Here is a 42,375-nt window from a genome sequence, read left to right as displayed (position 1 = left end):
CGACCCGGACCAGGTGACCCTCACCGGCTCGGCCACGCTGAGCCCCAGCTTCACCCTGGCGCTCTACAAGGACCCGATGACGAACAAGGCGCTGACCTTCCGACTTACGGTCACATCGGGGACCACCGTCAAGACCGACGACGTCCTGGTCACCCCGAAGCCGGACCAGGTGTCCATCGGGACCGGCAGATGGAAGGTCGGTGACTTCCGGGTCACCGGCGTCGGATCTGTGGTCGGCGGCGTCATCACCGTGCACAAGGGCAGCCCCAGCGGACCCGTGCTGGGGCGGGCGACCATGACGGCGGCGGCCGCTCCCGCAACCGGCGGCGTGTTTGACCTACGCCTGAGGAACGCGGCGGCGGGACCGACCAACCTTGGGACCGTCTGGATCGAGTCGTCAGTCGGTGGCACCGCTGGCCCATTCACCGTTATCGGGTAGCCCTCGAACCGACCGCTGGTAGGGCCCGTCGTTGCACAACTGGCGACGGGCCCTACCACGCGCCCCGCGGTCTACCTCCGTGCCGGAGGAAGCTCAGGCAGCCTCCGCCAGAACCCGCGTGCAGAAGGGAGATCGGGTCACCGATCGGGTCGAGTCCACGGTCCGTGCGGTTCCGACGTTCGAAGTGGTCTGTTCTGGTTCTGCCGGGGGGCGACCCAACTCTAGGCCCGCGTCGTCCTCCTCGCCTCCGCTATCTCGCAGGAGAATAAGTCGAAGGACAGACGCTGCGGCGGCATCGCCGTCCGCAGCAGGCTCCCCTCTGGGCACTGGGGGGCGTCGAGACGCTGCCCCTCGAGCCTGCGTCGGTCACGTGCCGAGCGCGTCGTCCAGGTCTTGGTCCCGCAGGGGCCCCTCGTGCTCGGTCGTGGCCGTCATGACGTCACCGAGGAGCTCGATCTCGTCGGCCAGGACCTCATCCGTCAGCGGTTCATGCTCGTGCGGGTCGCCATTCGACATGACACCACGGTAGGCGGTCGTGTCGTCCGTGCACATGACCCGTCTGGGGGGTCATGTACAACGTCCGGTATCTTGCAGGCCGACTGCTCTCAGGGGCCCCGGCGAACGGGTCGACGACGAAGGTGCAGCGATGGCCAGCAATCATTGACTGGGAGATCCCTCGGCGCCGGTCGGCTGGACACCCCACGCACTCAACTCTGACATCTGGACCGGGAGTGCTGTGCTACCTGCGGATCACCAGTTTTCGACGGGGACTGTCAGTCCAGGTAGTCGCGCAGGACCTGCGAGCGTGACGGGTGGCGCAGCTTGCTCATCGTCTTGGACTCGATCTGGCGGATCCGCTCGCGCGTCACGCCGTAGACCTTGCCGATCTCGTCGAGGGTCTTGGGCTGCCCGTCGGTGAGGCCGAAGCGCATCGAGACCACGCCGGCCTCGCGCTCCGAGAGGGTGTCGAGCACCGAGTGGAGCTGCTCCTGCAGCAGCGTGAAGCTCACGGCGTCGGCCGGCACGACCGCCTCGGAGTCCTCGATGAGGTCCCCGAACTCGCTGTCACCGTCCTCGCCCAGGGGGGTGTGCAGGGAGATCGGCTCACGACCGTACTTCTGGACCTCGACGACCTTCTCGGGGGTCATGTCGAGCTCCTTGGCGAGCTCCTCCGGGGTGGGCTCGCGGCCGAGGTCCTGGAGCATCTGGCGCTGGACGCGGGCGAGCTTGTTGATGACCTCGACCATGTGGACCGGGATGCGGATCGTGCGTGCCTGGTCGGCCATCGCCCGGGTGATCGCCTGGCGGATCCACCACGTCGCGTAGGTCGAGAACTTGTAGCCCTTGGTGTAGTCGAACTTCTCGACCGCCCGGATGAGACCGAGGTTGCCCTCCTGGATGAGGTCGAGGAAGAGCATGCCGCGGCCGGTGTAGCGCTTGGCCAGGGAGACCACGAGGCGCAGGTTGGCCTCCAGCAGGTGGTTCTTGGCCTTCTTGCCGTCCTGGGCGATCCACCACAGCTCGCGCTTGAGCTTCATCTCGATCTTGTCGCCCGAGTTGAGCCGCTCCTCACCGAACAGGCCAGCCTCGATCCGCTTGGCGAGGTCGACCTCCTGCTCGGCGTTGAGCAGGGCCACCTTGCCGATCTGCTTGAGGTAGTCCTTGACCGGGTCGGCGGTCGCACCCGCGGTGACGACCGTCTGCGCGGGGGCGTCGTCCTCGTCGTCGTCACGGATGACGAAGCCGGCCTCCTCGGAGCCCTCGGCGGGCTTTTTCACCTCGCGCGCGCCCGTCTGGGGGGTGGCGTCCTCGCCGTCCTCGTCGTCGTCCTCGCCCGCGGCGATCTTGGCGAGCTCGGCCTCGTCGACCTCCTCGTCGTCGCTGCCCTTCGCCGCGGCCGCAGCCTTCTTCGCGGCGGCCTTGGTCGGGGCAGCGGCCTTCTTGGCGGCCCCGGCCCTCGTTGGCGTGGCGGCGGCGTCCGCGACGGCGCCAGTCGTGCTTTTGGACGCCGCGGCCTTCTTCGCGGGGGAGGCCTTCTTCGAGGAGGCAGCCTTCGGCGCCGAGCCCCCGGGGGCGGTCTCGGGGGCAGCCTTCGCGGTCGTCTTCTTGGTCGCCGACTTGGCAGCAGCCTTGTTCGCCACTGCGGTCGTCGTGCGCTTGGCCGTCGTCGTGGCGACCGCACGGCGGGCCGTCTCCTCGTCGAGGGTCACCGTGATCCCCTGCTCATCGAGGGCGCGGAGCACCACCTTCATCCGGGTGGGGGTGATCTGGGCGCCCTCGATCGCGGCGCGCAGCTGGTGTCCGTCCACGCTGCCATGCGTCGTCCCGCTCGCCAGCAGCTGCTGGAGCGCAGGATGGGAGAACTCCTTGGGAAGAGCCTTGGGGGGGTTCTGCTCGGTCTGAGGGACCTTTGACACTGACACCGACTACCTTTCGTCGCGACGCATGCGACAGCACCACTGGATGCGCCCGCGAGGGTGATCATGTTGAGAGGAGGGAGTTCCTTGCGGACTGCTCGGGGCGGGGAGACCGATCGTGAGTGAGGTCCTGCTCCGGCCCTTGCTCGTCCGTGCTCGTTACCATTATAAAACGCCGAGGCCGCTATAGTCGAAACGCCCCTTCCGCCGGGCCAGCCCTGACGACGGAAGGGCGGCATGTTCACGACGAACGCCGCATTCACAGGCCTCTCGGTCCCGTCACTCCTCGACCGGGCCGGCCTTCACCGCGAGGACGGGGCAGGGGGCGTCGAGCAGGATCCGTTGGGCGTTGGAGCCGAGGATGAGCTTGCCCACCGGGGTGCGTCGGCGCAGGCCGATGACGATGAACTCGGCCCTGACCTCCTCGGCGACCAGGATGAGGTCCTCGGCCGGGTCGTTGCCGCGGACCAGCTGGCGGACCTCGAGCACCAGGCCGGCGGCGTCCAGCTGGGCCTTGACCTGCTCGAGTTCGCCTTCGAACCGGGACGCCTCGTCGGGGTCGTAGTGGCCGCCCCCCCGGTTGGAGTTGATGACGATCAGCGCCGACCGACGCACCTGACACTCCTGCGCAGCGCGCCGCAGTGCGGCCCGACCTTCCTTCGTCGGGACGTAGCCAACCACGATCGTCACGGGCGGAGCCTCCTCGTCAGGCAGTGCGCCGGGGCTGCGAGCATCCCCCACGTCGACGCCGACGCTACCGGATGGCGCCCGCTCCCGTGGGACTCCCGGAGCAGGCGCCGTCACGCCGCGCCACGTCGGTCACCCCAGCGCGTCCCGGACGATCGCCCCCACGGCCTCGATCTCGATGAGGAACCCGTCGTGCCCGTAGCGAGAGCTGATCGTGTGCTGCGCCGAGTCGCGGATCCCCGCGGCCATCTCGGTGCTCAGCCGCACGGGGTAGAGGCGGTCGGAGTCGACCCCGACGATGGTCGTCGCGGCGGTGACCTGGGCCAGAGCCGCCGCCAACCCGCCGCGTCCCCGGCCCACGTCGTGCGAGTTCATCGCCTCCGACAGGACGACGTAGCTGTTGGCATCGAAGCGTCGAGCCAGCTTGCCGGCGTGGTGGTCGAGGTAGCTCTCCACGGCATACCGTCCCCCCGCGCCGAGGGGCTGCTCGCGTGCCTGCGCCTCCCGCCCGAACCGGTCGTCGAGCTCGAGGCCGCTGCGGTAGGTGACGTGGGCGATGCGCCGCGCGATGCCCATGCCGGCGTCCGGTCCGGCGCCGCGGTCGTAGTAGTCACCGCCGTGGAAGTTCGCGTCCTGACGAATGGCGAGCAGCTGCGGCTGGCACCAGGCGATCTCGTCGGCCGTCGCGTATGCCGTGCTGGCCAGGACGATCGCCCGGCTCACCCGCCCGGGGTGGGTGACGGCCCACTCGAGTGCGCGCATCCCGCCCATCGAGCCACCGATCACGCCGGCCCAGGTCTCGATGCCGAGGGCCTGGGCGAGACGCAGCTCGGCCTCGACCTGGTCGCGGATCGTGACGAACGGGAAGCGGCTGCCCCACGGGCGGCCGTCGCTCGTCGGGGTCGACGGACCCGTGGTGCCCTGGCATCCCCCCAGGACGTTGCTCGCGACCACGAACCAGCGGTCGGTGTCCAGCGGCCGGCCTGACCCGATGAGCCCGTCCCACCAGCCCGGCGACGCATGACCGGGAGCGGTGGGGCCGACGACGTGGCTGTCCCCGGTCAGCGCGTGCTCGATCAGCACCGCGTTGTCGGCTGCCGCGTTGAGGGTCCCCCACGTCTCGTAGGCGACGCAGACCCCGGGGAGCACGCCGCCCCGCTCCAGGTCGAGGTCACCGACGGCCAGGAAGGCCCGGTCCCCGACCGGGTCGCCCTGGCGCCACGCGCCCGTCACCACTGCGGGGTCCTCGGTCACAGTCATCGGATCGCTCCTGGGTGCTCGCGCTTGCCCGGACCGTGTGGCCGGACCCGGTCATCACCCGGGGCACCCCGCCGCAAGTGGAGGGTTGCCGTCCAGCAAGCCGGGGCTGTGCGCTGGAGCTCATGACCTGTCACCACTATAGCGATCAGTGCCCACGCCTTGGCAGGCCCCTGTCCAGCTGGTGGAACCCGGTCCGGACCCGGTGATGCCACCCCGTGCGGAGCCGGTGGGCGCAACCCTGCCGGGCGCCCCGGCGCGCACGTCAGGCGGCGCACCCGGGTCTGATGGCGAGGGTGACCATCCGCTCGAGGAGCTGGGCGAGCCGGTAGTCCGGGTCCACCTCAAGGGCCCGCTCGAGGGCGGTGCGCGTCAGGGCGCCGTCGCCGAGCCACCAGGTGAAGCTGGCCAGCACGGTCAGTGGGCCGGGCGACAGCTCGGCCGGGCCGTGACGGCACAGGTCGGCGAGCCGTTCGGTCACCCGGTCGTGCTCGCGCGCCCACTCCTGCGGTAGACGTGCGCCGTCACGTCCGCGAGGCGGAAGGTGGCTCTCGGCGAGCTCGAGCAGGGCTGGCTCGAAGACCTCCAGCGAGAGGGTGCCGGGGCAGATCCACGCGATGACGAGGTCGCGCAGGTTTCGATCCCGCAAGGAGACGACCAGGCGTGCCCACGTCTCGAGCGTCAGCTCCGCGCCGGGCCGGCCGGGTTCGTCGTCGACGTCGAGCAGGTCCCCCCACGCGCTGAGGGCCGAGCGGCACCACGACCGCTGGGGAGACCCACCACGGCGGGCGGCCGCCGCCAGGTCGGCGCTCAGCCTGGTGCACCGGTCGGTCATCGCCCCGTCGACCGGACCCGGCGCGAGGCGCGCGTCGAGATCGGCCCGGCTCAGGGCCGGCCGTCGCCCGAGGAGCACGTAGTCGGCGATGGCCGGCACGTCCTCGTCCCCCGGCAGCGGTTGGCCCTCGGCCGGACAGCAGCCGTCGGTGCAGCCGAGGGACCACCAGCGGCCGTCTCGCACCAGCAGCCGGTCGGCCACCTCGATGTCCTCGTCGAGGAGGGCGTCGTGCATCGCGGCGACGATGGGCTGGGCCCGGCCCGCCACGGTCTCGAAACCCACGAGGACGACGCGGTCCGGAGCCTCCCGCAGGACGTACGGCAGCAGCTCGTCGACAACCGCCCACTCGTCGACGTCAGGCGGCGGCAGGTCGAGGCGGGCGACGAAGGCGAGGCGGTTGCCCTCGAGACAGACGAGGACGAGGGAGTCGGACGGTCGGTAGCCCAAGTGGTAGGGCAGGACGGCGATGATGTCGGCGGGGCCGCGCAGGCGGATGGTTGGTGTCATGCGGCGATCGTGCGTTCGCCGTGCGGACCCCCGCCACTGCCCGCTCCTTCGGCTGTGGACCGTGGGACGGCGTGCAGAACCCCTGTGGACACCCATGGCCGAGGTCCATGCTCGTCAGAGCCTCAGGACGACGCGACGTCGGCATGTCGCGACGTCAGGACGTCGGGAGCGCGCGGGGCGGGAACTCCCTGCGGGCGTTGTCGGAGATCTTCTTCAGCATGTAGACGTCAAGGCCGGCGCCCACCGCGCCACCGACCACCGGGACGGCCTTGCCGAGCCTGGCAAAGGTCGACCGGCCGACCTGCGAGACGAGGCGGAAGCCGATGGCCTTGTTGACCACCATGAGGGCCGGGCCGGGCAGCCGGCCGGCCGCGAGGTTGGTGAGCCGGTGGGAGGTCGCGGCGACGCCGGCCTTCTTGAGCAGGTCGTCGGCGTCCGCGCCGACCAGCGTCAGGAGGACGGCGGTGCGGATCTGGCCCTGGCGGATGTCGTAGCCACGCAACGAGGCGACCGCCGCCGTCATCCGGGTCGCGACGAGGTAGAACTCGAGGACGTTTGCCGGCAGCGCGACGGGCATCGTGACAAAGCCTCCGAGCCCGGTCAGGAATCCGCCGGCGCCGGCGTAGGCGAGGTGCGCTCGCACGACCCGGTCGATGGCCGCCTCGGCGTCGGGGGCACCGCTGAGGGCGGAGTCCGCGACCTTCTGGGCGGACGGGAGGGGACCCGCGCCGTCGATGCCCGTGTCCAGCAGGCGCTCCACGAGACCGGTCGCCATGCCCGCGAGGCCCCGCGGCTCCTGCTGGCGCTCGGCCATCGACAGGGCGCCACCGGCAGCCTTTGCCGAGGTGCCCTTGTCGTCGTCACCGAAACCGAAGATCCCCACAGTGATTCCCTTTCGTCGCCGGCCACCGTCGGTGGCCGGGTTAGCCGGCCGGCCCCATCCTTTCGAGGTGGCCCAGACGGCGCAACTGACGCAACGTGCGCCACCCGGGGTCGGTTCCCGCTCACCGCCCGCTGCGCGCACCCACGGCCGGGTATGCCGGGTGCTCGCCCCTCGCGGCCGCGCCGGGGGACGAGGGGCGTGGGGCGTCTTGGGCGTCGGTGGCGTCGGTGGCGTCGGGTTCTCGGGTTGGATGGGACCATGCTCCCCCTGGTCATCGGCGATGCCCACGCCGTCATCGGCGCCGGTGCCGACGCCGTCATGGTGGCCCGGGGCCGCCTCGTCGAGGCGGTCCGACGCCTCGAGCAGCGCGACCACCCGAGGTGGCTCGTCACCAGCGCCGGGGCCGTGCTACGAACGGTCGCGGGGGCGGGCGTCACCGTCGCCCGCTGTTGGGACGTCGCCGAGGCCCACCGGATCCTGCACGGCGGCTGGGCCGCCGACCCGCCCCGCGTCTGGGCGAGCCTCAACGCACTCGACCCGTCGAGCCTGCCAACCCGACCCGGCGGCGACCTCTTCGACTTCTTCGACGACGGGTCGTCGGTGCCGGACGACCCGGCCTCCCCGCTCCGGGCGGACGGGCACCTGCGCGTCGACGCGTTCGAGCCGTCGTGGGCGCTGGGCGAGGCGCGGCTGCGAGGGCTGGCCGACCTGCTGCTTGAGGTCGGCCGCCGCCAGGAGGCCGCGCTGGCGCACGTCGGGCCCCGCGCGGTGCGCACGGCGCACTCGGAGTCGGCCGCCGCCCTTTTGTGCGTAGAGCTCGAGCGCGACGGCCTGCCGGTCGACCGGGCGGTGGCCGAGGAGCTCATCGCCGGCTCGGCGGGACGCCGTCCCGGCTCCGACGCGGAGGCAGCCGCGATCCGGGCCGAACGGGACCGCGCCGTCCTCGTGCACGCACCGGGGCGGGAGAGCACCGACCTGCGCAACCCCCTCCAGGTCCGCGAGTTGCTTGCCGCCGTCGGGGTCCGGGTGCCCAACACCCGCGCCTGGGTCCTCGAGCCCTTCAGGGGGACGCATCCGCTCGTCGAGGCGCTCCTGCAGTGGCGCAAGGACGAGCGGATCGCCACGACCTACGGCTACCGGTGGCTCGACGAGCACGTCGGACCGGACGACCGGCTCCGTGGTGGCTGGACGGCGTGCGACGGCGCAGCGGGCAGGATGACCGCGCAGAACGGTCTGCACAACCTGCCCGCTCCGCTGAGACCGGCCATCGCGGCCCGCCCGGGACACGTCTTCGTGCGGGCGGACCTCGGCCAGATCGAGCCCCGGGTCCTCGCCGTGGTCTCCGGGGACCGCGCGTTCGCGGAGGCCACCCGGGCCGACGACCTCTACGCGCCGGTGGCGGCCAAGCTCAGCATCGACCGGCCGGTCGCCAAGATCGCCGTCCTCGCGGCGATGTACGGCCAGCGATCAGGCTCTGCGGGCGAAGCGCTCAAGGACCTCGAGCGTGCCTATCCGGTGGCAATGCGCCTGCTCGACGACGCATATGCCGCGGGCGTCGGGCGCGGGGCCCTGCGCACCTTCGGGGGCCGCCGGATTGCTCTCGGGGCCACCCTCGCGGCGGGCGAGCCGAGCGGTCCCCCGGTCGACGGGGCCGAGGCACAGGCCGTCGACTCCGCGCGGGGACGCTTCGCGCGCAACGCCGTCATCCAGGGCTCGGCAGCCGAGCTCTTCAAGGCATGGGCCGCGACGGTCCGCCACGCGGTGGCCCCCTCGGGCGCCGAGATCGTCCTCTGCCTGCACGACGAGCTGCTGGTCCACGCCCCGGAGTCGTCCGCCGCGGAGGTCCGGCGTCTCGTCGTCTCGTCCCTAACCGCCAGTGCCCGCCGGTGGACGGGCAGCGACCGGGTGCGGTTCGTGGTGGACACGAGCGTCATCCACCGCTGGTCCGAGGCCAAGGGGTGACGCCGCCAGCAACCCGGGGCTGACGTGTCCAGCAACCCGGGGCTGACCCGGGCCCCGAGGTCAGGTCGAGGGCTGGTCATCCGGGCCGGTGGGGCCGCTCGTCCCCGTGCCGTCCTCGGTGGCGTCCCTGGAGACATCCGTGGTGACGTCCTTGAGGAAGGCCTCCAGCTCAGCGCCGATCTCGTCCGCCGACGGCAGTTCGGAGATCTCGGTGGCGAGCAGGCTGGGCCGCTCCCGGCCCTGCATGAAGGTGTCGTACTGGCGCTCGAGGGCCTCCACGACGGTGGCGACCTCGTCCGAGCCCGCGATCTCGCGGTTGATCTCGGCGCGGTTGAGCCCGGCCGCGGCCGCGAGGTCGTCCGAGCCGAGGTTGAGCCCGGTGGCCCCGGCGACAGCGGCGAGGCCGGCGAGCGCCGCGTCGGCGAACTCCGCCTGGGCGAGGTAGTGGGGGACGTGGACAGCGAACCCCAGGGCGTCGCGGCCGCTCTCACCGAGACGCAGCTCGAGCAGGGAGCTGAGGCTGCCGGGCACCTGCACGGCACCGAAGACGGCCTCGTGGTCGGTGATGAGCCGGGGGTTGGTCGCGTGCGCGGTCAAACCGATCGGGCGGGTGTGCGGGACCGCCATGGGGATGCCGTGGACGCTGACAGTCAGCTCGACACCGAGGATGCTGATCAGGCCCGTGATGGCCTCGATGACGCGTTCCCACTGGTAGTCGGGCTCGGCGCCCGAGAGCAGCAGGAAGGGGTGGCCGTCCTTGTCGAGCATGCGGTAGAGCAGCAGCGACGGGTCGGCATAGCTCGTGTAGCGGTCCCGGTCGAAGGTCATCATCGGGCGCCGCCCCCGGTAGTCCAGGAGCTGGTCGATGTCGAAGGAGGCGAGCACGGTGTGGTCGTGGCTGCCGAGGAGGTGGTCGGTCAGCACCTGCTGGGTGCGACCTGCGTCGATGAACCCGCCGAGCGCGACGAGCAGGACGGAGGCCCGGGCCGACGCCGGGTCGATCGTGGTGTCGGTCTCGAAACGGTAGAGCGCCGATGGGTCCTGCACGGTGGGCCTTCCTCGTCCTCGGAACATCTCGTCGGAGGGAACCATCGTCCCTCATGGGGCTCAACGCCGTCGGGGGGCCAGTGATTCCGGTCCGCCGGGATCAGGTTGCACCCGCAGGAGCACTCAGTCCCGCTCGATTGCGTCGATGGCGCGCTGGACCCGCTTCCCCGAGACCGGGTATGCCGTGCCGAGGGTCTGCGCGAAGAGGGAGATGCGCAGCTCCTCGAGCATCCAGCCGATCGCCACGACGTCGTCGCTCGCCCGCTGGGCGGGGCGCAGCGTCGCCAGCAGAGTGGCATACGCGTGCTCCGCCGTGAGCACCTCCTCGGCTGCGCGGGAGTCACGGGCGAGGTCCGCGGGGGCGCGGTCGAGCCGGTGCAGGACCGCGCGCAGATAGCGGTCGAGGTCGCCGAGGCGCGAGAAGCCCGTGTCCGCGACGAACCCGGGCCGGATCAGCTCGGCGAGCTGGGCCCGGACGTCGGTGACCAGAGGGGTGAGGGCCGGGGCGGCCATGGCGTCGAGCCGGCGGACCACCTGGAGGTGCCTGGCCAGGACCGGCTCCACCAGGGCGACGACCTGCACGACCTTGGCCGCGACGTGGGTCCGGACGGCCGCCAGCGCTGCGGCGAAGTCCTCCGGGGTGCGCACCTCGTGGTCGATGCGCTCCGCGGCGATGGCGTCGACGGCTGCCGCCAGACAGTCGTCGAGCAGCTTCGGCACCGACCCGTGGGGGTTGTGCCCGAGCGCGAGCTTCTGGGTGTTCGAGAGGCGGCCCAGCACCTGCTTCCAGGGCGGCGACGTCCCGAGGATGAGCAGCCTGCGGACGCCGACCCGGTGCTCCGCTGTCGCCTCCGAGCGCGTGGGGAGGATCCGCAGCGACACCGAGTCGCGGTCGTCGACGAGGGCCGGGAAGCCCAGGACCGTGCGACCGCCCTGTGATGTCGAGGTGAAGTCGTGGGGGACTTCCCCGATCGTCCACTCCCGCAGGCCCTTTCGCTCGACGGCCGCGCCGGCGAAGGCCACCTGTTGGCGGACCTGGGGCGCGGCGGCGTCCCGCACCGACTCGAGGTCCTGTCCCTTCACGAGGGCGCGGCCACGCGGGTCCTCGACCGTGAAGGTCAGCCGCAGGTGGGGCGGCACCCGGTTCACGTCCCAGTCCCCCGGCGCGATGACGACACCGTGCGTCTCGCGCAGCACCCGGCCGAGCACCGCGGTCAACGGCCCGTCGTCGGGACCGAGACCACGCGAGGCGAGCTCGCGGGTCGCGGCCGCCGCGTGCTCGGGCGCGGGGACGAGCAGGCGGCGGGTGACCTTGGGCAGCGACCGGATCAGTGCGGTGACGAGGTCCTCGCGCAACCCGGGCACCTGCCAGTCGAAGCCGTCCGCGCCCACCCGGTTGAGGACCTCGACGGGGACGTGGACCGTCACGCCGTCGTCCGCGGTGCCCGGTTCGAACTGGTAGGTGACCGACAGCTCGAGGTCGCCCTGACGCCAGGTCGACGGATAGTCGTCCCGGTTGACCCGCCCGGCGGTGTCACTGACGAGGAGGTCCTCGGTGAAGGTCAGCAGCTGCGGATCGCGGCGGGACGCCTTCTTCCACCACGAGTCGAAGTGCCGTCCGGAGACGACGTCGGCCGGGATCCGGGTCTCGTAGAACTGCACCAGCGTCTCGTCGTCGACGAGGATGTCGCGTCGTCGGGTGCGCGCCTCGAGCTCCGACAGGCGCGTCACGAGCGCGGCGTTGTCGTGGAAGAAGCGGTGGCGGGTCGTCCAGTCGCCCTCGACGAGAGCCCGCCGGATGAAGAGGTCGCGGGCCTCCTCGGGGTTCACCGCGGCATACCCGACCGTCCTCGCGACGACGAGCGGCACGCCGTAGAGCGTGACCCGCTCGGTCGCGACGGCGCTGCCCTGCTTCGCCGACCAGCGCGGCTCGGAGTAGGACCGCTTCACGAGGTGCTCGCCGAGCTCCTCCGCCCAGAGCGGGTCGATCCGCGCCGTGGTGCGCGCCCAGAGGCGGCTGGTCTCGACGAGCTCCCCGGCCATGACGACCTGGGGCTGCTTGCGAAAGAGGCTGGAGCCCGGTGAGATGCCGAAGCGCGCGCCGCGAGCGCCGAGGTAGTCGCGCTTCACCTCATCGCGCACCCCGACGTGCGACAGCAGCCCCGAGAGCAGGGCGCGGTGGATCGCGTCGAGGTCGGGCGCGTCGGCGCCGGTGCCGGTGCTGGGGTCCAACCCGGCCTGCCTGCACGCCTGCCGCAGCTGCTGGTGCAGGTCCTGCCACTCCCGGATCCGCAGGTAGTGGAGGAACTCACCCTTGCACATCCGGCGAAAAGCACTGCCGGACAACAGGTCCTGGGATTCCTTGAGATGGCGCCAGAGGTTGAGGTAGGCGACGAAGTCGGAGTGCTCGTCGGCGAAGCGCTTGTGGGCGGCGTTGGCGAGCTCCTGCTTCTCGAGCGGTCTCTCGCGTGGGTCCTGGATGCTCATGGCGGCGACGATGACCAGCACCTCGCGCAGGCAGCCGAGCCGGTCCGCCTCGATGACCATCCGCGCGAGGCGCGGGTCGAGCGGCAGCAGGGCGATCTGTCGCCCGTATGCCGTGAGCCTGCGCCGGCTCCTCGGGTCACCCTCCACCTCCTGCTCGAAGGCCCGCAGCTCCTCCAAGAGCCGGACGCCGTCGGAGATCTGCCGCGAGTCCGGCGGGTCGACGAACGGGAAGCGTGCGACGTCGCCGAGCCCGAGGGTCGTCATCTGGAGGATCACCGAGGCGAGGTTGGTGCGCAGGATCTCGGGGTCGGTGAACTCCGGTCGGGCGGCGTAGTCCTCCTCGGAGTAGAGCCGGATGCAGATCCCCTCGGCGACCCGGCCGCACCGGCCGGCCCGCTGGTTGGCGCTGGCCCGGCTGATCGCCTCGATCGGGAGGCGCTGCACCTTGGTCCGCTGGCTGTAGCGCGAGATGCGGGCGGTGCCGGTGTCGATGACGTAGCGGATGCCCGGGACGGTCAGCGACGTCTCGGCGACGTTGGTGGACAGGACGACCCGCCGCCCGGCGTGGCGGGAGAAGACGCGGTGCTGCTCGGCGGCGGAGAGTCGACCGAAGAGTGGCAGGATCTCGGTCTGCGGCAGGCCCAGGGCCGCCAGCGCGTCGGCGGCGTCGCGGATCTCCCGCTCGCCCGAGAGGAAGACGAGGATGTCGCCCTCGCGGTTCTCGGTCCACAGCTCCTCGACGGCCTCGGTGATCCCGGTGACCTGGTCGCGCTCGTCGTCCGGGGTGTCACCGGACAGCGGCCGGTAGCGGACCTCGACGGGGTAGGTGCGACCCGACACCTCGACGACTGGGGCGGGCTTGCCTTGGCTGGAGAAGTGCTCCGCGAAGCGCTGGGGGTCGATCGTCGCCGACGTGATGATGACCTTGAGGTCCGGCCGTCGCGGCAGCAGCTGGCGCAGGTAGCCGATGATGAAGTCGATGTTGAGGCTGCGTTCGTGGGCCTCGTCGATGATGATCGTGTCGTAGCGGCGCAGCTCGCGGTCGCGCTGCATCTCGGCCAGCAGGATGCCGTCGGTCATCACCTTGACGAGGGTGTCCCGGCTCGACTGGTCGGTGAAGCGCACCTGGTAGCCGATGGCCTGGCCGAGCTCGACGCCTAGCTCCTCAGAGATCCGCTCGGCGACGGCCCGCGACGCGATCCGTCGGGGCTGGGTGTGCCCAATCATGCCGGCGAGACCGCGGCCGAGCTCGAGGCAGATCTTGGGGATCTGGGTCGTCTTGCCGGATCCGGTCTCCCCGGCGATGACCACGACCTGGTGGTCGCGGATGGCGGCGGCGATGTCGTCGCGCCGCTCGACGACGGGCAGGTTGTCCGGGTAGACGATGGCCGGGACGAGGCTGCGGCGGTGCTCGATGCGGGCGGCGTCGGCGGCCGGGTCGCGCGGCGCCCTGGGCCGGCCCGGCTGTGGACGGCGCGGGGAGCGCCGACGCGGGTTCCGGGCACGCTCGGGGCGTTCGACGTGCTCCGGGGACATGGGTCTCAGGATAGGTGGCCGCGGCCGGGCCGACGGACGGGACCGACCGCCCGGGATCCGGCGGAAGGTCCCATTTGGGCGGTGGCTCCCGTCGTTCGTTCCCGTCGTTCGTCCCCCTGGGTGGCTCAGTCGCGCCACGCCCCGCGCGTGTACTGCGCCGGCCAGCCTGCCTCGTCCGGCGCCACACCGAGCTCGTGGGCCGCGCGCAGGGGCCACGACGGCTCCCGCAGGGCCGCCCGGGCGAGGAGGACGACGTCGGCCTCACCGTTGGCGACGACCTTCTCGGCCTGCTCCGGCTCGGTGATGAGGCCGACCGCCCCGGTGGGCACGCCCGCACCGTCACGCACCCCGGCGGCGAGGTGCACCTGATAGCCGGGACCGACCGGGATCGACGCGGGCGCGTTCCCCCCGGAGGAGACGTCGACGAGGTCGACGCCGTGCTCGCGCAGCAGCCCCGAGAGCCGGGTGCTCTGCTCGAGGTCCCAGCCGCCGTCGACCCAGTCCGTGCCCGAGATGCGCACCAGCACCGGCATCGAGTCGGGCACCGTGGCCCGGACGGCGTCGACGGTCTCGAGCAGCATCCGGATGCGGCCCTCGAACGAGCCGCCGTAGTCGTCCTCGCGCCGGTTGGACAGTGGCGAGAGGAACTGGTGCAACAGGTATCCGTGGGCCGCGTGCAGCTCGACGGTGTCGAAGCCCGCCTCGACGGCGCGGCCGGCCGCAGCGGCGAAGGCCTGCACGACGTCGTGGATCTCCCCGGTGGTCATCGCCTGCGGCGCCACGTATCCGTCGAACGCGACGTCGGACGGGCCGAGCGTGGGCCAGCCGCCGTCGGCCGCCGGGACGGTGCCGGCGGCGTCGGCCCAGGGCCGGTAGGTCGAGCCCTTGCGGCCGGCGTGCGCGAGCTGGACGCCGATCGGGGCGCCCTGCGCGTGCACGAAGTCCACGATCCGTCCCCACGCCTGCGCCTGTGTGTCGTTCCAGAGGCCGGCGTCCTGCGGCGAGATCCGTCCGTCGGCCGTGACCGCGGACGCCTCGGTGAGGATCAGGCCGAAGCCGCCGGTCGCCCGGGCGCCGAGGTGCACGAGGTGCCAGGTGTCGGGGACGCCGTCCGTCGCGGAGTACTGGCACATCGGCGCGAGCCAGACCCGGTTCCGCACCGTCAGGGACCGCAGGGTCAGGGGCTCGAACAGCTTCGACATGGATGGTTCTCCTCGCACTCGGATGGACGAGGGGTCCAACCTCACCGACCGCCGCGGTGTTCCCGCCCCGCTGCGGTGTTCCCGGCCCGCAGCGGTGGTCGCCCGGCATACCGAGGAGGAGGTATGCCGGGTGCCCACCGCGGCTGGTCAGTCCACCTTGGCGGCGGTGAAGCCCTGCTCGAGGTCGGCGAGGATGTCGTCGATGTGCTCGATCCCGACGGCGAGGCGCACGAGGCCCGGCGTGACCCCGGCCGAGAGCCGGTCCGCGTCGCTGCCCTGGGAGTGCGTCGTCGACGCAGGGTGGATCGCCAGCGAGCGCACGTCACCGATGTTGGCGACGTGGCTGTGCAGGGTGAGTCCCTCGACGAACCGCTGGCCCGCCTCGATGCCTCCGACGATCTCGAAGGCGAGGACGGCGCCGGCGCCCCGGGGGACGTACTTCTGCGCCAGTGCGTGGTTCGGGTCGCCCTCGAGGGAGGCCCAGACGACCTTCTCGACCTGGGCGTGGCCCTGGAGGTGGGCAGCGACCTTGTGAGTGTTCTCGAGGTGGCGGTCCATCCGCAGGCTCAGCGTCTCGATGCCCTGGGCGATGAGGAAGGCGTTGAACGGCGAGACCGCCGAGCCGAGGTCGCGCAGGAGCTGGACGCGGGCCTTGAGGATGAAGGCGAGGTTCGCACCGAGCGCACTGCCGACGCCGAGGTCCCGGCCGAAGACGAGCCCGTGGTAGCTCTCGTCCGGGGTGTTGTAGTTGGGGAACTTCTCCGGGTCCTTGGCGAAGTCGAAGGTGCCGCCGTCGACGATGACTCCGGCGATCGACGTGCCGTGGCCGCCGAGGTACTTCGTCGCCGAGTGGAGGACGACGTCGGCGCCCCACTCGAGAGGGCGCAGGAGATAGGGCGTCGCGATGGTGTTGTCGACGACGAGTGGCACCCCGACCTCGTGGGCCGCGGCGGCAACGGCCTCGATGTCGAGGATCTCGGACTTGGGGTTGGCGATGGTCTCGCCGTAGAAGAGCTTGGTGTTGGGGCGGACCGCAGCCTTCCACGACGCGATGTCGGCCGCGTCCTCGACGAAGGTCACCTCGATGCCGAACTTAGGCAGCGTGTGCTTGAGCAGGTTGAAGGTCCCGCCGTAGAGCGCGGGGCTGGCGACGACGTGGTCCCCGGCCTCGGCGATGTTGAGGATCGCGATCGTCTCCGCGGCCTGTCCGGACGCGACCAGGAGCGCGCCGACGCCGCCCTCGAGGGACGCGACCCGCTGCTCGACCGCGTCCTGCGTCGGGTTCATGATGCGGGTGTAGATGTTGCCGAACTCCCTGAGGGCAAACAGGTTCGCCGCGTGCTCGGTGCTCTTGAAGACGTAGGACGTCGTCTGGTAGATCGGCAGCGCGCGCGCCCCGGTCGTCGGGTCGGGCTCCTGTCCGACGTGGATCTGGCGCGTTTCGAAGGACCAGCTGGGGGTGTCGCTCATGGTGGGCTTCCTCGCTCGCACTTGCCGCGAGCCGGGTGGCTCGGGGCCAGGTCCTCACCCGGGGCACCCCACCGCGGTTGGAGGGTTGCCGGTCAGCAAGCCGGGGCTGTGCGCTGACACTCATGACCTGGGACGAGATTAGCGACCACCGACCGGATCGCGGAACGCGTGTCTCTGGATGCGGACACCGTGGCGCTGGTGCGCCCCAGCGCCCGCCGGACGACGTGGGACACTCAGGTCACCGCGCTGTGCAGACAAGGGGACGTACCGTGACCGATCTTCCCAACGACCCGACCGCTCCCCCGGACCAGCCGCAGTGGTCCGAGACGGTGTCCGAGCGTCAGACCCACGACGACGTGCTCCAATCGGACCCGACAGCGAACAACGACGTGCTCGGGTCTGATCCCACGGCCAACGACGGCGGGCACCAGGCTTCGGGGTCGCCGTCCGCCGCGCCTGCACCCCGGGTGGCCCGGCCCGGCGTCACCGTCCGGCCCCCGACCCGCCCGCCTACCGGCCTGCCGAGCGGTCCGCCGAGCGCCTGGCAGGGCCAGTCCGGACAGCAGGGACAGTTCGGCCAGCAGGGCCAGTCAGGCCAGCAGGGCCAGTCAGGTCAGTACGGCCCGCCTGCCGGTCCACCGGGCCAGCCCAACCCCGACGGCCTCCCCGGGCCGTTCGGTCAGCAGGACCAGCCCAGGCACTTCGGTCAGCAGGGCCAGCCCGGGCAGTTCGGTCAGCAGGGCTTCGGCGCCGGCGAGCAGCCCTGGCAGGGACAGTCCGGTCCTGGCCGGGCCGGTCAGGCAGCGTCGACTCCCGCAGGTCCGGTGGGTCCCGGCAGTGGCAGCTTCCGGTGGTGGTGGGCGGTGGTGCTGGTGGTCCTCGTCGTGGCCGTCGTCGCGTTCCTCGGTGCCAGGGTGCTCGCGCCGAGGGCCGCCCCGACTCCCACCATCACGCGGACGACATCGGCACCGTTCTCCCCCTCCTGAGAAAACACGTCAGGATGGGGGCATGACCCTCCACGCCGATGACTACCAGGCCGCCCGCAACCGCTACACGCAGCTGCCCTACCGACGGACCGGGGCCAGCGGCCTCGACCTGCCCGCCGTCTCCCTCGGGCTCTGGCACAACTTCGGGGACGACGCCGTGCTCGAGAACCAGCGCGCCATCCTGCGGCGGGCCTTCGACCTCGGGGTCACCCACTTCGACCTCGCCAACAACTATGGACCGCCCTACGGCTCGGCCGAGCGCAACTTCGGCACGATCTTCGCCGAGGACTTCCGCCGATACCGTGACGAGCTGATCATCAGCAGCAAGGCCGGCTACGACATGTGGCCCGGCCCCTACGGTCAGGGCGGCGGCTCTCGCAAGTACCTCCTGTCCTCACTCGACCAGTCGCTGAGCAGGATGGGCCTCGACTACGTCGACATCTTCTACAGCCACCGGTTCGACGAGACGACGCCCCTCGAGGAGACGATGGGCGCGCTCGACACCGCGGTGCGCCAGGGCAAGGCGCTCTACGTCGGCATCTCGTCCTACTCGGGTCCACGCACCCAGGAGGCCGTCGAGATCCTCCGCCAGATGGGCACACCGCTGCTCATCCACCAGCCCTCCTACTCGATGCTCAACCGCTGGGTCGAGGAGGACCTCCTCGACGTCCTCGGGGTCAACGGCGTCGGGTGCATCGCCTTCTCTCCGCTGGCGCAGGGCATGCTGACGGACAAGTACCTCAAGGGGGTTCCGGCCAACTCCCGCGCGGCACAAGGGAAGTCACTTGACCCCAAGCTCCTCTCCGAGGAGGCGCTCAAGCACGTCAAGTCCCTCAACCGGCTTGCCGGGACGCGTGGTCAGTCCCTCGCCCAGATGGCTCTCGCGTGGGCGCTGCGCGACCCCCGGGTCACGTCGGTCCTCGTCGGCGCGTCCAGCGTGGCCCAGCTCGAGGCCAACCTCGCAGCCACCGACAACCTCGAGTTCACCGAGGCCGAGCTGAGCAAGATCGACAAGTACGCCGTCGACGCCGGCATCAACCTCTGGAGCACCTCCTCCAGCCACTGACCGCACCGCGTATGCCGTGCGTCCGCCAACCCAGCCCGGGTTGCCGGCCGCACGGCATACCGCTCAGAGCAGCGAGCCCGGGTCGTCGGGGACGTCGACCGCGTGCCGCTGCAGCGTCTCGAGGGGGACCACCGCGAGCGCACTCGAGTGGGTGCTCGCTAGCACCACCGGAGCCGCCACCCCGTCGCGATGGGCCTGGAGCCACCGCGCGGCGACGACGCACCAGCGGTCGCCCGGCTTGAGTCCCGGGAACCCGTAGAGCGGCATGGGCGTCGACAGGTCGTTGCCCACCCCGCGCTGGTGCAGGAGGAAGGACTCGGTCACCACCACGCAGATGGTGTGGCTGCCGATGTCCTCGGGAGCGGTCGTGCAGGAGCCGTCCCGGAAGAACCCGGTCATCGGGTCGGTGCTGCACGACTCGAGCGGACCGCCCAGCACGTTGAGAGCCTCCATGGTGCCTACCGTAGCGAGCGGTCAGCCCTGGTCCCTGGTCAGGTGCAGGAGCCACGCGGTGCCGGTGTCGATCAGGGCGTAGCGGTGGGCGCCGTCCCTGCCGTGGAGCGTGAAGACGATCCGGCGCTCGTCCCGGTCGTGCTCCTCCCACCACCCGGTGTCGGCGATGGACTTGTCCGCATCGGTGTAGCCGAGATGGTCCAGATCGTGGTCGGGCACGGCGATCGCGAGCCGGTCCTGACGGGTGGACGTGGGCAGGCCCTTGGGGACGGCCCAGGAGCGCAGGACGCCGTCCTCCTCCAGCCGCAGGTCGAGGTGCGGCTGGGGCTTGCGGTGGTCGTGGAGCACGAACGCCGGGTGCGTCGCGTCGTCAGCCACAGTCCACACCGTATCTCGAGCGGCGTCCTCGACCACCGGCTGCGAGACGCCACGCGTTGGTGCGACACCGCGTCGCACTGAACGCTCAGGATCGCCGTTCGCCGTCGACGCAGATCGTGCGGTTGTCGAGACAGTGTCTCTCACCAACCCGAAGTGCGTTCCGGGACAGCACAGAACAGGTCAGGCCGGCGGGGTGAAGCGGCCGTCGATCGCGGTCCAGCCGGCGTCGACGACGAGTTGCGAGCCGGTGACGTAGGACGCCGCGTCCGAGGCAAGGTAGACGATCGCGCCGGCCATCTCGTCGGGCGTCGCCCAGCGACCGAGGGCATTCTTCTGGGCGTACGCCTCAGCCCACTCGGGCACGGCGCGGATCTGGTCGGTCAACGGCGTCGACACCACCCCCGGTGCGATCGTGTTGGCCCGCACACCCTGTGGCCCGAGCTCTGCGGCCACCGTCCGCAGCAGCTGGAGCAGGCCGGCCTTGGTCGCGGCATAGACACCCTGTCCGGGTTCCACGGAGATCGAGCGCATCGAGCTCAGGCCGATGATGCTGCCCCGACCGCGCTCGGCCATCCCAGGCCCGAACGCGCGCACGAGGTCGAAGGCGGCACGCAGATTGAGGCCGACGACGCGGTCGAACTCCTCCCCCGTGTAGTCGAGGATCCGCTTGCGGACGTTGGTGCCCGCGGTGAAGACGAGGATGTCCACCACCTCGAGCTCCGACGCCGCGCGGGTCAGCGCGGCCTCGTCGAGGACGTCGAGCTCGTATGCCGTGAGCCGCCCCTCCCCCTCGCCGCCCGTCCCCAGCGCGGCGGTCTCCTCGGCCGCGGCGAGGTCTCGGTCGGCACAGACGACGGTGGCTCCCTGAGCGGCGAGGGCCAGGGCTCCCTCGCGACCGATACCGCTCCCGCCGCCGACGACGACGGCGGTCCGCGCGTCGAGCCGGAAGAGCCTGCTGTAGTCACGGCTGAACGTCGGCCCTTCGGTGCGGGGCTCGGGTACGTGGTCGGACATCGCCATCCTCTCGTGGGTCGGTACAGGTCAGTGGGTGGCGGGGCGGATGACGGCCATCCGGGTCACGGTGAGCTCGTCGATGGCGAAGCGGGGACCCTCGCGTCCGGCGCCGGAGTCCTTGACGCCCCCGTAGGGCATGACGTCTGACCGGAAGCCGGGGACCTCGTTGACGACGACGCCCCCGGTCTCGATCCGGTCGATGGCCGCGAACGCGGTGGCCAACGAGGCGGTGTAGACGCTGGCGTGCAGCCCGTAGCGGGACGCGTTGACGACGTCGAACGCCTCGTCGACGCTCGCGACGGAGCGCACGGTGACGACGGGCCCGAAGATCTCCTCGTCCCAGGCCGGCTGGCCGTCGGGCACGTCGAGCAGCACGGCCGGGCTGATCACCCCGGCATCGAACGACCCGCCGTGGACCAGGGTCGCGCCGGCCATCACGGCCTGGTCGAGCCAGTCCCGGACCCGCGCCGAGGACCGCTCGTCGATGAGCGCCGAGACCCGCGTCGCCTCCTCCCGCGGGTCCCCCGTGACGACCTCGCCGATGCGGTCGGCGAGACGGGCGAGAAAATCCGCGCGGACCGCCTCGACGACGAGGACTCGTTGCACGCTGATGCACGCTTGGCCGGAGGCGTAGTAGCCGCCCCGGATGACCGCGCCCACGGCAGCATCGAGGTCAGCGTCCTCGGCGACGACCAGGGCGGCGTTGGAGCCGAGCTCGAGCAGGACCTTGGTCGGCGCCGCGTCGCGGGCGATCCGGTGGCCGACGACGGCGGAGCCGGTGAATGAGACAGCGCCGATCCGGCGGTCGGTTGTCAACGCGACTCCGACCTCGGGGCCGCCAGTGACGAGCTGCACGGCAGCAGCCGGTCCGCCCGACACCATCAGGGCCTCGCGTACGGCGTGGACCAGCCACAGCGTCGCCAGTGGAGTCTGCGGCGCCGGCTTGACGATGGTCGGGCAGCCGGCGGCCAGCGCTGGCGCGATCTTGTGTGCCGCCAGGAGCATCGGGTAGTTGAAGCCCGTGATCCCGACGACGACGCCGATCGGCTTGCGGACCCAGAAGCCGAGCAGCCCCTCGCCGCTGGGCAGGAGGTCCAGCGGCACGGTCTCGCCGTGCAAACGGGCCACCTCCTCCGCGGCGGTCTGGAGGGTGAGCAGGGTCCGGTCGACCTCGACCCGGCAGTCGACGAGGGGCTTGCCGGTCTCGAGCACGAGCAGCCGCTCGAACTCCTCGCGGTGCTCCCTGAGCACGGCGTGCGCGCCGAACAGCGCGGCCCGACGGACATGGGACGGAAGTCGCCCCACCTCGTCGCGGACGTCGAGCGCCTCGTCGAGGGCCCTGGCGGCGAGCAGCTCGTCGCCGACGGGCGCGCGGGCGACGAGCGACCCGGCATACGGGAAACGGATCTCGGCCGTGGGCAGCCCGGTGACCCACCCTTCGCCGACGGGCAGGCCGTCCGGCCAGGACGGCGAGAAGAGGGGGTCGGTCACGGGGTCTCCTTGTCGCGCTCCGCGGCGATGCGGGCGACCTCCGCCGCCGCGAGGTCCGCCGTGCTCGCCCCACCGAGGGCCTTGTCCATGGTCGGGACCGCCGTGAGCAGGCGTTGGGTGTAGGGGTGCTGGGGGTCGTTCCAGATCTGCTCGACCGGGCCGATCTCGACGACCTCGCCCGCGTTCATCACGGCTACGCGCTGGCAGAGGTGACGGACGACAGACAGGTCGTGGGAGACGAAGACGAGCGTGAGGTCGAGCTCGTCGACAAGGTCGGAGATGAGATTGAGCACCTGCGCGCGCACCGACACGTCGAGGGCGCTGACCGGCTCGTCGGCCAGCAGGATGCCCGGCCGCGGCGCGAGGGAACGCGCGATCGAGATCCGTTGACGCTGCCCGCCGGAGAACTGGTGGGGATATCGCCGGGCCGCCGTCTCGGGCAGGCCGACGGCGGCCAACAGTTCGTCGACGCGCTCCCGACGGGCCGGGTGTCCCCGGGCCACGAGTGGTTCGGCGACGATGTCGCGCACGCGCATCCGCGGGTCGAGCGATCCCATCGGGTCCTGGAAGACCATCTGGAGCCGGTCACGCAGGAAGCCCAGCCGGCGCTCGGGCAGCCGGGCGATGTTGGTGCCCTCCACGTGGACCTCGCCCGTGGTGGGCTGGTCGAGGCCGGCGAGGATGCGCAGCAGGGTGGACTTGCCGCAGCCGGACTCGCCGACGATGCCGAACCGCTCCCCGGACATCACGTCAAAGCTCACCCCACGCAGCGCGGGGACAACGCTGCCCGCGCCGATGAGCGACGTGCGGGGTCGCCGATAGTCACGCGTCACGTCGCGCACCGAGAGGGCCGCCTTCTCGAGGCGTCTGCGGTCGTCTGGCGGTGGGTCCGCGTCGGACCGCAGACGAATCGAGGAAAGGGGGGCATTCGTGGGACGGCGGTCAGCGGGGTGCTGACAGGCGAAGCCGTGTGCCGGACCGGTGCCCGTCCACGTCGGCGTCACCTCGCACGCACTGCTCGCGCGAGGGCAACGGTTGCGAAAGACGCACCCGGCGGGAAACTGCCCGGCCGAGGGGACGGAACCGGCGATCGTCGCAAGCCGTCCCCGGTTGTCGACGACGGCCAGGTCGGAGGCGGCGAGCAGCCCCTCAGTGTAGCGGTGGCGCGGCGTCGTGAAGACCTCGTCGACGGGGCCGGCCTCGACGATCCGGCCGCCATACATCACGAGCACCCGCTCACAGGCCGTGGCCACGACGGACAGGTCGTGGGTGATCAGGAGCATCGCCGACTCGCGGGCCCGGACCCCGCGGACGATGAGGTCGAGGACGAGCGCCTGCACCGTGACGTCGAGAGCGGTCGTCGGCTCGTCGCAGATCAGCAGCTCCGGGTCGTTGGCAAGAGCGAGGGCGACGACGACGCGTTGACACTGGCCACCGGACAGCTGGTGCGGGTAGGCGCGTGCGGCGGCAGCAGGATCCGGGAGGCGCACCTGGTCGAGGAGCTCGACTGCCTTCGCCCGGGCGGCCGCGCGATCAGGCTGGGTGCCGTGGATGAGCATCGACTCGGCGACCTGGTCGCCGATGCGCATCGTCGGGTTGAGCGCCGTCATCGGCTCCTGGAACACCATGGCGATGTCCCTGCCGCGCACCCTGGCCAGCTGCCGTTCGGACGCGCCCACGACATCGTGAGCGACCCCTGCGAGGCGGACCGAACCCGTGGGCTCGAGGTCCTCGGGCAGCAGCCCGAGGAGGGAGAGCCCGGTCAAGGACTTGCCGGAGCCGGACTCACCGATGAGGCCGACCCGCTCGCCCCTGCCGATGCTGAAGCTGACGTCCTCGACGAGGCTGATCCCGTGCACGCCGACTCCGAGCGACCGGACGTCGAGGACCGGCCCGGGCGGGGCATCCACCTGCCGCTGGGACGGCGAGGTCACGGCACTCACCGGCGGTCCTGCAGCCGGGGGTCGAAGGCGTCGCGCAGGCCGTCGCCGAGCAGGTTGAAGCCGAGGACGACGACGGCGATGGCGATGCCGGGTACGACTGCGAGACGGGGCGCGCTGAAGAGCAGCTCCTGGCCCTCCTGGAGCATCCGGCCCCAGGACGGCGTCGGTGGCGGAGTGCCGAGACCGAGGAACGACAGCGCAGCCTCGGCAAGGACGGCGATGGCGAACGACACCGATGCCTGCACGATGACGAGGCTGCTGACGTTGGGCAGGACGTGCCAGAGCCCGATTGCGGCCGGTCGGCGCCCGGCGGCACGGGCGGCGAGGACATACTCCGACCTCATGACCTGCAGCGCACCGCCGCGGATGAGCCGGGCGAAGCTGGGCACCGTGGCGATGCCGATGGCGATCATCGCGACGAGGGTCGAGCCGCCGTAGACCGCGCTGAACATGATCGCGAGCAGCAGCGCGGGAAAGGCCAGCAGCAGGTCGTTGGCTCGCATGATGAGCTCCCCGGACCAGCGCGGTGCCATGGCGGCGATGATGCCGAGCGGCACGCCGACGACGGCGGCCACCCCAACGGCGACGATCCCGACGAAGAGCGTCGTGCGCGAGCCCATGAGGATCTGCGACAGGACGTCCCGCCCGAACTTGTCCGTGCCCAGCAGGTGTCGGGCGCTGAGACCCTGCAGCCGGTCCGTGGCGTTGACGAAGGTCGGGTCGTACGGGGTCCAGACGAAGGACACCAGGGCCATGAGGACGACGACGCCGACGATGACGGCGCCGATGACCACGGCCGCGCCGAGCCGCCGGCGAGTCGTCACCACGGGCGTCGAGTCAGGCATCACGCCCTCACCCGCAGCCTCGGGTCAATGGCGACGTAGAGCAGGTCGACGACGAGGTTGACGACGAGCACGGCCACGACGAGCACCATGACGACATCCTGGACGATCTTGAGATCACGTTGGGCGACGGCGTCGAGCAGCAGACTCCCCATCCCGGGAATGACGAAGACCCGCTCGACGACGACAGCCCCTATGAGCAGGGTCGCCAGCTGCAGCCCGAGAACGGTGACGACGGGGACGGCGGCGTTACGCAGCCCATGCCGGCGTAGTGCCGCCGCCGGCGAGAGGCCCTTGGCACGGGCGGTGCGGACGTAGTCCTCCCGCTGGACGTCGAGGACGGCGCTGCGCACATATCGGGTGAGCACCGCGCCCTGCACCAGTCCGAGCGAGAGAGCCGGAAGGACGAGCTGCTTGAGAAACATGGCCGGGTCCGTCGCCGGGGGGGTCCAGCCGTTGGCCGGCAGCCACCCGAGCTGGACGGCGAAGAGGGTGATGAGCAGGATCCCGGCGAGGAAGGCCGGCACCGCCACCCCGATCTGGGACAGTGCGGAGAGCACGAGACCAGAGGGCCGGCGGTGCCGCAGGGCGCTGAGCGCACCGAGCGGGATGGCGATCACGGCGGCGATGAGCATCGACGTGACGACGAGCCACAGGCTCACCTGGAGCCGGTCACTCACCTGCGGACCGATGTCGGCCCGGGAGACGTAGGACTGGCCCAGGTTGGTGGACAGGAGGCCACCGACCCAGTCCAGGTACTGCGTCACCAGAGACTGGTCGAGCCCGAACTGGGTGCGCAGCTGGGCCACGGCCTCGTCCGAGGCGCTGACCCCCAGGGCGACCCGCGCGGGGTCGCCCGGCAGGACCGTCATGAACCCGAAGACCAGCACGGAGCTCGCGAACAGGCTGGCCACGAGGATGGCGACCCGCTGGATGACCCGGAGGATCACGACCTCGACAGCTCGGTGAGGTCGAAGGACTCCGTGATGAGATTCTTCGGCAGGCCGTTGATGCCCTTGTCGGCAACCATGAGGTTGGGCAGGAGAAAGAGGAAGTCGGCGGCCGCGTCCTGGGACAGCTCCTGGCCGACTTTCTTCATCATCGTGACCTGGTCGGCCTCAGTGCCCGAGTCGGCCGCCGCGAGATCGGCCTGGAGCCGGGTGTTGTCGTAGCGGGTGTAGTACTTAGGGTTGCCGAACACCGCTGCGAGGTCACGCGGTTCGACGTGCGCGACGATCGACATGTCGTAGTCCGCATCCTTGAACACGGTCTGAAGCCACGCTGCGGGGAACTCGAGCTGGTCGAGGGTGACGGTGATGCCGACCTGCTCGAGCTGGGACTTGACCACCTGGCCGCACGCCACGGCATACGGCAGGTTGGGGATGCGCAGCCTCAAGGTGGGCGTGGCGTTGCCGGACTGGGCGAGGAGCGACTTGGCTTTGGCCTGGTCGTAGGGGAAGTCACCGGTGCGGTCCTCGTACCAGGAGTCCGTCGGTGGCACCATGCTGCCGATGAGGGCGCCCTTGCCGGCCCAGCACGTGTCCACGAGCGCCTTGTGGTCGATGGCGGACCGGACCGCCTGACGAACCTTGGGATCCTTCAGCGGCGCCTTGGAGTTGTTGAAGGACAGGACCACCTCACCGTTCGTCGTGCCCTCGATGATCTGGTACTTGCCGTTGCCTACGAACTGCGCGAGCGACTCCGGGGCCTGCACCGTGCTCACGACGTTGATCGTGCCGGTGAGCAGGGCGTTGTTCAGGGCGGTCGGGTCCTTGAAGTACTTCAACGTCACGGTGGAGAATCTCGGCTTCGTGCCCCAGTAGCTCGGGTTGGCCTTGAGGACGATCGAGTCCCCGCGGTTCCAGGCGTCGAACCGGAACGGTCCGGTACCAATGGGTTTCGTCGCCAGCGCGTCGACCCCCTTTTGGCTCGTCATCGCGCCGATCCGGGTCGTCATCCGGAAGAGCCAGTCGTTGCTCGGCTTGGTCAGGGTGACCTGCAGCTTGGTCGGGCTGACGGCCTTGGCCTCGGCGACGACGTCCATCGCCTTCTTGAGTGAGACCGTCCACCTCGACTTGACGTTCTCGATCGAGAAGACCGCGTCCGCCGCCGTGAACTTCTCGCCGTTGCTGAAGGTCGCGGTGTCGACGAGGTCGAACGTGTAGGTCTTGCGGTCGTCGGAGACCGTCCACGCCTTGGCCAGGCTGGGGACGACCTTGCCGGCCTGGTCCTGCTTCACGAGGGTCTCGTAGACGTTGGTCAGCAGGACCTGCGGGATCGCCGCCCCGTCCGTCGTCGTGAAGTCGAGGCTGGCAGGCTCGGCGACGAGCCCGACGGTGAGGGCCGACGAGGACCCGCCTGACCCGCCGGTGGCGCCTGACCCGCCGGTGGCGCCTGACCCGCCGGAGGTGCTGGAGCCCGCGGAGCAGGAGGCGAGCAGAAGGGCGAGCGAGGCGCCGAGCGCCGTCACGATGCGGGTGGTCTTCACGGGGGTCTCCGTCCGGTCAGGTGTCGTCTGGTCCGTCAGCGACGAGGCGGGTGCCGGTGCCTGCCGCGCGCTGGCGGTCGCTCCGGGTCTCGGCACACTGGTCAGACCAGTGGACTTTTCAGCCCAGACCGCTAATCTGGCGACTCACCGAGACGTTGTCAAGGGTCATCCGAGGTGTGGGAGAGGTGTCGTAGGTGGAGTCACAGACCGCGATCGCGCGGATGACCGCGACGGATCTCCTGGTGCACTACGCCGATACAAGCCTCTCCCCCGTCGAGGTGCTCCAGGCCGTCAGTGCCGTGATCGACGAGCGCGAGCCGGTGCTCAACGCCTTCTGGGTCAGGTCCGGGGACTCGGCTCTCCAGGAGGCCCGGGCGAGTGAGCAGCGCTGGGCGCGGGGTGAACCGCTCGGCCCGATCGACGGTGTCCCCGTGACCCTCAAGGAGAACATTGCCCGTGCCGGAGTGCCTCAGTCGTCCGGTCATGCCGGGGCCGAGCCAACCGTGCCGGAACACAACTCGCCGATTGCTGATCGCGTTGCTGAGTCCGGCGGGGTCGTCGTCGGGTCGACGGTCATGCCCGACTGGGGCATGTTGTCCTCGGGCGTCTCGAGCCGTCACGGCATCACCCGCAGCCCGTGGGACCCGTCCTGGACCACCGGTGGTTCCTCCTCCGGCGCGGGGGCGGCCTGCGCAGCTGGTTACGCCCCCCTCAACGTCGGCACCGACATCGGTGGGTCCGTGCGTCTGCCGGGCACGTGGCTCGGCCTGACGACGCTCAAGCCCAGCTCCGGCCGGGTCCCGCTCGACGTCCCCTACCTCGGACGCGCCGCCGGACCCATGACCCGGTCGGCGGAGGATGCGGCGCTGCTGCTGTCCGTGCTGGCCCGCCCCGACGTCCGGGACTGGACGTCGCTGCCGCCGGAGGAGCTGCCCCTGCGTGACCTCGGCCTCGACGTGACGGGCTTGCGGGTCGGGCTGCATCTCGACGCCGGCTGCGGGATGCCCGTGGCGCCCGAGGTCGCCGAGGCGGTGGCTGCCGTGGCCCTGGCGTTCGCCGGCGCCGGGGCCGTGGTCGAGGAGGTCGCCCCCTTCGTGACGCCTGGGATGCTCGCCGACCTCGACCTCTTCTGGCGGGTCCGGTCCTGGAACGACTACTCCGCATTGCCGCCGGAGGGCCGGGAGCAGATCCTGCCGTACATCAGGCGGTGGGTGCAAGGCGGGTCGGAGGTGTCCGGCTCACGGATCCTTGAGTGCTACCAACAGACCATGAACCTCCAGCAGGCCACGGTAGCCGCCACCCAGGCGTTCGATGTGGTCCTCTCCCCCGTCGCGCCAGGGGTCGCGTTCGACGCCGAGTGGCCGATGCCGTTCGGCAACGAGGACCGCGGCATGGCCCACATCGGGTTCACGGCCGCCTACAACATGTCGGGCCAACCCGCCGCCACCACCAACTGTGGCTTCACCGTCGAGGGCAAGCCCATCGGTGTCCAGGTGGCCGGTCGGCGGTTCGACGACGTCGGCGTGCTTCGGGCGGTGCGGTGGTACGAGGGCGCCCGTCCCGCGAGTGCCGTCCCCGACTGGCCGATCACGGGCGGCACGACCACCGACCGACCGACCACCGACGGAGCCACCGCCCGTGGTTGAGGTCCCGACTTTCCAACCGGTGCGCCCGGTGCGGCTCTACGAGCGCATCGTCGAGCAGATCGAGGCCATGCTGGCCTCGGGCGGGCTTCAGCCCGGGGACCGGCTCCCGAGCGAGCGTGAGCTGGTCGTGCAGTTCGGGGCCAGTCGCTCGACGGTGCGCGAGGCGCTGCGCGTCCTGGAGTCGAACGGCGTGGTCCGCTCCCGGCCGGGTGATCCCCACGGGCCCGAGATCCTCCCCTGGTCCTCCGGTGGGCTGGAGAAGCAGTTGACCCGGCTGGCCCGGGCATCCGAGCTATCCCTCTCTGAGCTGATCGGATCACGGATGATCCTCGATGCCGCGGCCAACCGGTTGGCCGCCCGGCTGCGCTCCCCGGCCGAGCTGGAGGATATGGACACGGCCCACCGGGCCATGAGGGACGCCATCGACGTCGGCTACGAGGCGTTCTCCGAGGCAGACGTCGCCTTCCACGAGGCGGTGGCGCGGGCCTCGCGCAACGCGATGATTCAGGTCTGCAACGCCGTCGTGCGCGACGTCGTGCTCGGGCTCATCTCGACGAAGATCTCGCGCTCCCGCAACGCCCGCGCCCTGATGCACGAGTCGCTGCGTCACCACGCGGAGGTGCTCGACGCGATCCGTGCGGGCGACGGTGACCGGGCGGCGAGCACGTCGACACGCAGCCTCTACACCTACTACTCCGGCTATCTCGGCAAGGCCGAGCGGGAGCCGTTGCTCGCCCTGCTTGACTGACCTCACGCCGTCTCGACGGACTTCACGCCGTCTCGAGGCCCAGACCGGCCAGGTCCGCGAGGTCGGGCACCTGCCGGATGACGTGCCGGGTGACCACCCAGACGCCGAGCAGGTTGAGCCCCGCCCTGCGGCAGGCGGTGACCGCCGCCTCGTGCCAGGCCCGGTCCCCGTCGGTGATGAACGAGCCCTTCTCGCGGGCGAGGGCGATGAGCACCCCACTGCAGAACCCGCTCCCGTTGCGATGGTGCTCCAACACCTCGAAGAGCCGCGCCCGGCCGTCGCGGGACATCCGGTTCGGCGGCCTGGGGAAGACCATCGGCTGCAGCAGCTGGCCCTGCTCCCCGCAGAGCAGGATGCACAGGGCACCCTCGACGCGGTCGGCGTCGCGCACGACGAGGTCGAGCAGGTCGGCGGTGATGTCGGGGTCGGTCACCGGCCGGGACGGCCAGTCCGGGGGCAGGTCCTCGAAGGTCATGGCGAGAAGCTTGCCGCGCCCACGGCATACCGTCGCGGTTGTCCACAGGGCAGTTCGCGCGTCTGACAGACGGTGATGGTTGGATGAGGCCATGACGACAGACGGTGACTACGCGCCGAGCCCGCGCGACTGGGTCCGGGATCAGGTCGAGATGATCGAGCGGACCGGCGACACCCGATCCACCGACCTCAAGGGCCTGCCGATCGTCCTGCTGACGATGCGTGGGGCAAAGTCCGGCCAGGTCCGCAAGGTGCCGTTGATGCGCGTGGAGCACCACGGTGACTACCTCGCGGTGGCGAGCCAGGGCGGCGCCCCGGACAACCCGAAGTGGTACGCGAACCTGGTGGCCGACCCCGACATCGAGATCCACGACGGCACGACGACCACGCCGGTCCGGGCGCGTGAGCTCGAGGGCCAGGAACGCTACGAGTGGTGGGTGCGCGCGGTCGAGGCCTACCCGGAGTATGCCGACTACCAGGTCAGGACCCAGCGCCAGATCCCGCTGCTCGTCCTTGAGCCGCGGTGAGCCTCATCCGGTGGCACTCGGCGAGCTCGGCGCCATCAGCAGGTAGGCCTGTGCCGCGAGGATGATCGCCACGGCCACCCATTTGCCGGTGGGCATCTCGACGCCGTAACGGAACCGGTCGAGCAGCAGCAGCCCCACCTGGAGCACAACGATCCAGCCCAGGGTCACCAGCGCCAGGTCCGCGTACTGCAGCGCCGACGCATAGACCCAGAAGAGCGTCAGGAACGCGGTCACCCCGACGATCAGCGGCGTGAGGGTCGCCCGGGTCGCCCACTCCTTGGCGGCCATCGCGCCGACGAGGTCGAGGGCGGCGAGCACGATGACGGCACCGACGGCACCGACGACCCAGGTCGGCCAGGCAACGGGGGCCTTGAGCATCGGGATGGCGTCGAAGGTGGTCATGGCACTCCTTCCGCGTCCGCACGCAGCGGGGGCACCAGGAGGAGATCGCCGGGGGCCGGCTGATACACGCCACACGCCGTCGTCCCCCGCCGGACGGCGGCTCAGTCAGACCTCAGCCCTTCTGGAGATCGGCATGCCGGGCGATCGTCGCGGCGGCGCGACGGACGGCTCCCCCGGGGACGTGCGGGACGATCTCCTCGAGGAAGCCGTAACGCCGCACGACGGACGAGTGGTAGGACGAGGGGTCCTCCGCGTCGCGGGTGCCGTGCCACCAGTCGGCGATGTCGCCCCAGCCAGGTGCGGCCAGGGAGCCGCCGAACTGCTGGACGGCGAGCGCGGCGCACAGGGTCGCGAAGGAGAGCCGGTCGGTGAGGCTCCAACCCGCGAGGGTGCCGAGGACCAGACCGGCACCGAAGACGTCGCCGGCGCCGGTCGGGTCCAGGGCGGGGACGCGCAGGGCTGGCACGTGCGCCTCCTCCCCCGTCGTCCCGTCGATGGCCAGGGCTCCCTCGGTGCCGTTGGTCACCACGGCGAGCGGCACGAGGTCGGCGAGGACGTAGAGCGCATCGTGGGCGGTCTCGGTGCGGGTGTAGGCCATGGCCTCGTCGGCGTTCGGGAGGAACGCGTGGCATCCGGCCAGCTGGTCCAGGGTCTGCGGTGACCAGACGCCCGTCGCGTCCCAGCCGATGTCGCCGAAGATCAGGGCACCGTCCTGGCGGGCCAACTCGACCCATGACGGGCAGCCCTCGTCGGCGGCTGGCTGGCCGAGGTCGACCAGCACGGCCCGGGTGCGCGGGGGGTGGCCGACGAGCTCGGTCGCCGAGACCGGCGCCGGGTGGCCGTGGGTGACCATGCTGCGGTCGCGGTGGACCGACATCGAGACCGTCACCGGGGAGTGCCAGTTCTCGAACCGCCGTGACCGGCTGAGGTCGACCCCCTCCTGCTCCTCGAGGGTGCGCCAGCAGAAGTCGCCGTAGTCGTCGTCCCCGAAGGCCGCCGCCAGCGACGTCTTCATCCCCAGGCGGCTCGAGGCGATGGCCAGGTTGGCGATGCCCCCGGGGCACGATCCCATGCCGTCGGCCCAGACCTCCGTGCCCTTCTTCGGCATCGACTCGAGACCGGTGAAGACGATGTCGAGGAAGACCGTCCCGGCCAGGAGGAGGTCGAACGGCGGGTCGGCATCGGATCGGCCGTTCGCCAGGGGGTCATATGCGCTGACCAGCATCTTGGTCCGTCCTCTCCCTCTGACGTGCGGCACCAGCAACCTGTCGTGTTCAGCCTCTCACTCGTTGACGCCGGTCCGCTGGATTCCGCTCGCCGTTCAGCCCCCTTTCGGCGGGAAGCGTTCCGCAGAGCCGGGAGGGCGGGTTCACTCGTGCTCATGCCAGGGTCGAGCGACGTCAAGGTCATGCGGTTGCGGTATGCCGGGGAGTGCGGCTGCGGCGCGCAGCTCGACCAGGGCGAGCGCGCGGGGTACGACCGGGTGGCCAAGGTGGTGGTCTGCGAACCGTGTCTCGCCGGGGATCAACCCGTCCCCCAGGCCGGGCCCGTCGCCGAGCTGCCCCGCGAGGCCCCCCTCCCCGGGGTGCCCGGCGCTGCGGCCCGGCGTGAGTTCGAGCGGCGGACGGCCAGACGCGACGCCGAGATCGCGCAGATGCGTGGTCTGCGCAGGTTCGTCAACCTTCACACCGTGCCGCCGCAGTCGACCCGGGCCTGGGCCGTCGGTGCCCGCGGGAGGTGGCCGTCGGTGAGGCCCTCACCGAGCTCGCCGCCGACTGGGTCTACGCGTTGCACGACCGGCGGATCCCCCGCAGCCGCGCCAACATCGACCACATCGCCGTCGCCGCGACGGGGGTCTACGTCATCGACGCCAAGCGCTACGCCGATGCCAAGGTCTCCATCAGGCGCACCGGCGGCTTCCTCTCGCCCGTGCGCGAGCAGCTCCTCGTCAACGGGCGCGACCGCAACTCCCTCCTGGCCGGGCTCGCGTCGCAGCTCGTTGCGGTGACCGACGCTCTGGCTGCCGTCCCGACCCTGGCCGACATCCCGGTGCACGGCGCGCTCTGCTTCGTCGATGCCGACCTCTCGAGCCTCTCCCGCAAGACCACCGTCGCCGGCATCCACGTCTTCGGTCGTCGCTCGATGAAGAAGTCCCTGCAGCGCGTCGGTGAGCTCGACGTCCACCGACGCTACGAGGCGTACTGCGTCATTGCGGCGACGCTCGAGCCGATGACGTGACGCCCTTCCGGCACCGGGACGGACCGGACGTGACCCTTCACTCGCAGGCGACGCCGTCCTTGTCGCGGTCGAGCCCCGGTCGGTACCCGGCGTCCCCGACGTGCATCGGGGCCGCCCCGGCGGCACGCGCCTCGGAACAGCTGCCGAAGTAGGGGGCCGAGGACCCCGACCCCTGGCCGACGAGGGGCGCGGGCACGCCGGACGAGCCGCCGGGCCCCGTGGATGCACCCGCCCCTCCGGAGGCACCGGCCACTACGAGCGGGGCGACGGTGACCGTCGTGGTGGCCGTGACCGTGTTCACCACCGGTGCTGCGGTGACCGTGGTGGTCACCGGAGGGGCCGTCTGCGTGACGGTGACGGTCGAGGAGGAGGGCGCTAGGGCAACGTCTGCTGGGTGCGGCGAAGCCACAGAAGTCCGAGGACCGGCAGGACGAGCGGCACATACCCGTACCCCGCCCCGAAGTGCGACCACACCGTCTTGTCGGGGAACTCAGACGGCACGAGGTAGGAGACCAGCCCCACGACGAGCACGCCCACCATCTCCGTCGTGATGGCGATCCGCGCCACGCGCACCGAGGTCTGGTCGCCCCGCGCCAGGGCCACCGTCGCGACGAGATAGATCACTGCCGCGAGCGCCGAGAGCAGGTAGGCCACCGGCGCCCTGCCGAAGTCAGCGATGATCTGGAACGTCGCCCGCCCGGTCGCCGCCAGGGCAAAGAGCCCGTAGAGCGCGACCAGGACCAACCCCAGACCCTTGCCGGTATGCCGTTGTGGCAGCTCGACGCTCGTGTCGTCAGCGCGCTCAGGCATGCAGGCTCCAGATCTGGTTGAGCCGGCCGACGAGGACGGCGACGACGACGGCGGAACCGAGGACGACGGCCATCGACGAGCGGGTCCTCTCCTTGAGGGCGAGGAACGCGGCGACCGGCGCGATGAACGGCACGGTGACGAGGTAGGCGAAGAACACCGGCTTCTCGTAGTCGCGGGAGGTCGAGACCCCCTGGGCGATCCCGACGACCACCTGGACGATCAGGGCCAGCTCGAGCACCCCGAGGACGATGATCATCGGGTCGTCGATCGGGCGGTGGCGCAGCACGTAGAACGCGGCCATGACGCCGAACGCCGCGGTGGAGACGAGCACGACGACGGTCAGCCAGGGAAGCACCTGACCAGCGTATCCGGGGGAACTGGACGGGGGCTGCACGGCATACCGGCTGGCCCTGCTGTGTCCGCCCTTGTCCGTGTTGACTTCGAGCCCACTCCAAGGCACATGATGACGCGTGACCATCACTGCACCCACCCAGGGCCTGAGCATCGCGGCCGCCGCCGAGCGCAGCGGACTGACCAGCCACACGCTGCGCTATTACGAGCGCGACGGCCTGATGCTGCGCGCGGTCGGCCGCTCGAGCTCAGGCCACCGCGTCTACACCGAGGAGGACCTGCGCTGGATCGCGATGCTGACCCGGCTGCGCGCCACGGGCATGCCGATCCGGGAGGTGAAGCACTATGCCGAGATGTGCCGCGCGGGCGGGGGGAACGAGCTGGCTCGACTCGGGCTGCTGCGTGCCCACCGGGCCCGGGTCCTGACCCTGCTCTCCGAGGTGACGGAGCACCTCGGCGCCATCGACAACAAGATCGGGATCTACACGGACCGGCTCGAGGCGTCGGGGTTCACCGACGCCGAGATCCGCGAGGGGCGGAGTTGACTTCGAGTGCACTCCAAGGTGTTGACTCGTCCTCATGAGCACAGATGACACCACGAAGACCACCCTCGGCACCCGCACCCTCGGCACCACCTCTGCCCTCACGGTCTCCTCCATGGGACTTGGCTGCATGGGTATGTCGGAGTTCTACGGGACGGGCGACGAGGACGCGGCGATCGCCACGATCCACCGCGCCCTCGAGCTCGGCGTGACGTTCCTCGACACGGCCGACATGTACGGCCCCTTCACCAACGAGAAGCTCGTGGGCCGTGCCATCGCCGGCCGGCGCGACGAGGTCGTCCTGGCAACGAAGTTCGGCAACGAACGCGGTGAGGACGGGTCCCGGCTCGGCATCAACGGCAAGCCGGACTACGTCCGCAAGGCCGCCGATGCGTCGCTGCAGCGGCTCGGCGTCGACCACATCGACCTCTACTACCAGCACCGCGTCGACCAGACCGTCCCGATCGAGGAGACCGTCGGCGCCATGGCCGAGCTCGTCCAGGCCGGCAAGGTGCACCACCTCGGGCTCTCCGAGGCATCCGTCGCGAACATCCGCACGGCGCACGCGGTCCACCCGATCACGGCGCTGCAGACCGAGTACTCCCTCTTCACCCGCGACATCGAGGACGAGATCCTCCCGGCGCTGCGCGAGCTCGGCATCGGCCTGGTCCCCTACTCGCCGCTCGGACGGGGCCTGCTCACCGGTGCCATCGCCACGACGGACGACCTCGCCGCGGACGACTCCCGTCGCAGCGCCTACTTCCCGCGCTTCCAGGGCGAAGCCCTCGACGCCAACCTCGCACTGGTTGCCAGGATCCGCGAGCTCGCGGAGGCCAAGGGGGCAACTCCCGGTCAGCTCGCGCTGGCGTGGGTCCTCGCCCAGGGCAACGACATCGCCCCCATCCCCGGGACGAAGCGCGTGAAGTACCTCGAGGAAAACGTTGCCGCCGCCGCCGTCCGGCTCACCGACGAGGACCTCGCCGCGATCGCGACGGCCGTACCGCGTGACGCGGTGGCCGGCGCCCGCTACGGCGACATGTCCAGCATCGACGCCTGACCCGTATGCCGTGAGCCGGGTCGCGCCTTCGCATGGATCGGAGGAAGGGAGGGTGTGCCGGAGGTCGCGGATCCCGTGGCCGGCCACGGCGGCTCAGGGGCTCAGGGGCCCAGGCGTTGCTGTGGGCCTGGTGTCCAGGACGGTCCGAGCCGCGAGTACGCCGTCCCAGTCGACGCAGATGGGGAAGCCTCCGTGGTCCAGATACATCTCCCACAGGCGCAGCAGGGGGGCCAGCCATGGAAGCAGGATTTGGTAGGTGCCGGCGGTGGAGGGTCGCGCAGGCTGGACAGGGCCACTCGGTCAAGGATTGGCAGGCTCGAGTCGAGCAGTGTCGCGAAGGTACGAAACCCCAACGGGAGCAGAGTCCGGTCGGCCTTGCTGACGGCGCCACAACGACCGGCCAGGACACCCGAGGCCACAGTCAGCTGACCGGCACGTGAGCCGAATTCCCGCCGTGCACGCCACGTGGGCCCTCTGGCGGCCCTACCGGGAGCGCTGGAAGCCGAACGCGCGGAACGGAGATTCGTCGACGACTGACTCGCATCCATGACAGCGCTCGAAGCCCAGGGCCGGGCTTGTCAGCCACGGGCCCGTCCGACACCTTTTGGGACGGGTCGACGTCGGGTCAGCGCAGCCCCAGGTGATGTTCCAGGTTGGTCGCGAACCGGTCCCCCGTCAATGCCATCGCGCTCTTCATCACCGCCTGCACGGCCGGCCCCGCAAACCGTGACAGCGGCAGCTCCACGTGCAGCGTCAGACTGATCGACAGATGGGTCCCGCCCTCGGCATCGCTCAGCTCATACCAGCCCTCAGCGCCCGCCCGCTCGTCCTTGCCCTGCGGCGGTTCGTGGGCGAAGCCGATCCGGCGCAGCTCCACGAAGTCCATCCGCTCGGTGAACGTCGGGTCGACCACCACCCCCAGCACCGGGAAACGCTGCAGCTCCCACCGCCACACGTCGTCCCGGGCCTCGATGCGCTCCAACAGGGGCGTCAGCTTCGGCAGGACGTTCGGGTCGGTCAGGGCTGCCCAGATCGCGGCACGGTCAGCCGCCACGACGGCCTCGGAGTCTGTCGTCGACGAAAAGCGATGCATGCCGGGAGTCTCACACGCCCCCGGCCCGGGTGGCCACCACCAGCACCCTCACGCCGGGCACTATGCGCTGCCCACCAGGAGGGGCAGCGCATACTGCCCGGCTCACCCCCCTCCAACCCCAGGCCTCACTCACCGAACTGCGGCTTCTCCTTCGCCAGGAAGGCCCGGACACCTTCCCGGAAGTCCTCACCGCCATACGCCTTCGCCATGCGCGCGTCGTCAGCCGCAGCGTCATGGCCGGCAGCACCGCCATGCAGCTGTTCCTTGGTCACCTCGATCGTCACTCTCGAAGACTGGCGGACACCGTCGATGATCGAGGCAACCTCCGCCTCCAGGGACCCACCCGGCACCACCGCCATCACGGCCCCCACGGCATACGCACGGTCTGCGCTGACCAGCCGCGACGCAAGCAGCATCTCGCGGGTCAACCCGTCACCGAAGACCTCGACGCACCGCAGGACGATCGACGCGGACAACGCGTTGCCGAGCGTGCGGGCGATGGGAATGCCGAATCTCGACTCAGGAGAACAGATCCGCAGATCGCACGAGCTCGCCACCGCCAGCCCACCACCGACGCAGATGCCGTCGACCGCGGCAACCGTCACCTGGGGCAGTGCCGCGATCGCACCGAGGACACGGCGGATCTGCGCTTCGTAGGCGATCCCCTCGCCCCCCGACCGGAAGTCGGAAAACAGGGAGATCTCGCTGCCGGCCGCAAAGGCACGTCCACCCGCTCCGCGGAAGACGACCACCCGCACCGACCGGTCCACGGCGACCTCGGCACAGAGCGCGAGCAGCTCTTCGTACATCCTCTCGGTGAACGCGTTGAGCCTCTCGGGGCGGTTGAAGGTGACCTCCACGGCCCCGGGGGCCCTGCGCACGAGCAGCTCGCCCTCGGCACGCTCGTGCGGTGCACTCCACGACAGCTGGCCCATGCGGCGAGACTACCCAGCGCTCACCCCGCGGCGGAGACGGCCATCTCCCCCAGCTCGGACCAGCCGGTCCCCTCGATGGAGCAGTTGATGATCTTCGGGGTGCTCACGAGGTAGGACGGCAGCTGCGAGGTCGCCTTCGCGAAGTGGGCGGACTTGACGTGCGCCCCGCCCGCTGCGTCGTCGCGGAACGCCTCGACGAGGACGTACTCCGTCGGGTCGTCGAGGCTGCGTGACCAGTCGAACCACAGGCACCCCTCCTCCGCCCGGCAGGCCTGGGTGAACTCGCGGGAGATCTCGGGCCACGCGTCGGCGTGCTCGGGCTTGATCTGGAACTTGGCGGCGATGAAGATCATCGGGGCTCCTTGGTTCGACAGGACGGGCGGACGGGACGGGATCACACTCATTGTGACGAACCGTGGAGCGTGACGGGAAGAGGCAGTCGCATTCGGGCGCCTCCCCTTGCGCTGGCGGGAATCGTCGGGCACACTCGTTGCCAACCCGGAATGTAAGCGCTTACGCAAGCGCTTACGCGCAAAGGAGCGCGAGGACATGTCCGCATCGACCCAGACCCGCTCGGCGTCGACGATCTACTCCGTCGCCGCGCTCGCCGGGGTCTCGATCGCGTCCGTCTCCCGAGTTCTGCAGGGCTCGGCCAACGTCTCCGACTCGACCCGCACGAAGGTCCTCGACGCGGTGACCCAGCTGAACTACATGCCCCTCGGTGCTGCCCGGAGCCTCGCCGTGCGACACCACGAGGCCCACGGCCTCGTCCTGCCCGAGCTGACCGGGCCCTACTACGCCGACCTGCTCCTGGGCTTCGAGTCCCGAGCCGCCGAGCTGGGGCAGAGCGTGGTCCTCCTGCTCGCTGCCGGCAAGCGAGACCTCGGACGGGCCGTGCGGCAGCTGGCCACCCGCGTCGACGGTGTGGCCATGCTCGGCTCCGCCACGATCTCCGACGACGTGGTCCGCAGCCTGCACGGCACCAAGCCCCTCGTGATGATTGCGGGTGACCCACGCCCCGGTGTGGAGGCGATCAGCGCCGAGAACCACGACAGCGCCATGGCCCTGACCACCCACCTGCTGGTGGGCCATGCTCGCCAGCATCTGCTCTTCGTCGGCGACCCCGACGCTGCACCTGACGTCCAGGACCGGTATCGGGGGTTCGTCGACGCGCACCGGGCTCTGCGACGCCGGGCCCGTCAGCCAGTGGCCATTGCCTTCCGCGAGGAGGAAGGAGCGGCCGTGGCGGACCGGCTGCTCAGCGGCAGGCTGAAGGCCGACGCCGTGGTGTGCGCGAACGACGAGCTCGCCCTCTCCGTCATCGCCCGACTGCAGGACGGCGGCCTCCAGGTGCCTGAAGACATCGCCGTCGTGGGCTGGGACGACGTGATGGCCGCCCGATACATCAAGCCCGGCCTGACCACCGTGCGCCAGCCCGTGCACGAGCTCGGCGCGCTGGCCGCCGAGCGTCTCCACCAACGGGTGTCCGGGGCGCCACCCCTCGAGACTCCTCACCTGCTCCCCACGGAGGTGGTCCTGCGCGCCAGCTGCGGCTGCCCCGCGCAGCCTGCCCTCCGGCATACGACTTCTGCCCCCACGAAACCCCCCACGAAAGAGAGACGGACATGAAGCACACCAGGACCCTTGCGGTCGTCACCCTGACGACGGCCGCCCTGGCGCTGTCGGCGTGCGGCCGCGGCGGCGAGACGGCCTCCGGTGGTGCGACCGCCCAGGGCATCAGCGACGGCAAGGCCAACGGCACGATCACCGTGTGGGCCATGGGCGCCGAGGGCGAGAAGCTGCCCGCCCTCGCCAAGGAGTTCGAGACGGCCAACCCCGGGGTCAAGGTGGAGGTCACCGGCATCCCCTGGGATTCGGCCCACGACAAGTTCACCACCGCCATCACCGCGAACAAGACCCCCGACGCGGCCATGGTCGGCACGACCTGGATGGGTGAGTTCGCCGGTCTCGGCGCCCTCGACCCGACGCCGGCCTCGATCGACAAGTCGGCCTTCTTCGAGGGTGCCCAGAAGACCACCGAGGTGGGCGGCAAGTCCTTCGGCATCCCGTGGTACGTCGAGACCCGGCTGGTCTACTACCGCAAGGACCTCGCCGCGAAGGCCGGGTTCACCACCCCGCCCACCGACCAAGAAGGCCTCAAGGCGATGGCCAAGGCCATGCAGGAGAAGGCCGGGGCGAAGTGGGGCATGGGCTTCCAGGCGGGCGGGACCGGGTCGTGGCAGTCGATCATGCCGTTCGCCTGGTCGAACGGAGCGAACCTCACCAAGGACGGCGGCAACGCCTACAACCTCAACTCGCCTGAGGTCCTCGACGCGGTGAAGTACTACCAGTCCTACTTCGCGGACGGCATCTCGGACAAGGCGGCGCCGGCCACTCCCACCACCGAGCCCGACTTCGTCAGCGGCAAGGTCCCGATGTTCATCTCCGGCCCGTGGATGATGTCAGCGGTCGAGAAGGTCGGCGGCGCCGACTTCAAGAGCAAGTACGGCGTGATGCAGATTCCGGCGAAGAAGACGTCGTCCTCGTTCGTCGGGGGCTCCAACTTCGTCGTCTTCAAGAACAGCCAGAACCGTGACAGCTCGTGGAAGTTCGTCCAGTGGCTCGCCGACCCCAAGGTGCAGGCGCAGTGGTACAAGTCCTCCACCGACCTCCCGTCGGTCGCCAGCGCGTGGACCGACCCGGCCCTGTCCTCGGACAAGAACCTCTCCGTGTTCGGCACCCAGCTCAAGACCGCCCAGTCCCCGCCGTCGTTCGCCACCTGGGAGCAGGTCATCTCCGGGTTCGACACCCAGATGGAGAAGGTCACCAAGACCGGCGCCGACCCGGCCGCCGCGCTCAAGGAGACGCAGTCGCAGGCTGAGTCGATCGGGACCGGCACGAAGTGACCAGCACCAGCTCGATCGCCCGCGCAGCGTCGCGCGGGCGGTCCGACCGGCCAGACGCGTCCGGGTCATCGCCCGGTCGGCGTCGCCGGTCCGGCCCCCGGGAGGGCCGAGCGGCCTGGGTCCTGGCGATCCCGTTCTGCCTGCTCTTCCTGGCCTTCACCGCCTGGCCCGTCGTCCAGTCGCTCTTCATGAGCTTCACGGACACCAAGGCCAAGGACCTGCGAAATCCTTTCGGGGTCAACATCATCGGGCTCGACAACTATGCGCGGGCCCTGAGCGACCCGACGTTCCTGCAGTCGGCGCGCAACACGGCATACTTCGTCGTCGTCGGCGTCCCCTTGACGCTCGGGGTCGCCCTGGCCGCCGCCGTGGTCCTCGACAAGGGGATCACCCGGTTCCGCGGGTTCTTCCGGCTCGGCTTCTACACCCCCGTGATCACCTCGATCGTCGCCGTGGCCGTGGTCTGGCGCTTCCTCCTGCAGCAGGACTTCGGCCTGATCAACACAGTGCTCGGCTGGGTCGGGATCTCCGGGCCGAACTGGCTCGGCGACCCCAACTGGGCGATGCCCTCACTGATCCTGATGGCCTCGTGGCGCAACTTCGGGACGGCGATGATCATCTTCCTCGCCGGGCTCCAGGCGGTCCCGTTCGTGCTGCACGAGGCGGCCTCCATCGACGGGGCGGGGGCGTGGCAGCGCTTCCGCTACATCACCCTGCCGATGCTGCGCCCGACGATGCTCTTCGTCTCTGTGACGACCGCCATCGGCTATCTGCAGTTCTTCGAGGAGCCCCTGATCATGACCAACGGCGGCCCGCTCAACAGCACCATCTCGATGTCCATGTACACCTACAAGCAGTTCGGCTTCGGCAACTACGGCTTCGCGTCCTCGGTGAGCTACCTCATCTTCGTCGCCATCGCCATCGTCACCGCCGTGCAGTTCCGCCTGCTGCGTGAGAACACCTGAGGGGCCGGCCATGAACACCACCCGACGCGGCAACCGCTGGTGGCTCTACGTGCTGTTGACCATCGCCCTCCTCGCGGTGATCTCCCCCTTCCTGTGGATGATCCTCGGCAGCTTCAAGGGTGAGGGTGAGCTGCGACAGGCACCCCCGACGTGGCTGCCGCAGAACCCCTCGTGGGACAACTACGCCCAGCTGTTCTCCCGGCTGAAGTTCTCGACCTACTTCCTCAACTCGACCATCGTCGCCGTCGTCGTGACGGCCGGCAACCTGCTGTTCTGCTCGATGCTCGGCTA

At 70.6% G+C, this 42,375-nt stretch carries 40 protein-coding genes, 2 pseudogenes and 2 riboswitches; of the genes and pseudogenes, 14 read left to right on the top strand and 28 right to left on the bottom strand.

Annotated elements, in window-relative coordinates; all coding sequences use genetic code 11:
- A pseudogene (locus ACLL9L_RS11570) lies at window positions 1-439 on the top strand (hypothetical protein); the annotation flags it as partial.
- Between the two features lie 366 nt (window positions 440-805).
- Here ACLL9L_RS11570 and ACLL9L_RS11565 read toward each other — a convergent pair.
- The 6 genes from ACLL9L_RS11565 to ACLL9L_RS11540 all read right to left on the bottom strand — a co-directional run bounded on the left by ACLL9L_RS11565 (window position 806) and on the right by ACLL9L_RS11540 (window position 7,025).
- Window positions 806-955: a hypothetical protein gene (locus ACLL9L_RS11565; protein ID WP_411284811.1), complete on the bottom strand. Its 150-nt coding sequence runs from the start codon at window positions 953-955 to the stop codon at window positions 806-808.
- Between the two features lie 257 nt (window positions 956-1,212).
- A complete protein-coding gene (locus ACLL9L_RS11560) occupies window positions 1,213-2,856 on the bottom strand; it encodes an RNA polymerase sigma factor (RefSeq protein WP_411284810.1) in 1,644 nt (547 codons plus the stop codon).
- Between the two features lie 279 nt (window positions 2,857-3,135).
- Window positions 3,136-3,546, bottom strand: coding sequence for a universal stress protein (locus ACLL9L_RS11555; protein WP_411284809.1), 411 nt, complete (start codon window positions 3,544-3,546; stop codon window positions 3,136-3,138).
- Between the two features lie 129 nt (window positions 3,547-3,675).
- A complete protein-coding gene (locus tag ACLL9L_RS11550; protein ID WP_411284808.1) occupies window positions 3,676-4,803 on the bottom strand; it encodes a homoserine O-acetyltransferase in 1,128 nt (375 codons plus the stop codon).
- Between the two features lie 15 nt (window positions 4,804-4,818).
- Window positions 4,819-4,931, bottom strand: a riboswitch (SAM riboswitch).
- A 134-nt stretch (window positions 4,932-5,065) separates the two neighbouring features.
- Window positions 5,066-6,142 carry a DUF4192 domain-containing protein gene (locus ACLL9L_RS11545; RefSeq protein WP_411284807.1) on the bottom strand — a complete coding sequence of 359 codons (1,077 nt, stop codon included), beginning with the start codon at window positions 6,140-6,142 and terminating at the stop codon, window positions 5,066-5,068.
- 154 nt (window positions 6,143-6,296) lie between these two features.
- Window positions 6,297-7,025 (bottom strand): EcsC family protein, encoded by a 729-nt coding sequence (locus tag ACLL9L_RS11540; RefSeq protein WP_411284806.1) that lies wholly within the window; start codon window positions 7,023-7,025, stop codon window positions 6,297-6,299.
- 258 nt (window positions 7,026-7,283) lie between these two features.
- On the opposite strand from ACLL9L_RS11540, the gene ACLL9L_RS11535 reads away from it, so the two are divergent.
- Window positions 7,284-8,987 carry a DNA polymerase gene (locus tag ACLL9L_RS11535; protein ID WP_411284805.1) on the top strand — a complete coding sequence of 568 codons (1,704 nt, stop codon included), beginning with the start codon at window positions 7,284-7,286 and terminating at the stop codon, window positions 8,985-8,987.
- 60 nt (window positions 8,988-9,047) lie between these two features.
- Here ACLL9L_RS11535 and ACLL9L_RS11530 read toward each other — a convergent pair whose 3' ends face one another.
- The 4 genes from ACLL9L_RS11530 to ACLL9L_RS11515 all read right to left on the bottom strand — a co-directional run bounded on the left by ACLL9L_RS11530 (window position 9,048) and on the right by ACLL9L_RS11515 (window position 16,729).
- Complete coding sequence (locus ACLL9L_RS11530; protein WP_411284804.1) at window positions 9,048-10,034, bottom strand: PAC2 family protein; 987 nt, start codon at window positions 10,032-10,034, stop codon at window positions 9,048-9,050.
- A gap of 123 nt (window positions 10,035-10,157) precedes the next feature.
- A complete protein-coding gene (hrpA, locus tag ACLL9L_RS11525; RefSeq protein WP_411284803.1) occupies window positions 10,158-14,057 on the bottom strand; it encodes an ATP-dependent RNA helicase HrpA in 3,900 nt (1,299 codons plus the stop codon).
- Between the two features lie 125 nt (window positions 14,058-14,182).
- Window positions 14,183-15,259, bottom strand: coding sequence for an NADH:flavin oxidoreductase/NADH oxidase (locus ACLL9L_RS11520; RefSeq protein WP_411284802.1), 1,077 nt, complete (start codon window positions 15,257-15,259; stop codon window positions 14,183-14,185).
- Window positions 15,260-15,406: 147 nt separating this feature from the next.
- Complete coding sequence (locus ACLL9L_RS11515) at window positions 15,407-16,729, bottom strand: bifunctional o-acetylhomoserine/o-acetylserine sulfhydrylase (protein ID WP_411284801.1); 1,323 nt, start codon at window positions 16,727-16,729, stop codon at window positions 15,407-15,409.
- A 12-nt stretch (window positions 16,730-16,741) separates the two neighbouring features.
- Window positions 16,742-16,857, bottom strand: a riboswitch (SAM riboswitch).
- Window positions 16,858-16,998: 141 nt separating this feature from the next.
- Here ACLL9L_RS11515 and ACLL9L_RS11510 point away from each other — a divergent pair.
- Window positions 16,999-17,715 (top strand): hypothetical protein, encoded by a 717-nt coding sequence (locus ACLL9L_RS11510; RefSeq protein WP_411284800.1) that lies wholly within the window; start codon window positions 16,999-17,001, stop codon window positions 17,713-17,715.
- A 22-nt stretch (window positions 17,716-17,737) separates the two neighbouring features.
- The gene (mgrA, locus tag ACLL9L_RS11505; protein ID WP_411284799.1) at window positions 17,738-18,781 is read left to right on the top strand and encodes an L-glyceraldehyde 3-phosphate reductase; all 1,044 of its coding nucleotides are present in this window, start codon (window positions 17,738-17,740) and stop codon (window positions 18,779-18,781) included.
- A gap of 63 nt (window positions 18,782-18,844) precedes the next feature.
- Here mgrA and ACLL9L_RS11500 read toward each other — a convergent pair whose 3' ends face one another.
- The 8 genes from ACLL9L_RS11500 to ACLL9L_RS11465 form a co-directional block, all read right to left on the bottom strand.
- A complete protein-coding gene (locus ACLL9L_RS11500) occupies window positions 18,845-19,234 on the bottom strand; it encodes a DUF2237 family protein (RefSeq protein WP_411284798.1) in 390 nt (129 codons plus the stop codon).
- Window positions 19,235-19,255: 21 nt separating this feature from the next.
- On the bottom strand, window positions 19,256-19,612 hold the full coding sequence (locus tag ACLL9L_RS11495; protein ID WP_411284797.1) for a DNA polymerase ligase N-terminal domain-containing protein: 357 nt from the start codon (window positions 19,610-19,612) through the stop codon (window positions 19,256-19,258).
- A 180-nt stretch (window positions 19,613-19,792) separates the two neighbouring features.
- Window positions 19,793-20,626 (bottom strand): SDR family NAD(P)-dependent oxidoreductase, encoded by an 834-nt coding sequence (locus tag ACLL9L_RS11490; RefSeq protein WP_411284796.1) that lies wholly within the window; start codon window positions 20,624-20,626, stop codon window positions 19,793-19,795.
- Between the two features lie 27 nt (window positions 20,627-20,653).
- Window positions 20,654-22,117, bottom strand: coding sequence for an aldehyde dehydrogenase family protein (locus tag ACLL9L_RS11485; RefSeq protein WP_411284795.1), 1,464 nt, complete (start codon window positions 22,115-22,117; stop codon window positions 20,654-20,656).
- Window positions 22,114-24,060 carry a dipeptide ABC transporter ATP-binding protein gene (locus tag ACLL9L_RS11480; protein WP_411284794.1) on the bottom strand — a complete coding sequence of 649 codons (1,947 nt, stop codon included), beginning with the start codon at window positions 24,058-24,060 and terminating at the stop codon, window positions 22,114-22,116. Before ACLL9L_RS11480 ends, ACLL9L_RS11485 begins: the two co-directional genes overlap by 4 nt.
- On the bottom strand, window positions 24,057-24,905 hold the full coding sequence (locus ACLL9L_RS11475) for an ABC transporter permease (protein WP_411284793.1): 849 nt from the start codon (window positions 24,903-24,905) through the stop codon (window positions 24,057-24,059). Before ACLL9L_RS11475 ends, ACLL9L_RS11480 begins: the two co-directional genes overlap by 4 nt.
- Window positions 24,905-25,852, bottom strand: a complete 948-nt coding sequence (locus ACLL9L_RS11470) for an ABC transporter permease (protein ID WP_411284792.1) — start codon at window positions 25,850-25,852, stop codon at window positions 24,905-24,907. The genes ACLL9L_RS11475 and ACLL9L_RS11470 overlap by 1 nt, the downstream gene beginning before the upstream one ends.
- Window positions 25,849-27,390, bottom strand: a complete 1,542-nt coding sequence (locus ACLL9L_RS11465) for an ABC transporter substrate-binding protein (protein WP_411284791.1) — start codon at window positions 27,388-27,390, stop codon at window positions 25,849-25,851. Before ACLL9L_RS11465 ends, ACLL9L_RS11470 begins: the two co-directional genes overlap by 4 nt.
- Before the next feature lie 194 nt (window positions 27,391-27,584).
- On the opposite strand from ACLL9L_RS11465, the gene ACLL9L_RS11460 reads away from it, so the two are divergent.
- Window positions 27,585-29,036 (top strand): amidase, encoded by a 1,452-nt coding sequence (locus ACLL9L_RS11460; protein ID WP_411284790.1) that lies wholly within the window; start codon window positions 27,585-27,587, stop codon window positions 29,034-29,036.
- On the top strand, window positions 29,029-29,784 hold the full coding sequence (locus tag ACLL9L_RS11455; protein ID WP_411284789.1) for a FadR/GntR family transcriptional regulator: 756 nt from the start codon (window positions 29,029-29,031) through the stop codon (window positions 29,782-29,784). Before ACLL9L_RS11460 ends, ACLL9L_RS11455 begins: the two co-directional genes overlap by 8 nt.
- 22 nt (window positions 29,785-29,806) lie before the next feature.
- Here the strand turns inward: ACLL9L_RS11455 and ACLL9L_RS11450 are convergent, their stop codons facing one another.
- A complete protein-coding gene (locus ACLL9L_RS11450) occupies window positions 29,807-30,259 on the bottom strand; it encodes a hypothetical protein (RefSeq protein ID WP_411284788.1) in 453 nt (150 codons plus the stop codon).
- A 91-nt stretch (window positions 30,260-30,350) separates the two neighbouring features.
- On the opposite strand from ACLL9L_RS11450, the gene ACLL9L_RS11445 reads away from it, so the two are divergent.
- Window positions 30,351-30,785: a nitroreductase family deazaflavin-dependent oxidoreductase gene (locus ACLL9L_RS11445; protein ID WP_411284787.1), complete on the top strand. Its 435-nt coding sequence runs from the start codon at window positions 30,351-30,353 to the stop codon at window positions 30,783-30,785.
- Window positions 30,786-30,788: 3 nt separating this feature from the next.
- On the opposite strand, the gene ACLL9L_RS11440 is transcribed toward ACLL9L_RS11445, so the two are convergent.
- The 3 genes from ACLL9L_RS11440 to ACLL9L_RS11430 form a co-directional block, all read right to left on the bottom strand.
- Window positions 30,789-31,187 (bottom strand): hypothetical protein, encoded by a 399-nt coding sequence (locus tag ACLL9L_RS11440; RefSeq protein WP_411284786.1) that lies wholly within the window; start codon window positions 31,185-31,187, stop codon window positions 30,789-30,791.
- Window positions 31,188-31,299: 112 nt separating this feature from the next.
- Window positions 31,300-32,412, bottom strand: a complete 1,113-nt coding sequence (locus ACLL9L_RS11435; RefSeq protein ID WP_411284785.1) for a PfkB family carbohydrate kinase — start codon at window positions 32,410-32,412, stop codon at window positions 31,300-31,302.
- A gap of 144 nt (window positions 32,413-32,556) precedes the next feature.
- Window positions 32,557-32,874 carry a hypothetical protein gene (locus ACLL9L_RS11430; RefSeq protein WP_411284784.1) on the bottom strand — a complete coding sequence of 106 codons (318 nt, stop codon included), beginning with the start codon at window positions 32,872-32,874 and terminating at the stop codon, window positions 32,557-32,559.
- A 50-nt stretch (window positions 32,875-32,924) separates the two neighbouring features.
- On the opposite strand from ACLL9L_RS11430, the gene ACLL9L_RS11425 reads away from it, so the two are divergent.
- Window positions 32,925-33,425, top strand: a complete 501-nt coding sequence (locus tag ACLL9L_RS11425; RefSeq protein WP_411284783.1) for a nuclease-related domain-containing protein — start codon at window positions 32,925-32,927, stop codon at window positions 33,423-33,425.
- Between the two features lie 37 nt (window positions 33,426-33,462).
- Here ACLL9L_RS11425 and ACLL9L_RS11420 read toward each other — a convergent pair whose 3' ends face one another.
- From ACLL9L_RS11420 to ACLL9L_RS11410, 3 genes are read right to left on the bottom strand one after another with little or no spacing between them, the layout of a single operon-like run.
- Complete coding sequence (locus ACLL9L_RS11420; protein ID WP_411284782.1) at window positions 33,463-33,756, bottom strand: excalibur calcium-binding domain-containing protein; 294 nt, start codon at window positions 33,754-33,756, stop codon at window positions 33,463-33,465.
- A 44-nt stretch (window positions 33,757-33,800) separates the two neighbouring features.
- Complete coding sequence (locus ACLL9L_RS11415; protein ID WP_411284781.1) at window positions 33,801-34,235, bottom strand: hypothetical protein; 435 nt, start codon at window positions 34,233-34,235, stop codon at window positions 33,801-33,803.
- Window positions 34,228-34,590 (bottom strand): hypothetical protein, encoded by a 363-nt coding sequence (locus ACLL9L_RS11410; protein WP_411284780.1) that lies wholly within the window; start codon window positions 34,588-34,590, stop codon window positions 34,228-34,230. Before ACLL9L_RS11410 ends, ACLL9L_RS11415 begins: the two co-directional genes overlap by 8 nt.
- Before the next feature lie 115 nt (window positions 34,591-34,705).
- Between ACLL9L_RS11410 and ACLL9L_RS11405 the strand changes: the two genes are divergently transcribed.
- Window positions 34,706-35,131 carry a MerR family transcriptional regulator gene (locus ACLL9L_RS11405; RefSeq protein ID WP_411284779.1) on the top strand — a complete coding sequence of 142 codons (426 nt, stop codon included), beginning with the start codon at window positions 34,706-34,708 and terminating at the stop codon, window positions 35,129-35,131.
- A gap of 34 nt (window positions 35,132-35,165) precedes the next feature.
- A complete protein-coding gene (locus ACLL9L_RS11400) occupies window positions 35,166-36,185 on the top strand; it encodes an aldo/keto reductase (RefSeq protein ID WP_411284778.1) in 1,020 nt (339 codons plus the stop codon).
- A gap of 625 nt (window positions 36,186-36,810) precedes the next feature.
- On the opposite strand, the gene ACLL9L_RS11395 is transcribed toward ACLL9L_RS11400, so the two are convergent.
- The 3 genes from ACLL9L_RS11395 to ACLL9L_RS11385 form a co-directional block, all read right to left on the bottom strand.
- Entirely contained in the window at window positions 36,811-37,278 is a 468-nt protein-coding gene (locus ACLL9L_RS11395) for an SRPBCC family protein (protein WP_411284777.1), read from the bottom strand.
- 125 nt (window positions 37,279-37,403) lie between these two features.
- Complete coding sequence (locus tag ACLL9L_RS11390) at window positions 37,404-38,213, bottom strand: enoyl-CoA hydratase (protein ID WP_411284776.1); 810 nt, start codon at window positions 38,211-38,213, stop codon at window positions 37,404-37,406.
- Window positions 38,214-38,233: 20 nt separating this feature from the next.
- Complete coding sequence (locus ACLL9L_RS11385) at window positions 38,234-38,566, bottom strand: putative quinol monooxygenase (protein ID WP_411284775.1); 333 nt, start codon at window positions 38,564-38,566, stop codon at window positions 38,234-38,236.
- A 196-nt stretch (window positions 38,567-38,762) separates the two neighbouring features.
- On the opposite strand from ACLL9L_RS11385, the gene ACLL9L_RS11380 reads away from it, so the two are divergent.
- The 4 genes and pseudogenes from ACLL9L_RS11380 to ACLL9L_RS11365 all read left to right on the top strand — a co-directional run.
- On the top strand, window positions 38,763-39,842 hold the full coding sequence (locus ACLL9L_RS11380) for a LacI family DNA-binding transcriptional regulator (protein ID WP_411284774.1): 1,080 nt from the start codon (window positions 38,763-38,765) through the stop codon (window positions 39,840-39,842).
- On the top strand, window positions 39,839-41,119 hold the full coding sequence (locus ACLL9L_RS11375; RefSeq protein ID WP_411284773.1) for a sugar ABC transporter substrate-binding protein: 1,281 nt from the start codon (window positions 39,839-39,841) through the stop codon (window positions 41,117-41,119). The genes ACLL9L_RS11380 and ACLL9L_RS11375 overlap by 4 nt, the downstream gene beginning before the upstream one ends.
- Window positions 41,116-42,084 carry a carbohydrate ABC transporter permease gene (locus ACLL9L_RS11370; RefSeq protein ID WP_411284772.1) on the top strand — a complete coding sequence of 323 codons (969 nt, stop codon included), beginning with the start codon at window positions 41,116-41,118 and terminating at the stop codon, window positions 42,082-42,084. The genes ACLL9L_RS11375 and ACLL9L_RS11370 overlap by 4 nt, the downstream gene beginning before the upstream one ends.
- Before the next feature lie 10 nt (window positions 42,085-42,094).
- Window positions 42,095-42,375, top strand: a pseudogene (locus ACLL9L_RS11365) (carbohydrate ABC transporter permease); the annotation flags it as partial.

The organism is Lapillicoccus sp., from assembly GCF_046595215.1.
GTDB lineage: Bacteria > Actinomycetota > Actinomycetes > Actinomycetales > Dermatophilaceae > Lapillicoccus.
This window is presented reverse-complemented; position numbering and strand designations above follow the sequence as displayed.

Excerpts from the sequence above, each read along its gene's own strand:
- ACLL9L_RS11520 (WP_411284802.1), bottom strand. The coding sequence starts at position 15,259 with ATGTCGAAGCTGTTCGAGCCCCTGACCCTGCGGTCCCTGACGGTGCGG.
- ACLL9L_RS11545 (WP_411284807.1), bottom strand. The coding sequence starts at position 6,142 with ATGACACCAACCATCCGCCTGCGCGGCCCCGCCGACATCATCGCCGTC.
- ACLL9L_RS11490 (WP_411284796.1), bottom strand. The coding sequence starts at position 20,626 with ATGTCCGACCACGTACCCGAGCCCCGCACCGAAGGGCCGACGTTCAGC.
- ACLL9L_RS11475 (WP_411284793.1), bottom strand. The coding sequence starts at position 24,905 with ATGCCTGACTCGACGCCCGTGGTGACGACTCGCCGGCGGCTCGGCGCG.
- ACLL9L_RS11550 (WP_411284808.1), bottom strand. The coding sequence starts at position 4,803 with ATGACTGTGACCGAGGACCCCGCAGTGGTGACGGGCGCGTGGCGCCAG.
- ACLL9L_RS11535 (WP_411284805.1), top strand. The coding sequence starts at position 7,284 with ATGCTCCCCCTGGTCATCGGCGATGCCCACGCCGTCATCGGCGCCGGT.
- ACLL9L_RS11440 (WP_411284786.1), bottom strand. The coding sequence starts at position 31,187 with ATGACCACCTTCGACGCCATCCCGATGCTCAAGGCCCCCGTTGCCTGG.
- ACLL9L_RS11515 (WP_411284801.1), bottom strand. The coding sequence starts at position 16,729 with ATGAGCGACACCCCCAGCTGGTCCTTCGAAACGCGCCAGATCCACGTC.
- ACLL9L_RS11390 (WP_411284776.1), bottom strand. The coding sequence starts at position 38,213 with ATGGGCCAGCTGTCGTGGAGTGCACCGCACGAGCGTGCCGAGGGCGAG.
- ACLL9L_RS11565 (WP_411284811.1), bottom strand. The coding sequence starts at position 955 with ATGTCGAATGGCGACCCGCACGAGCATGAACCGCTGACGGATGAGGTC.
- ACLL9L_RS11395 (WP_411284777.1), bottom strand. The coding sequence starts at position 37,278 with ATGCATCGCTTTTCGTCGACGACAGACTCCGAGGCCGTCGTGGCGGCT.
- ACLL9L_RS11400 (WP_411284778.1), top strand. The coding sequence starts at position 35,166 with ATGAGCACAGATGACACCACGAAGACCACCCTCGGCACCCGCACCCTC.
- mgrA (WP_411284799.1), top strand. The coding sequence starts at position 17,738 with ATGACCCTCCACGCCGATGACTACCAGGCCGCCCGCAACCGCTACACG.
- ACLL9L_RS11435 (WP_411284785.1), bottom strand. The coding sequence starts at position 32,412 with ATGCTGGTCAGCGCATATGACCCCCTGGCGAACGGCCGATCCGATGCC.
- ACLL9L_RS11445 (WP_411284787.1), top strand. The coding sequence starts at position 30,351 with ATGACGACAGACGGTGACTACGCGCCGAGCCCGCGCGACTGGGTCCGG.
- ACLL9L_RS11375 (WP_411284773.1), top strand. The coding sequence starts at position 39,839 with ATGAAGCACACCAGGACCCTTGCGGTCGTCACCCTGACGACGGCCGCC.
- hrpA (WP_411284803.1), bottom strand. The coding sequence starts at position 14,057 with ATGTCCCCGGAGCACGTCGAACGCCCCGAGCGTGCCCGGAACCCGCGT.
- ACLL9L_RS11385 (WP_411284775.1), bottom strand. The coding sequence starts at position 38,566 with ATGATCTTCATCGCCGCCAAGTTCCAGATCAAGCCCGAGCACGCCGAC.
- ACLL9L_RS11415 (WP_411284781.1), bottom strand. The coding sequence starts at position 34,235 with ATGCCTGAGCGCGCTGACGACACGAGCGTCGAGCTGCCACAACGGCAT.
- ACLL9L_RS11500 (WP_411284798.1), bottom strand. The coding sequence starts at position 19,234 with ATGGAGGCTCTCAACGTGCTGGGCGGTCCGCTCGAGTCGTGCAGCACC.
- ACLL9L_RS11380 (WP_411284774.1), top strand. The coding sequence starts at position 38,763 with ATGTCCGCATCGACCCAGACCCGCTCGGCGTCGACGATCTACTCCGTC.
- ACLL9L_RS11450 (WP_411284788.1), bottom strand. The coding sequence starts at position 30,259 with ATGACCTTCGAGGACCTGCCCCCGGACTGGCCGTCCCGGCCGGTGACC.